This window comes from Actinoallomurus purpureus (genome assembly GCF_024055795.1).
Classification (GTDB): Bacteria; Actinomycetota; Actinomycetes; order Streptosporangiales; family Streptosporangiaceae; genus Actinoallomurus; species Actinoallomurus purpureus.
Window position 1 is genome coordinate 56493 of sequence record NZ_JAMXMY010000030.1, and the last position, 53307, is coordinate 109799.

General features: G+C 70.9%; 59 protein-coding genes and 1 riboswitch (1 of these 60 cut by a window edge). Of the genes, 32 read left to right on the plus strand and 27 right to left on the minus strand.

What is annotated here, in order from left to right; all coding sequences use genetic code 11:
• Positions 1–345 carry the 3' portion of a DinB family protein gene (locus NE236_RS38570; RefSeq protein WP_252847242.1) on the plus strand. It extends 171 nt beyond the left edge of the window, so the window shows 345 of its 516 coding nt (coding positions 172–516); its start codon lies off the left edge, out of view; its stop codon occupies positions 343–345.
• Positions 346–462: 117 nt separating this feature from the next.
• Here the strand turns inward: NE236_RS38570 and NE236_RS38575 are convergent, their stop codons facing one another.
• From NE236_RS38575 to NE236_RS38595, 5 genes are all read right to left on the minus strand, one after another.
• A complete protein-coding gene (locus NE236_RS38575) occupies positions 463–1701 on the minus strand; it encodes an acyl-CoA dehydrogenase family protein (protein ID WP_252847243.1) in 1239 nt (412 codons plus the stop codon).
• A gap of 152 nt (positions 1702–1853) precedes the next feature.
• Complete coding sequence (locus NE236_RS38580) at positions 1854–2324, minus strand: luciferase domain-containing protein (RefSeq protein WP_252847244.1); 471 nt, start codon at positions 2322–2324, stop codon at positions 1854–1856.
• Positions 2325–2442: 118 nt separating this feature from the next.
• The gene (locus NE236_RS38585; RefSeq protein ID WP_252847245.1) at positions 2443–3225 is read right to left on the minus strand and encodes a DUF4097 family beta strand repeat-containing protein; all 783 of its coding nucleotides are present in this window, start codon (positions 3223–3225) and stop codon (positions 2443–2445) included.
• A gap of 107 nt (positions 3226–3332) precedes the next feature.
• Entirely contained in the window at positions 3333–5534 is a 2202-nt protein-coding gene (locus tag NE236_RS38590; protein WP_252847246.1) for a S8 family peptidase, read from the minus strand.
• Between the two features lie 147 nt (positions 5535–5681).
• Positions 5682–5969 carry a hypothetical protein gene (locus NE236_RS38595; RefSeq protein ID WP_252847247.1) on the minus strand — a complete coding sequence of 96 codons (288 nt, stop codon included), beginning with the start codon at positions 5967–5969 and terminating at the stop codon, positions 5682–5684.
• On the opposite strand from NE236_RS38595, the gene NE236_RS38600 reads away from it, so the two are divergent.
• A complete protein-coding gene (locus NE236_RS38600; protein ID WP_252847248.1) occupies positions 5968–6210 on the plus strand; it encodes an SHOCT domain-containing protein in 243 nt (80 codons plus the stop codon). The two genes, NE236_RS38595 and NE236_RS38600, sit on opposite strands and share 2 nt — an antisense overlap.
• Before the next feature lie 42 nt (positions 6211–6252).
• Here NE236_RS38600 and NE236_RS38605 read toward each other — a convergent pair whose 3' ends face one another.
• The 3 genes from NE236_RS38605 to NE236_RS38615 are packed head-to-tail and all read right to left on the minus strand — an operon-like array spanning position 6253 to position 8985.
• The gene (locus NE236_RS38605) at positions 6253–6840 is read right to left on the minus strand and encodes a MarR family winged helix-turn-helix transcriptional regulator (RefSeq protein WP_252847249.1); all 588 of its coding nucleotides are present in this window, start codon (positions 6838–6840) and stop codon (positions 6253–6255) included.
• 47 nt (positions 6841–6887) lie between these two features.
• Entirely contained in the window at positions 6888–8114 is a 1227-nt protein-coding gene (locus NE236_RS38610) for a calcium:cation antiporter (RefSeq protein WP_252847250.1), read from the minus strand.
• A gap of 52 nt (positions 8115–8166) precedes the next feature.
• On the minus strand, positions 8167–8985 hold the full coding sequence (locus NE236_RS38615) for an SAM hydrolase/SAM-dependent halogenase family protein (protein ID WP_252847251.1): 819 nt from the start codon (positions 8983–8985) through the stop codon (positions 8167–8169).
• Between the two features lie 100 nt (positions 8986–9085).
• Here NE236_RS38615 and NE236_RS38620 point away from each other — a divergent pair, with 100 nt between their 5' ends.
• From NE236_RS38620 to NE236_RS38630, 3 genes are all read left to right on the plus strand, one after another.
• The gene (locus tag NE236_RS38620) at positions 9086–9394 is read left to right on the plus strand and encodes a DUF3263 domain-containing protein (protein WP_252847252.1); all 309 of its coding nucleotides are present in this window, start codon (positions 9086–9088) and stop codon (positions 9392–9394) included.
• 495 nt (positions 9395–9889) lie between these two features.
• Positions 9890–10705, plus strand: a complete 816-nt coding sequence (otsB, locus tag NE236_RS38625; protein WP_252847253.1) for a trehalose-phosphatase — start codon at positions 9890–9892, stop codon at positions 10703–10705.
• 82 nt (positions 10706–10787) lie between these two features.
• A complete protein-coding gene (locus NE236_RS38630) occupies positions 10788–11201 on the plus strand; it encodes a hypothetical protein (protein WP_252847254.1) in 414 nt (137 codons plus the stop codon).
• 66 nt (positions 11202–11267) lie between these two features.
• Here the strand turns inward: NE236_RS38630 and NE236_RS38635 are convergent, their stop codons facing one another.
• Entirely contained in the window at positions 11268–11807 is a 540-nt protein-coding gene (locus tag NE236_RS38635; protein ID WP_252847255.1) for a PadR family transcriptional regulator, read from the minus strand.
• 43 nt (positions 11808–11850) lie between these two features.
• The gene (locus NE236_RS38640; protein ID WP_252847297.1) at positions 11851–13680 is read right to left on the minus strand and encodes a serine/threonine-protein kinase; all 1830 of its coding nucleotides are present in this window, start codon (positions 13678–13680) and stop codon (positions 11851–11853) included.
• Between the two features lie 54 nt (positions 13681–13734).
• Between NE236_RS38640 and NE236_RS38645 the strand changes: the two genes are divergently transcribed.
• Positions 13735–14286 (plus strand): RNA polymerase sigma factor, encoded by a 552-nt coding sequence (locus tag NE236_RS38645; protein ID WP_252847256.1) that lies wholly within the window; start codon positions 13735–13737, stop codon positions 14284–14286.
• On the opposite strand, the gene NE236_RS38650 is transcribed toward NE236_RS38645, so the two are convergent.
• Entirely contained in the window at positions 14277–15707 is a 1431-nt protein-coding gene (locus NE236_RS38650) for an alpha,alpha-trehalose-phosphate synthase (UDP-forming) (protein WP_252847257.1), read from the minus strand. The two genes, NE236_RS38645 and NE236_RS38650, sit on opposite strands and share 10 nt — an antisense overlap.
• A gap of 285 nt (positions 15708–15992) precedes the next feature.
• Positions 15993–16159, plus strand: a riboswitch (SAM riboswitch).
• 15 nt (positions 16160–16174) lie between these two features.
• Between NE236_RS38650 and thrC the strand changes: the two genes are divergently transcribed.
• The 4 genes from thrC (at position 16175) to groL (ending at position 20702) form a co-directional block, all read left to right on the plus strand.
• A complete protein-coding gene (thrC, locus tag NE236_RS38655; protein WP_252847258.1) occupies positions 16175–17419 on the plus strand; it encodes a threonine synthase in 1245 nt (414 codons plus the stop codon).
• Positions 17416–17694 (plus strand): MoaD/ThiS family protein, encoded by a 279-nt coding sequence (locus NE236_RS38660; protein ID WP_252778086.1) that lies wholly within the window; start codon positions 17416–17418, stop codon positions 17692–17694. The genes thrC and NE236_RS38660 overlap by 4 nt, the downstream gene beginning before the upstream one ends.
• Positions 17695–18285: 591 nt before the next feature.
• Complete coding sequence (locus tag NE236_RS38665; protein WP_252847259.1) at positions 18286–18495, plus strand: cold-shock protein; 210 nt, start codon at positions 18286–18288, stop codon at positions 18493–18495.
• A gap of 575 nt (positions 18496–19070) precedes the next feature.
• Positions 19071–20702, plus strand: coding sequence for a chaperonin GroEL (gene groL / locus NE236_RS38670; protein ID WP_252847260.1), 1632 nt, complete (start codon positions 19071–19073; stop codon positions 20700–20702).
• A gap of 244 nt (positions 20703–20946) precedes the next feature.
• On the opposite strand, the gene NE236_RS38675 is transcribed toward groL, so the two are convergent.
• Positions 20947–21615 carry a YdcF family protein gene (locus tag NE236_RS38675; RefSeq protein ID WP_252847261.1) on the minus strand — a complete coding sequence of 223 codons (669 nt, stop codon included), beginning with the start codon at positions 21613–21615 and terminating at the stop codon, positions 20947–20949.
• Positions 21616–21631: 16 nt separating this feature from the next.
• Positions 21632–22726 (minus strand): helix-turn-helix domain-containing protein, encoded by a 1095-nt coding sequence (locus NE236_RS38680; protein ID WP_252847262.1) that lies wholly within the window; start codon positions 22724–22726, stop codon positions 21632–21634.
• A 276-nt stretch (positions 22727–23002) separates the two neighbouring features.
• On the opposite strand from NE236_RS38680, the gene NE236_RS38685 reads away from it, so the two are divergent.
• Genes NE236_RS38685 through NE236_RS38700 form a run of 4 tightly spaced genes read left to right on the plus strand, consistent with a single transcriptional unit; the run spans position 23003 to position 25324 of the window.
• The gene (locus NE236_RS38685; protein ID WP_252847263.1) at positions 23003–23287 is read left to right on the plus strand and encodes a hypothetical protein; all 285 of its coding nucleotides are present in this window, start codon (positions 23003–23005) and stop codon (positions 23285–23287) included.
• Complete coding sequence (locus tag NE236_RS38690) at positions 23284–23646, plus strand: hypothetical protein (RefSeq protein WP_252847264.1); 363 nt, start codon at positions 23284–23286, stop codon at positions 23644–23646. The genes NE236_RS38685 and NE236_RS38690 overlap by 4 nt, the downstream gene beginning before the upstream one ends.
• Positions 23643–24779: an adenosylhomocysteinase gene (locus NE236_RS38695; RefSeq protein ID WP_252847265.1), complete on the plus strand. Its 1137-nt coding sequence runs from the start codon at positions 23643–23645 to the stop codon at positions 24777–24779. The genes NE236_RS38690 and NE236_RS38695 overlap by 4 nt, the downstream gene beginning before the upstream one ends.
• Positions 24776–25324, plus strand: coding sequence for an NUDIX hydrolase (locus NE236_RS38700; RefSeq protein WP_252847266.1), 549 nt, complete (start codon positions 24776–24778; stop codon positions 25322–25324). The genes NE236_RS38695 and NE236_RS38700 overlap by 4 nt, the downstream gene beginning before the upstream one ends.
• Before the next feature lie 207 nt (positions 25325–25531).
• On the opposite strand, the gene NE236_RS38705 is transcribed toward NE236_RS38700, so the two are convergent.
• Complete coding sequence (locus tag NE236_RS38705) at positions 25532–25882, minus strand: HXXEE domain-containing protein (protein ID WP_252847267.1); 351 nt, start codon at positions 25880–25882, stop codon at positions 25532–25534.
• Between the two features lie 117 nt (positions 25883–25999).
• On the opposite strand from NE236_RS38705, the gene NE236_RS38710 reads away from it, so the two are divergent.
• The 3 genes from NE236_RS38710 to NE236_RS38720 all read left to right on the plus strand — a co-directional run bounded on the left by NE236_RS38710 (position 26000) and on the right by NE236_RS38720 (position 28010).
• Positions 26000–26323, plus strand: coding sequence for a TetR-like C-terminal domain-containing protein (locus tag NE236_RS38710; RefSeq protein WP_252847298.1), 324 nt, complete (start codon positions 26000–26002; stop codon positions 26321–26323).
• Between the two features lie 35 nt (positions 26324–26358).
• Positions 26359–26949, plus strand: coding sequence for an LURP-one-related/scramblase family protein (locus NE236_RS38715; RefSeq protein WP_252847268.1), 591 nt, complete (start codon positions 26359–26361; stop codon positions 26947–26949).
• Between the two features lie 131 nt (positions 26950–27080).
• The gene (locus NE236_RS38720; protein WP_252847269.1) at positions 27081–28010 is read left to right on the plus strand and encodes an EamA family transporter; all 930 of its coding nucleotides are present in this window, start codon (positions 27081–27083) and stop codon (positions 28008–28010) included.
• 138 nt (positions 28011–28148) lie between these two features.
• Here NE236_RS38720 and NE236_RS38725 read toward each other — a convergent pair whose 3' ends face one another.
• Both NE236_RS38725 and NE236_RS38730 read right to left on the minus strand, forming a co-directional pair.
• Positions 28149–28481: an XRE family transcriptional regulator gene (locus NE236_RS38725; protein WP_252847270.1), complete on the minus strand. Its 333-nt coding sequence runs from the start codon at positions 28479–28481 to the stop codon at positions 28149–28151.
• Positions 28478–28855 carry a type II toxin-antitoxin system RelE/ParE family toxin gene (locus tag NE236_RS38730; RefSeq protein WP_252847271.1) on the minus strand — a complete coding sequence of 126 codons (378 nt, stop codon included), beginning with the start codon at positions 28853–28855 and terminating at the stop codon, positions 28478–28480. The genes NE236_RS38725 and NE236_RS38730 overlap by 4 nt, the downstream gene beginning before the upstream one ends.
• A 175-nt stretch (positions 28856–29030) precedes the next feature.
• Between NE236_RS38730 and NE236_RS38735 the strand changes: the two genes are divergently transcribed.
• Positions 29031–29702, plus strand: a complete 672-nt coding sequence (locus NE236_RS38735) for a ribonuclease FAU-1 family protein (protein WP_252847272.1) — start codon at positions 29031–29033, stop codon at positions 29700–29702.
• Here NE236_RS38735 and NE236_RS38740 read toward each other — a convergent pair.
• On the minus strand, positions 29699–30397 hold the full coding sequence (locus NE236_RS38740; protein WP_252847273.1) for a TetR/AcrR family transcriptional regulator: 699 nt from the start codon (positions 30395–30397) through the stop codon (positions 29699–29701). The two genes, NE236_RS38735 and NE236_RS38740, sit on opposite strands and share 4 nt — an antisense overlap.
• A 120-nt stretch (positions 30398–30517) precedes the next feature.
• Between NE236_RS38740 and NE236_RS38745 the strand changes: the two genes are divergently transcribed.
• On the plus strand, positions 30518–30967 hold the full coding sequence (locus tag NE236_RS38745; RefSeq protein WP_252847274.1) for a nitroreductase/quinone reductase family protein: 450 nt from the start codon (positions 30518–30520) through the stop codon (positions 30965–30967).
• A 1-nt stretch (position 30968) separates the two neighbouring features.
• Here NE236_RS38745 and NE236_RS38750 read toward each other — a convergent pair whose 3' ends face one another.
• The 3 genes from NE236_RS38750 to NE236_RS38760 all read right to left on the minus strand — a co-directional run bounded on the left by NE236_RS38750 (position 30969) and on the right by NE236_RS38760 (position 33870).
• Positions 30969–32621: a DNA repair helicase XPB gene (locus tag NE236_RS38750; RefSeq protein WP_252847275.1), complete on the minus strand. Its 1653-nt coding sequence runs from the start codon at positions 32619–32621 to the stop codon at positions 30969–30971.
• A gap of 74 nt (positions 32622–32695) precedes the next feature.
• Positions 32696–33172, minus strand: coding sequence for a hypothetical protein (locus NE236_RS38755; protein WP_252847276.1), 477 nt, complete (start codon positions 33170–33172; stop codon positions 32696–32698).
• A gap of 107 nt (positions 33173–33279) precedes the next feature.
• Positions 33280–33870: an MFS transporter gene (locus tag NE236_RS38760; protein ID WP_252847277.1), complete on the minus strand. Its 591-nt coding sequence runs from the start codon at positions 33868–33870 to the stop codon at positions 33280–33282.
• Between NE236_RS38760 and NE236_RS38765 the strand changes: the two genes are divergently transcribed.
• Together NE236_RS38765 and NE236_RS38770 are read left to right on the plus strand one after the other, a co-directional pair.
• Entirely contained in the window at positions 33832–34020 is a 189-nt protein-coding gene (locus NE236_RS38765) for a helix-turn-helix transcriptional regulator (RefSeq protein ID WP_252847278.1), read from the plus strand. The two genes, NE236_RS38760 and NE236_RS38765, sit on opposite strands and share 39 nt — an antisense overlap.
• Positions 34021–34073: 53 nt before the next feature.
• Complete coding sequence (locus NE236_RS38770) at positions 34074–34511, plus strand: pyridoxamine 5'-phosphate oxidase family protein (RefSeq protein ID WP_252847279.1); 438 nt, start codon at positions 34074–34076, stop codon at positions 34509–34511.
• A gap of 105 nt (positions 34512–34616) precedes the next feature.
• Here the strand turns inward: NE236_RS38770 and NE236_RS38775 are convergent, their stop codons facing one another.
• A complete protein-coding gene (locus NE236_RS38775) occupies positions 34617–36953 on the minus strand; it encodes a helicase-associated domain-containing protein (RefSeq protein WP_252847280.1) in 2337 nt (778 codons plus the stop codon).
• A gap of 132 nt (positions 36954–37085) precedes the next feature.
• Entirely contained in the window at positions 37086–38339 is a 1254-nt protein-coding gene (locus tag NE236_RS38780; RefSeq protein ID WP_252847281.1) for an MFS transporter, read from the minus strand.
• Positions 38340–38592: 253 nt separating this feature from the next.
• On the opposite strand from NE236_RS38780, the gene NE236_RS38785 reads away from it, so the two are divergent.
• The 3 genes from NE236_RS38785 (at position 38593) to NE236_RS38795 (ending at position 40808) form a co-directional block, all read left to right on the plus strand.
• Positions 38593–39102 (plus strand): MarR family winged helix-turn-helix transcriptional regulator, encoded by a 510-nt coding sequence (locus tag NE236_RS38785; RefSeq protein WP_252847282.1) that lies wholly within the window; start codon positions 38593–38595, stop codon positions 39100–39102.
• A 55-nt stretch (positions 39103–39157) separates the two neighbouring features.
• Positions 39158–39982, plus strand: coding sequence for an ABC transporter ATP-binding protein (locus NE236_RS38790; RefSeq protein WP_252847283.1), 825 nt, complete (start codon positions 39158–39160; stop codon positions 39980–39982).
• 73 nt (positions 39983–40055) lie between these two features.
• The gene (locus NE236_RS38795; RefSeq protein ID WP_252847284.1) at positions 40056–40808 is read left to right on the plus strand and encodes an ABC transporter permease; all 753 of its coding nucleotides are present in this window, start codon (positions 40056–40058) and stop codon (positions 40806–40808) included.
• Between the two features lie 178 nt (positions 40809–40986).
• On the opposite strand, the gene NE236_RS38800 is transcribed toward NE236_RS38795, so the two are convergent.
• The gene (locus tag NE236_RS38800) at positions 40987–41604 is read right to left on the minus strand and encodes a TetR/AcrR family transcriptional regulator (protein WP_252847285.1); all 618 of its coding nucleotides are present in this window, start codon (positions 41602–41604) and stop codon (positions 40987–40989) included.
• A 105-nt stretch (positions 41605–41709) separates the two neighbouring features.
• Positions 41710–42120, minus strand: a complete 411-nt coding sequence (locus tag NE236_RS38805; RefSeq protein WP_252847286.1) for a hypothetical protein — start codon at positions 42118–42120, stop codon at positions 41710–41712.
• A gap of 242 nt (positions 42121–42362) precedes the next feature.
• Between NE236_RS38805 and NE236_RS38810 the strand changes: the two genes are divergently transcribed.
• A complete protein-coding gene (locus NE236_RS38810) occupies positions 42363–42986 on the plus strand; it encodes an HAD family hydrolase (RefSeq protein ID WP_252847287.1) in 624 nt (207 codons plus the stop codon).
• Positions 42987–43030: 44 nt separating this feature from the next.
• A complete protein-coding gene (locus NE236_RS38815) occupies positions 43031–43417 on the plus strand; it encodes a cold-shock protein (RefSeq protein ID WP_252847288.1) in 387 nt (128 codons plus the stop codon).
• 68 nt (positions 43418–43485) lie between these two features.
• On the opposite strand, the gene NE236_RS38820 is transcribed toward NE236_RS38815, so the two are convergent.
• Positions 43486–44886 carry an MFS transporter gene (locus tag NE236_RS38820; protein WP_252847289.1) on the minus strand — a complete coding sequence of 467 codons (1401 nt, stop codon included), beginning with the start codon at positions 44884–44886 and terminating at the stop codon, positions 43486–43488.
• 60 nt (positions 44887–44946) lie between these two features.
• On the opposite strand from NE236_RS38820, the gene NE236_RS38825 reads away from it, so the two are divergent.
• Together NE236_RS38825 and NE236_RS38830 are read left to right on the plus strand one after the other, a co-directional pair.
• Positions 44947–45759 carry a DUF3027 domain-containing protein gene (locus NE236_RS38825; RefSeq protein WP_252847290.1) on the plus strand — a complete coding sequence of 271 codons (813 nt, stop codon included), beginning with the start codon at positions 44947–44949 and terminating at the stop codon, positions 45757–45759.
• A 41-nt stretch (positions 45760–45800) separates the two neighbouring features.
• Positions 45801–48773 carry a sacsin N-terminal ATP-binding-like domain-containing protein gene (locus NE236_RS38830; RefSeq protein ID WP_252847299.1) on the plus strand — a complete coding sequence of 991 codons (2973 nt, stop codon included), beginning with the start codon at positions 45801–45803 and terminating at the stop codon, positions 48771–48773.
• A gap of 134 nt (positions 48774–48907) precedes the next feature.
• Here NE236_RS38830 and NE236_RS38835 read toward each other — a convergent pair whose 3' ends face one another.
• On the minus strand, positions 48908–49273 hold the full coding sequence (locus tag NE236_RS38835) for a winged helix-turn-helix transcriptional regulator (protein ID WP_252847291.1): 366 nt from the start codon (positions 49271–49273) through the stop codon (positions 48908–48910).
• A 56-nt stretch (positions 49274–49329) separates the two neighbouring features.
• Here NE236_RS38835 and NE236_RS38840 point away from each other — a divergent pair, with 56 nt between their 5' ends.
• On the plus strand, positions 49330–50154 hold the full coding sequence (locus NE236_RS38840) for an MBL fold metallo-hydrolase (RefSeq protein WP_252847292.1): 825 nt from the start codon (positions 49330–49332) through the stop codon (positions 50152–50154).
• A 372-nt stretch (positions 50155–50526) separates the two neighbouring features.
• Here NE236_RS38840 and NE236_RS38845 read toward each other — a convergent pair whose 3' ends face one another.
• Positions 50527–50772: a DUF2530 domain-containing protein gene (locus NE236_RS38845; protein WP_252847293.1), complete on the minus strand. Its 246-nt coding sequence runs from the start codon at positions 50770–50772 to the stop codon at positions 50527–50529.
• Between the two features lie 356 nt (positions 50773–51128).
• On the opposite strand from NE236_RS38845, the gene NE236_RS38850 reads away from it, so the two are divergent.
• The 3 genes from NE236_RS38850 to thpR all read left to right on the plus strand — a co-directional run.
• Positions 51129–51569, plus strand: a complete 441-nt coding sequence (locus tag NE236_RS38850; RefSeq protein WP_252847294.1) for a MarR family winged helix-turn-helix transcriptional regulator — start codon at positions 51129–51131, stop codon at positions 51567–51569.
• Between the two features lie 2 nt (positions 51570–51571).
• The gene (locus NE236_RS38855; protein WP_252847300.1) at positions 51572–52810 is read left to right on the plus strand and encodes an MFS transporter; all 1239 of its coding nucleotides are present in this window, start codon (positions 51572–51574) and stop codon (positions 52808–52810) included.
• Between the two features lie 40 nt (positions 52811–52850).
• Positions 52851–53307, plus strand: a 457-nt coding sequence (thpR, locus tag NE236_RS38860; RefSeq protein ID WP_252847295.1) for an RNA 2',3'-cyclic phosphodiesterase, incomplete at its 3' end; no start/stop codon positions are given.

A 53307-nucleotide genomic window follows, 5' to 3' on the forward strand; every position in this document is an offset into this window, starting at 1 on the left:
AGCCATCTGCGATGGGTCGAGTACTACTGGTTCCAGGTGATATTCCTGGGCGAGGAGCTCGTGGGGGTGCTCGCAGAGGCGACCGACGATGACCCCGATCCTGAGATGAGCAGAGCGGTCGACGTCCCGTTGCCTCGGCTTCTCGCCGAGTACGAGGAGCAGAGCGCCCGCTATCGCCGCCTGGTCTCCGACCACGACCTGGACGCAGCGGCCAAGCGCCCGATCAGCGACGGCAGCCACGTCGACCTCCGCTGGATCCTCCTTCACCTCATCGAGGAGATATCCCGCCACAACGGCCACCTCGACATCGTGCGTGAGCTCGTTGACGGACGCACCGGCGTCTAGCCGCGGGCCGGGCGACGCCGGCAGGCGCCACGCGGCCGGGGCCGGTTCCCGGGGCGCCGCGAATGACGTGTTCACTGGCGATCGATGCGCTTCCTACGTCGCCAGTGATCACGCCGCTCAGTGGTCGGCGAGGCGCATCTGGCCGAGCAGGCGGTGCACCGGGTCACGGAAACCGGTGTTCCGGTGGCTGACGATCATCGACAGGTCGCGGTAGAGGCGCTCCATCCGGGCGCCTCTGACCATCACCCGTGCGCCGGCGCTGCGGAAGATGTTGCGCTCCGCCGTCTCCCACACCTGCACCATGACCTCTCGGCCGATGGCCGCGAGGTGCTGGTCCTCCTCGAAGCCGAACGGGTCCCCGCCCGAGCCGGCGCGCTCGCACAGTTCCCGGTGCATCTGCGCGCAGCGCAGCAGTGCCGCCTCCGCCGTCGCCAACTGGACGTTCGCGGTGCCGAGCCAGCGCTGGTAGTCCGGGTCGGTGTGGCGCGGCACGGGCGGCGGCAACGAGGTCTTCCGCGTGCGCGCCAGCCGCTCGTACTCGTCGAGTGCGTTGTACCCCGCGCCGACCGTGACCGCCGCGAGGGTCATGGAGAACAGCCCGAGGTTCCGGCCCGCGTACAGGGGGTTGCCGTGCAGGCGCAGGCCGGGCGTTCCGCCGCTCACGTCGACGTCCATCATGTTGGTGCGTTCGAGGACGTAGTGGTCGGGTACGCGCCCGCCTTCGAAGACGATGCTGTGCGATCCGCTGCCGCGCAGGCCCAGCTGGTCACCCCAGTCATGGAGCATCGTCCACTGGTCGCGTGGGGCGAGGAACAGCAGCAGGTTGCCCTCGATGCCCTCCGGCGGGGTTCTCTCGGGGACGGCCTGGCCGAGGAAGTGTGTCGAGTAGGGGATCCCGGAGCAGTACCCGACCGTCCCGTCGAGCCGCCAGCCGCCCTCCTCGCGCCGGGCGTCGACGTCCGGTGCAGCGACCGAGGCCGCGCGGAACTCCCGCCCGTCGCCGAAGACCTCCGCCTGGGTCCGCTCGTCGAAGTAGGAGGCGACCTGCAGGGCGTGGGCCGCCGCGAGGCCGAAGCACCAGGCGGTGGACGCGCAGCCGCGGGCCAGCTCGATGAGCACCTGGACGAACGTCAGCGCGTCGAACTCGTGGCCGCCGTACCGTCGGGGAACGTAGATCCGGTAGAGGCCGGCCGCTTCGAACGCCTGGTGCGTCTCTGGGGAGTAGTAGGTGCGTTCCTCGGTGTCGGCCTGCAGTTCGACCAGCCGGGGACGCAGCTCCCGGGCGCGCCGCACCAGGTCGTCGGGGGTCAGGTCGGATTCTGGCGGAGCGGCGTTGACGTCGTTCGCGACGGCCAAGAGTGATCCTCCTCGACGGGGATGATGAGGTCTCAGTCTCGCCGCGCCGGGGCCGCCCTGTCTCCGCTATGACACCAAGTCGTTACGAATCAGTCGGACCACCCTGACGCTTCCCGTCAAGTGGCCGTCGCGGGGATCGGGTGTTCGGTGAGTCACCGCGTACGGAGGCGCGGCTCCCGGAGGTCGTCCGGCACGACGGCCGGCCAGCGGCCCAGCATCGCGTCCTTGACCTTGGTCCGGGCCATCGCCATGCAGGTGCCCGCCCGCTCGGCACGTCCGCCGCGCCGTCTTCCGGTGTTGGCCTTGATCGCGACGCTCGCCAGGGAGGTGAACAGGTCGACGTCGCTGTCGCTGTCGAGCCGTACGCGGATCCAGTCACCGCCGGGGGCCATCTGCACGCGACCACACTCCAGGAGGGGCCGGCGGAGACGTCCGATGACCGGCCAGGTCAGCCGCAACTCCGCGAACCCGTCGGCGTGCAGGTGCGCGAGCTGGCGACCATCGACGTTCAGCGCCGTTCCGCGGCCGCAGGCGGCCCGTCCCCTGCGGACGCCGGGCCACGAGGCCACCCGCGCCAGGGCACGGTCGGCGTACGGCGTGGGTGTAGCCCTCTTCGCCCGCATATGAGCATGTTTCACCCTCGGACCCAGTGATCGGAAGCCCTGTGGCAAAAAACACTTCGTGGGACGGATACCCCACGGTCATCAACGGTTCAGGTGGGACCGACACGGGGCTGAGGCGTCAGGAGTGCTCGGCGGTGAGGTCGCCGGAGTCGGTGCGCAGGTAGAGCCTGCGCGGCGCGGACGTGTCGTGCGGAACGCCAGAGATGTTCTTGCCGCCGCTGTCGGTGTCGGCGTCCACGTTGTACGGGCCGCCGGGAACCCTGACGTGAAGTGACCCCGAATCGGTCGTCGCGTGCACGTCGGTGGGGGCGGTGGCGAATTCCAGCCGGACGCCGCCGGACTCGGCGGACGCCCGTACGGTCGCCGAGCCCAGCCTGACGGCGCGGATCGACCCTGAATCGGCTGCGAGGTCGAGGGCACCCCCGACGTCCTCCACCACGACCGAGCCGGAGTCGCTGTGGGCTCGGACCGCGCCCCTGACGGACCGGACCGTGACGGAACCCGAGTCGCTCTGCGCGTCGGCGGCCGCGACCCCGCTGACGGTGAGGTCGCCGCTGTCGGCGCGGGCCCGGACGGTGACGGAGGCGGGCACGGTCAGGTCGTAGTCGATGCTGCAGCGCGAGCAGTCCTTGGTGAACGTCAGGGTTCCGGCGTCGAGCCGCTGCCCCGGGTGCGGGGTGCCGTCCTGGTAGCGGACGGTCCGGTGGATCCTCACACTGGAGCCGCCGGTGGTGATCGTCACGCGCCCGGCGTCCGAACTCAGGTCCACGACCTTCACCGTGCCGCTGACGGTGGCGTCGGCGGTCAGTTTGCGTCGGTAGTCGGCGAAATGCACGCCGAAGCCGCAACCGGGGAGGACGAGGACGGCGAGCAGGGAAAGGCTCAGGCCACGCTTGCTCACGGACGAACTCCTCACCATCGATTCGACAACACGCTACGGGAGCACCCGGCCGTCTCCCAGGGGGGCAGCAGGCACGACGGGGGTGGGGCTAACCCCCCCTGCGGGCGTCAGGTTTCGGATTCGTCGTCGGGCTTCGCGGGCGGTTTCGCGGTCTCACCCGGAGAGCTCCACGGGCTGGAGCCCGTGCCGTCCTCCCCGCCGAGCAGCGGCGGCGATCCCCAGTTGCGGGTGTCCTCCTTCAGCCGGTCGAACCCGCGGCGGATGCTCTCCCAGCTCTCGTCCGCGAGCGGTGTCCCGACGTCGGAGGAGGAGTCGATCGGCCCGTCGCTGAGCGGGTCCGGTTCGCCGACGGTCCGGAAGTCCTGAGTGACGGCGGGGAACCGGCCGCTCGCCGGGGACCCGTCGCCGTGCTCGCTCGACGGAGGCCAGGGGGCGGGTTCGTGCGGCTCCGGCGCGCCGGGCGGGCGTACGGACGCGGCGGGCGGCGGTCCGTCCGACGGGGGGACCGGCGCCGCCGGGGACACCGGGCCGGACGGCGGCGGGGGATCGGAGGGGGCCCCGCTGCCCGCGATGGGCGGTCGCCCGCCGGTCGGCGGCAGGCCGAAGGGCTCGGTACGGGGCGGCCCCGCCGGCGCGGCCCCCGCGGTGGGCGGCTCGGCGGGCGACCGGTCTCCCGGACCGGAGAAGGGCAGCGGAGCGGCCGGGGATCCGGCGGCGGGCGACGGGCCGGCGCCGGAGAGCGGGTCGCTCGGCGACGGCTGCCGCCACGACGGGGGCTCCGGCCGCCGGGGCCACGGAGAGGGTCCGGAGGATCCCCAGGCCGAGGGGTCGAAATCGTCCCGCCCCACCGAGACGTCGCGATGAGGCGAACGTCCCGGCGCCGAGTCGGGCGGCAGCGGCTCCCAGGACGACGACGGCTCGGACGGCCGGGGCTCCCAGGGGGAGGGACCCGACGATCGGCCCTGCCGGGGTGTACGTGCCGGCGGGCGCGGTCGCCAGGGATCGGCCTCGGCCGGAGAGGGGGTCGCGATCGGCGCGACGACGTCCTCGTCGTCCTCCTGGGCCGCGGCGAGACGCCGGCGGCGCTGCCGCCAGCCGAGGATGAGGCTGAGCACGAGCAGCGTGCCACCACCGCTGAGGACGGCGACGAGCACGAGATCAGGGCCGCCCTTCGCCGAAGACCCATTGGCGTCCGGCGCGGCCGACGACCCCGGCTGCTTCACGCTCGCGCCGCCGTGCTCGGCCTTGTTGACGCGCCCCGCCGCGCGCAGCGAACCCAGGGCGTCGGCCACACCCGTGCCGACCGCGGTGTTCCGGCCGTCGGCCGGACGGTGGGTGGTGCCCTGTTCGAGTGCCTGCTTGACCTCGCCCGGTGTGAGGCGGGGATAACGGGCCTTGACGAGGGCGCCCATGCCGGCGACGAGAGCGGCGGACGAACTCGTCCCGGTACCCAGGACGTAGCCGTGGCCCGACGCGTCGGCGCTGACGATCTCGACGCCGGGCGCCGCGACCGACACGTACGCGTGGCGGTTCGTGAACTTGGCCGGCGTGAACGTCCGGTCGACCGCGCCGACGGCGATCACACCGGGGTAGGCGGCCGGATAGTTGCGCCGGTTTCCGGTGGCGCCGTCGTTGCCGGACGACGCCACGAGCACGACGCCCTTGCCCAGCGCGTACTTGATCGCCGCCTCTTCCAGCGGGTTGCCGTTGTAGAAGAGCTTGCCGCCGCCGAGGGACATGCTGATGATCTGTGCGCCGTGGTCGGTGGCGTACCGGATACCCCTGGCGATGGCGTCGCGGGAGTGAGCGACCTGCGCGTGGTCGTCTCGCATCGGGTCGCTCAGCTCCCACGTGACCCGGATGGAGAGGATCTTCGCCTCGGGCGCCACGCCCATGATCCCCGCGTTGCCGCCGGCGCCGTGACCGTGGCCCGCGATGAGGCTCGCCATCTCGGTGCCGTGACGGCCCCAGTAGCGGTTGCCCGGCTTGCGCGCGTGCCCGGTGAAGTCGGGACCGTCGATCACGCGTCCGGTGAGGTCCGGCTGATGTCCGTCGACGCCGGTGTCGAGCACGGCCACCGTCACGCCGTTGCCCTGGGAGTACTTCCAGGCGCGGGAAAGGTGCAGGGCGCCGAGTGTCCACTGCTGGCCGCGGTACAGGTCGACCGCCGCCGTACGGACCGACGGGCGCAGCGGCCGGTGCGGAACGGCGGACTGGGCGGCCGGGACGGACAGCACCGCCACGGCGGCGCTGACCAGCAGCGCGGAGACGAGGCGAGGAAAGGTGCGGCGGGGCTCGGATACGGGCACCGGTTTCCTCCCCGGTATCGGCGGCGGGCGTCATTCTGCCACGGTGGGATCCCGAGCGCTCCCGCGATCGGCCGCTTTCGAAGCGCTTGGGACCCGAGATGTCACGGAGTGTCGCGAGGGTGCCGTCGGAGGCGCGGGCCGCTCCCGTCATGGAGGTACGGGGCCTGGCCCGCGTTCGCCCTGGCCACGCGCCGCGCGGACGTCCACGACCACCACGTCGGGGCGTAGGCGGAACGCCGCGTCGACGGCCTGTCCGCCGTCGGAGGCGTCGCCGACGACGACGACGCACAGGTCCTCGTGGCGGTTGACCGCACCGCCCTTCCCCGGCGGCCGGCCGGGATGCCGTCCCGTTTCCGGCTGCTCCGCCGGAGGTACGCCGGAAGCCTCCCGCCGTATGACGACCTTCCGGGCATCCGAGGCGCACGATCGGGGCATGACAGCGATGATCCTCGCCGGGCACGGCCCCTGGCATCACGGAAACGGCCCCGGTTGGTGGCCCGTCATTCCCCTCGCGTTCGGTCTGTTCTGGCTGCTCGTCCTCGGCGGAGGCGGCTACCTGCTGTGGCGGCGCACGAAGTCGCCGGCGAGCGCGGAGTCCATGCTCGCCGACCGGTACGCGCGAGGCGAGATCGACGAGGAGGAGTACCGGGAGCGGCTGGCCGTCCTGCGCTCCTGACTCCCGGTGCCGCGAGCCGTCGGTCGTATCCCGCGGCTCGACTCAGCGAGGCGTGGCCTGGGGGGACGGCTCGGTGCCGGGGGAGGCGGAGGCCTCCCGGTGCCGGTCGGTCGGCGGAGCGGCCGCCTCGAGCAGCCTGCCGGCCTCCGCCTCGTCGATGGTGACGCCGGCCGCCGCGTCGCTGAAGCGCCGCAGCAGGCGGGCGAACTGCGCGCGTTCGTCCGGGGACCAGTCGGCGACGAGCTGGGCGATGAATCGCCTCCGGAACTCGTCGGCCATCAGCTTGATGCTGCGGCCGGCGTCGGTCAGCTGCAGGTGGGCGCGCCGGGCGTCGACCGGCGACGCGTGGCGGGAGACGAAGCCCGCGTCGATGGCGTGACCGACGAGCCTGCTGGCGGTCGACGGGTCGACGTCGAGGAGCTCGGCGACGGCGCCGACGGTGACGTCACCCTGGTCCTCGCCCTGCCGGACGATGGCGTAGATGACCATCAGGTTGGACAGCTGGATGCCCTGTCCCTGCTCGCATTCCTCGCGCAGCCGCCGGAGCAGCTGTGGCTTGGCCCAGAGCCTGCGGAGCTGAAACGCGGCCTGCTCGATCTCCGCGACGCTCGGGTCGATGTCGGTACCCACACCGTCACAGTAATTGAGCGCGTGGCCTAGGCCCGCATCTCCCGGGATCATCCCCACCAGAACGCGGTGGCGATGATTCCGTACAGGACCATCAGCGTCGCGCCTTCCAGCCAGTTCGACTCGCCGTCGAGCACGACGAGAACAGTGATCACCACGGCCATGATGAGCACGGCGATCAGCAGCGGGGACAGCACCAGGGTGAAGGACGCGCCGACCAGCGGAGAGAGCAGGACGAGCGCGGGCGCGACGACCAGGGCGATCTGCAGCGGGCTCTGGAGGATGACCGACAGCGCGTAGTCGGACTGGTTCTTGAGGGCGAGCTGGATGCCGACGACGTTCTCCACGGCGTTTCCGGCGATCGCCACGATCACGAGGCCGGCGAACGCCTGGGAGATGCCCAGGGAGTCCATGGCGGGCTCGAGGGCGGCCACGAACCAGTCGGAGACGAACGCCGCGCCCACCCCGGTGACCGCGAGCATGGTCAGCGCGACGGCCAACGGCCACGAGGGTTGGTGGGAGGAGCCCTCCGACTTCTCCGCGGCCGTCCCGGCATCCGCCGCGCCCGGCTCCGCCGTGTTCGCGGCGCTCCCGCTCGCGGCGCTCCCGCTCGCGGCGGCCACGCTCGCGGCGGCGGCCACGCCGGTGGTGACGCCTCCGCTCGTGGCGGCGGCCTCGGCCGTGCCGGGCGCCTCGCCGGTCTTCTGGCGCTTGATCGCACTGGGGAGTGACGCCACGAACAGGCACAGCAGCAGGATCGACACCACGACGGACAGGTTCCGTTCGTGCAGGGCCGCCTTTGTCGCGTGGGAACCGAGCGCCGCGGTGAGCGACGGGACCAGCAGCGCCGCCACCGACAGTGTGAGCAGCATGGAGAGCGTGCGGGCGGTGTCACCGCCGAACTTCTGCGGCCCGTTCTTGATGCCGCCGAACAGGAACGCCAGGCCCAGGACGAGCAGGACGTTGGCGAGGATGGAGCCGACGATCGTCGCCGTCGCCACGTCGTACAGCTTCTTCTGCAGCGCGAACAGCACGACGAACAGCTCGGGGAGGTTCCCCAGCGCGCTCTGGACGACGCCGGTCGCCCCCGCGCCGAGGCGGTCGCCGAGGGCCTCCACGCTGCGCCCGACCAGGCTGGCCAGGAGCGCGAGCGCGATCGCCGCGACGACGAAGGGGGCGACGGTGCCACCGATCTTGCCGTAGTAGGTGATACCGGCCGCCGCGGCCGCCACGACAGTGACGATCATCAGGCGCCAGTCGGAGCGCGAGAATCCCATGAAGGAGATCATGCCGCATCCGGACCTGCGGACTTGACGGTTCGTTGACCTTTCAGCGCATCGGCGAGAAGGCCATGGCGACGCGGACGTGCGCTCCCGGCGGCAGGCCGAGGCGTTGGGCCGCGTTTCCGGCGTTGACCGCGAGCGCCAGGCAACCGACCGAGTCGATGTACGCCACCAGCTCCCCGGGGGGAACCATGGCGAACGTCTCGCCGAACGGCACGGTGAGGGTGCGGCGGCCGAGCGTCACGCTCAACGGGGCGCCGGTGACCGCGCCGATCCGGCGGAGGTCCCCGGCGGTCACGGAGAGCTGCACGTTGCCGAACCGGTCGACGGTGAGCACCTCGCCGTCGACGGTGCCCTCCTGGACGCGCCGCGTCGGCCGGGGGAGCACCACCAGATCCGCGGCGTCGAACTCCGTGCCGACCGACGCGATGTCCAGGCCCGCCGCCAGGTGGGCCGCGACCGGGGCGAACATGTCGCGGCCGTGGAAGGTGGCCGACAGGGGCTCCAGCCAGAGCTTGGAGTTGGTCAGCTCGAAGGCGCGGGCGCCGCCGTCCGGGATGGACCAGGACAACACGCCGTTGTCGGGCCCGACGAAGATCCGGTTGCCGGTGGCCACGGCCACCGCACGCCGCGCCGTGCCCACGCCGGGATCGACGACGGCCACGTGCACGCCCTCCGGGAGATACGGCACCGTCTGGGCGAGGAGGGCGGCCCCGCGGCGTACGTCACCGGGAGGGACGAGGTGACTGATGTCGATGATGCGGGCGCTCGGAGAGATGCGCACGATCACTCCGTGACAGGCGGCGACGAAGCCGTCCTCCAGCCCGTAGTCGGTCAACAGCGTTACGCAGTTGGTGGGCGCCACGCTTTGAAGACTACGTCGAGGCCCGTACGGCAGAACACCACGAACGAGTCGCGGATCACGCGTAGCATGACAGCCCCCCGACCCGTACAGAGGGGACCTGATGCAACCGGCGAACGCCCGGGGCAATGGCCCTGACAAGGACAACGACGGCCGCCTGGACCAGCGCGACCGGGACATCCTCGACTTCGAACGGCAGTGGTGGAAGCACGCGGGAGCCAAGGAGCAGGCGATCCGCGAGCTGTTCGACATGTCGTCGACCCGCTACTACCAGATCCTCAACCAGCTGATCGACCGCCCCGAGGCCCTGGAGCACGATCCGATGCTGGTGAAACGGCTACGTCGTCAGCGATCCGCCCGGCAGCGCCAGCGGGCGGCGCGTAGGCTCGGCATCCGAATTAGCGATCGGTAGCGATTCTGTGGCAGACTGTCACGAGCACGCCCGGTGCCCAGGTGACGTCGGGCACCCTCCTCGGTGGGGTCGCGAGACCTCACCGACCAGCGTCCGGAGGGACGTGTCACGAGGGCTGTCGGCTCCCGCCGTTCAGCACCAGGGCACGAAGGCGACTGGCTCACATCCCTGAGCGACACCGGGGATCACTAAGCCGATCAGAGACGCTCGGTATCCGAACCTGACCTGCCCGAAGGCGGAGCGGTCCGTGGTCGGGTCGGCGATCGGCCGGTGGGCGGGCCGGAGGCATGGGTGGCGTTCCGACGCCCGCCCGCGGCCTGTTCGCGCCGGGTGCGACCGGCCACGAGTCGTCGTACGTCCCCCGGCTTCCGGCCGTCCGGTGTCGTGACCGGCCGGCGGCTGACCGCACGGTGTCATGAGCCGGCGGCGATCGGCCGTACGGCGTCGTGACCTGCCCGCGACGGGTACCCGCGAAGCGAACGAGAGGGACGACAGATGAGCGCCGACGCCCTGGAAGCCCAGACGCCCGCCGGAGCCGAGGGGCTGTCCGCGATCAGCGCCCGCCCGCGCCACGCGCTGATCGGCTTCGACTTCGACGGGACGCTGTCGCCCATCGTCGACGACCCCGAGGCCGCGCGGGCCCATCCGGGCGTCGTGCCGGCGCTGCGCCGGCTGGCGCCGCTCGTCGGCACGGTGGCCGTCATCACCGGCCGTCCTGCCGCGACCGCCGTCGAGCACGGGGGCTTCGCCGACATCGAGGGCCTGCTCGTCCTCGGCCAGTACGGCCGGGAGCGCTGGGAGAACGGCGTTCTGCAGACCTCGGAGCCGCCACCGGGCGTCGCGGAGGTCCGCGCCAAGCTCCCTCTGATCCTGGCGAACGCCCCTGAAGGCGTCACCATCGAGGACAAGGGACTCGCGCTGGCGGTGCACACCCGGCGCGCCGCCGAGCCGCAGGTCGTCCTCGAACGCCTGCGGAGCATCGTCGCGGCCCTGGCCGAGCGTACGGGCCTGGTGGTCGAGCCGGGCCGCTTCGTGCTCGAACTGAGGCCCCCCGGCATGGACAAGGGCGGGGCGCTGCGCGGCCTGGTCGCCGAGCGCGGCGCGTCGGCCGTACTCTTCGCCGGGGACGATCTCGGTGACCTCCCGGCGTACGACGCGATCGACGCGCTGCGCAAGGAGGGCACTCCCGGAGTGAAGGTGTGCAGTTCGTCCGACGAAGTGACCGCGCTGGCCGAGCGCGCGGATCTCATCGTCGACGGCCCGCCGGGTGTGGTCGGTCTGATCGAAAGACTCGCGAGCGATTTGTCGTAACGGTAGAGTCATCGCCCCCACCGTCCAACAAGGGACGAAAGTGCCTGTTTTGGGCATATGGGACGACCGAAAGGGTGGGCCGGTGGCCATTCGCAAGGAGACCATCAAGCAGCAGGCGAACCAAATGGTGGCCCAGGCCATGCAGCCCGGCGACCAGATCATCAGTGGCGTGTACGCCATCACCGGCCCGAGCCCGTGGCTGATGAACCAGCTCGGTCTCCTCGGCCAGTTCTTCATCGACTACTACTACGTGGCCGTCACGCACCAGCAGGTCATCTTCGTGAAGATGAACCGCATGAGCAACCGGCCCAAGGAGATCGCCTTCGCCGCTCCGCTGCAGAGCGTGCGGATCTCCGACTACCGGCGCAACTCCCTCTGGAGCTCCTTCCGCTACGCCGTGCCGAACGCTCCCAAGCCGATCCGCCTCAACGTCCACCGGATCTGGCGCCAGGAGCTCGACGCCCTGGTCGGCGCGTTCGGCGTGCAGGCGGCCTGACGCCCGGACCGAGCGCCTCCCGGCACATCCGGGAGGCGCTCGTGATCATCTCGCGCGGCGGCGCGGTCAGTCCGCGTCGTCGGCGAGGATGCCGTAGAGGCGGCGCCGGGCGTCGTTGATGACCTCGAGCGCCCGCTCGCGCTGCTCCTCGTTGCCGGCCTGCATGACCTGCCGGAGCGCCATCATCAGCTGGCCCATCGCGGTGTGGACGTGCGTCGCGGCCGCACCGGCGTCCTCTGTGATCTCCGCCCACGGCGGGGTCCGCCCGGCGGCCTCCGCCTCGGCGCCGGCCTCGTCCGTCAGCGCGAACAATCGTTTGCCGGACGATTCCCGCCCGGAGACGAGCCCCTCGTCCTCCAGGAGCTGGAGCGTCGGGTACACCGAGCCCGGGCTGGGCCGCCAGATCCCGCCGGTGCGGCTCTCCAGCTCCTGGATCATCTCGTAGCCGTGCATGGGCCGTTCGGCCAGCAGCGCGAGGATCGCGGCCCGCACGTTGCCGCGCTTCATGCGGCGCCCGCCGCGCCCCCCTCGGCCGCGCGGGCCGAACCCCGGCCCCCAGTCGCCGAACGCCGCGCGCTCTTCACGGTGCGTTGATCCTCTGCGCATGACCTCTCCCCGACGATGCGTAAACGATATATCGTACGGCGGATCAGCCCTTGGTCCGGATGCTGTCGAGGATCTTCCTGGTGAGGTCGGGCGGCCCGGCCAGCTTCACGCGGACCCACAGCGCGAACCTCCCGCCGGTGTCCCGCAGCCCGACCTCGTTGATCGTGATCGTGCCGCAGCGCCATGGGGTGATCTGGCCGCTCAGCGTGCCGTGACGGTACGCCTGGTCCGTACCCTGCGTGCACTTGAGGCGATGCCGGCCCAGGGTCGGCGGCGGCAGGGTGACGTTCATGTCGTGGGTGAGCCCGGCGAAGACGCCCGGCGTCGCGACGTCGTCCTTGACGAACTGAACGTAGTCGGGGGTGGCGCGCAGGGCGGGTGCCTTCGCGCGGTCCGACACGGCGATCGGCCAGGTGGTGTGCTGGGTCTGCAGCTTCCACGTCGGCGGAACCCGGATGCTGAGGCGCCCCGTCGTGTCGGTCACGGTGACGAGGCCGTCCCCGGGCTTGGAGTGCGACGAAGGGGAGGATCCCGTGAGCTTCCCGATGGCGTAGGCGCCGCCGCCCCCGACGACCAGCACCGCGGCCAGGCCGGCGATGACGATCAGCCGCTTGCGGGCCGGCCCGCCGGCCGGCGATCCGTCACCCGTGCCACCGGACCGGTGCGATGCCGGGCGGGCCGTGCCTGCGGCCCCACGGCCCCCGGCGTCGCGCGGGCCGTGGGGCCGCTCGATCCGCAGGTCGCGGACGGTGTCGTTACCGACCCCCACCGGAGGCGGCGTCTGCATCGTCTGATCGCGGGGGTTGTCGTACGGCGGCGGCGAGCCGGGATCGTCCACCGGAGGGACCCGGACCGTACGCGCCGACGGTGAGCCGTCGTCCGGGCGGCCCGGCCCCACCGGACCCGGATCGTCCGGGATCGCCGGGACCCGGAGCGTGCCGCCCGGCGCCTGCCCGTCACCGGGCCGGTCCGTCGGCGCCGCGGCGTACGATGCGCCCGAGGGCCACCCGCCGCCCGACTCGGAGTCGACCGTCGTCGCCATGTCGCCGGTCTCGGGGACGTCCCGCACGGTCGCGTCGTCGCCCACGGACATCAGCGGGACGCTGAGCGCGGCCGCGAACGCCTCGGCGGACGGCCAGCGACGCTCCCGATCGCCTTCCAGGGCCCGCATGACGATCTCGTCGACGGCCGGGGGCAGGCCGGGCCGCGCCGAGCCGGGCGGGGCCTCCACCGGGGCCGGACCGGGCGGGTCCCCGGTGAGCAGGTGATACGTCAGCGCACCCAGGCCGTACACGTCGGCGCGGACGTCGAGGCCGCCCCCGAACCGCGCCTGCTCCGGCGACATGTAGCCCGGGGTGCCGACCGGCATGGTGAACGCCCCGGACGCGTGGGCGAGGGCCTTGGCGAGCCCGAGGTCGGCGATGAGCAGGCGTTCGCCGCCGTCGGTCGTCGACTGGAAGAGGACGTTCGACGGCTTGAGGTCGCGGTGGATCACCCCCAGCCGGTTGATGACCTCCACGCCGCGGGAGATCTCGATGGCGAGCCGGAGGGCCTCGGAGACCGGAATATCCCGCTCCCGCATGCGGTCGGCGAGCGTCCCGCGGTCGGCGTAGGACATGACGAAGTACGGCCGGCCGTCCTCGAGTTCGCCGATATCGTGCACCCGCACCAGGCGCTCGGAGTCGGCGCGGCGCAGGATCCTGGCCTCTTCCAGGAAACGACTGCGCACATCGAGGTCGTCTATGAGCCCCCCGGCCAGCACCTTGACGGCCACGGGGGCATCGAGCAACTCGTCTTGGGCGAGCCAAACGGAAGCGAAGGCTCCGGACCCAAGAACACGATCGATTCGGTAACGACCGACGGTCGAAGGCATGGACACCCCCGTATCATGCCCAATACGGGGCGATAGCGAGGGCGAGGCGGAGTCATGGCGTACGACGAGCGGACCGAGGGACTGGCAGAACGGGCCGCCAAAGGTGACACTGCGGCATTGAACGAACTACTCCGGGTAATCGAACCGGATGTTCTGCGCCATTGTTCGCGGTTTCTGCCCTGCCGGCAGGACGCCGAGGAGGCGTGCCAGGACGCGTTGATGCAGGTCGCCCGCAACATCGGCCGGTTCGAGGGCCGTTCGCGGTTCAGCACGTGGCTGCACGTCGTCGTCGCCAACTCCGCGCGCTCGACCTACCGGTCGCTCAAGCGCCGTTCGGTGGAGCAGGTGGGCGAGTTGCCGCAGCAGCGCCCGGACCCGCACCGTACGAGCGTCATCGCCGGCTCGCGCGTGGACATCCTCGACGCGATGGAGGACCTCGAGCGTCGCAAGCCCGACCTGATCGAGGCCCTCGTGCTGCGCGACGTGTCGCAACTGGAGTACAGCGAGATCGCCCAGCAGCTCAACCTGCCCCTGGGCACGGTGAAGTCCCGGATCCACGAGGCCCGCAAGCAGTTCCGCCAGTCACTCGGCGACGACTACAGCTGATCGTCCAGGGCGTCGAGCTGCGCCCCGAGCCAGCGCTGCGGAGGCAGGGCCGTCGCGGCGGCGGCCAGGCGGGCGCAGCGCTCGGCCCGCTCGTCGCGCGGCATGAGGAGCGCCCGGTTCAGCGCCTCGGCGGTCTGTGACACGTCGAACGGATTGATCATCAGGGCGTCGTCGTCCATCTCGGCCGCGGCCCCCGCCTCGCGGGACAGCACGAGGGCACAGCCCTGCTCGGACAGCACCGGCCCCTCCTTGGCGACGAGGTTCATGCCGTCCCGGATCGGGTTGACCAGCAGGACGTCCGCCAGGCCGTACGCCGCCAGTGAGCGCGGGTAGTCGTCATTGACCTGCAGGATCAGCGGATCCCAGCCGCCGTACCCGAACTCGTCGGAGATCTCGGCAGCGATCCGCTGTACGGCGGCGGTGTACTCGCGGTACTCCGGCAGGTCGTGACGCGAGGGGTAGGCGAACGCCAGGTGCACCACCCGGCCGTGCCACTCCGGATGCTTGGCGAGCAGCTCACGGTAGGCGGCGAGCCCCCGCACGATGTTCTTGGACAGCTCGGTGCGGTCGATCCGCACGATCAGCCTGCGGTCGCCCACCTGCTCGCGCAGGGCTCGCTTGCGGGCCTGCACGTCGGGTTCGGCGGCGCGCGCCCGGAGGGAGACGCCGTCGATGCCGAGGCCGTGCACACCGACCCGGGTGATGCGCCCGCCGTGCGTGACCGTCCGCGCGACGGGGTCGACCTTCGCCTGCAGGATGTCGGCGCAGCAGTCGATGAACGCGTCGGCCCAGCGCTCGGCGTGGAAACCCGCGTGATCGGCGCCGAGAACGCCCTCCAGGACCTCCCGCCCGATGTCGTCCGGCAGCAGCCGGTAGTACTCCGGCGGCGCCCACGGCGTGTGCGAGAAGTGAGCGATCTTCAGATCGGGGCGGCGTTCGCGCAGCATCCCGGGGGCGAGCGTCAGGTGGTAGTCCTGGATCGCCACCTTCGCGCCCGGCCGCGCGTCCCGGGCGAGCGCGTCGGCGAAGGCCGCGTTGTACGCCTCGTACGACTGCCAGTCCCGCCGGGACCGCGCGTCGAAGTGCGGGCTGTTCGGGCTGTCGTAGAGCATGTGGTGGACGAACCACAGCGTGGAGTTGGCCACGGCGTTGTAGGCGCGGTGGAAGGTGCCGGCCGGAATGTCCAGCATGCGGACGGCGCCGGCGCCATGGGCGTCCAGCCGGCCGTCCTCCGCGCGGCGCGTCGCGGCGCGGTCGGCGTCCGACAGCGCGGCGCAGATCCACAGGATCTCACCGCCCAGCCCGGCCAGGGCCGAGACGAGACCTCCGCCGCCGCGCCGCATCGACAGCGTCCCGTCGTCGGCGAGTGCGAACGAGACGGGACCTCGGTTGGACGCGACGAGGACCTGCGAGTCACCCATGGGGGGAGGGTAACCGGCGGACGGTAATGGCGGTCGAGTAAAGTCGAATGGCGGGGCGCTTCGGTACGGTGTCCCGCAGCGACGTCATCACGGATGGTCAGGGCATCGCAACCCGCCGGGAAGCCGGTAGCGGCAGTGCCTTACAAGCCTTTCGAACCGGCCGGAACCGGCCGTCGGCAGCGCGTCCGGCGGCGCTCCCCGGACCGCGATGGTGTCTCGCGACCTGAGACGCGCTTGGCGGGGAACCGGTCAGTCACGTATACAAGTCGTCATACAACTTAATAACGCTCATCCAGAGGGGTGGAGGGACCGGCCCGTTGAAGCCCCGGCAACCCTCCCGGACATGCGGTTCCCAGCGTGCCTCGGCACGCCACAACTCGCAAGACAGCGAGGCCGCCCGGGACAGGTGCCAACTCCGGCTCGTGACCAAGGTGGCACGGGAAAGATGAGGAGAGAGGCCTCGCTTCATGTCGCAGACCGCCGCCCGAAACCTCGGCCCCGCGACCGCACTTACCTGTCGTGAGTGCGGTGAATCCTACGATCTGGGTCCTCACTACGCGTGTGAGCTGTGTTTCGGCCCCCTGGAAGTCTCCTACGACCACACCGGCGTGACCCGGGAACAGATCGAGTCCGGCCCGCGCAACATCTGGCGCTACCGCGGCCTGCTGCCCGTTCCGACGAATGTCACGGACACGCCCAACACCGAGCCCGGCTTCACCCGCCTCGTGCGCGCCGACAACCTCGCCGAGTCCCTGGGGCTTCGGTCGCTGTGGGTCAAGGACGACAGTGGCAACCCGACCCACTCGTTCAAGGACCGCGTCGTGGCGGTCGCGCTCGCCGCCGCCCGCGAGCTCGGTTTCAAGGTGCTGGCCTGCCCGTCCACCGGCAACCTCGCCAACGCGGTCGCGGCCGCGGCGGCGCGCGCCGGCATCCGCAGCGCCGTCTTCGTGCCCTCGGACCTCGAACGCCAGAAGATCGTCACCACGGCGGTGTACGGCGGGACGTTCGTCACCGTCGACGGCAACTACGACGACGTCAACCGGCTGGCGTCCGAGATCGCCGGCGAGCAGGACGACTGGGCGTTCGTCAACGTCAACGTGCGGCCCTACTACGCCGAGGGTTCCAAGACGATCGGGTACGAGATCGCCGAGCAACTGGGCTGGCGGCTGCCCGAGCAGATCGTCATCCCGATCGCCTCGGGCTCACAGCTCACGAAGATCGACAAGGCGTTCCAGGAGTTCATCAAGCTGGGCCTCGTCGAAGACCGGCCGTACAAGATCTTCGGTGCGCAGGCGACCGGTTGCTCGCCCGTCTCGGCCGCGTTCAAGGCCGGTCACGACGTCGTCCAGCCCGTCAAGCCCGACACCATCGCCAAGTCCCTCGCGATCGGCAACCCCGCCGACGGCCCGTACGTCCTCGACGCCGTGCGCCGCACCGGAGGGGCCATCGAGGACGTCTCCGACGAGGAGATCGTCGACAGCATCGGCCTGCTCGCCCGCACGGAGGGCATCTTCGGCGAGACGGCGGGCGGCGTGACGCTGGGGGCGCTCCGCAAGCTGCTGGCGAGCGGCGTGCTGGACCCCGAGGCCGAGACCGTGTTCATCAACTCCGGCGACGGCCTCAAGACCCTGGACGCGGTGGCCCCGGTCGCCGTGCCGTCCGCGAACATCGCTCCGACCCTCGAGGCATTCCGAAAGGCAGGTCTGGCGTGAGCTCGATCAGTGTCCGCATCCCGACGATCCTCCGCAGCTACACTGGAGGGGAGGCCGAGGTGAAGGCGACGGGATCGACCGTACGCGAGGTCGTCGCCGACCTGGACGCCAACTACTCCGGCATCGCCGCCCGCATCCTCGACGACAACGGCAAGATCCGCCGGTTCGTCAACGTGTACGTGGGCGAGGAGGACGTGCGCTTCGCCGACGGGCTCGACACCCCGACGCCGGACGGCGCCCAGATCTCCATCATCCCGGCCGTCGCCGGCGGCTGAACCCCGGCCCACCTGGGGTCCACCAATCGGAGCCGGCTGACGGACCGAGCCGCACGGGCCGCCGGACCGGCCCGGGTCGTCCAACGGGCCGGGCCGCGTCACCCACTGCGGCCGGTCGCCATCGCCGTGCTGCGCGGGGCGGGGCGGCCTCGAAGAGGCTGCCGCCCCGTCAGGGGGCGGCCCCTCGTGCCGCTCGCGGATGACGCCCAGTGATCGGAAACCTTCCCGGGATCCCCGGAGATCGACGAGTCAAGGGACTCGTCGATCACCGGGGATCCTGCGTTGGACCGCCGATATGTCCGAGGCGGGCGCTCCGGATCCACTCTCCTGCATGGCCATTCCATCCCCCATGTACGGATTTATCGGCATAGGCGGTTAGTTCCGCCTGCGGGATCCCTCTTTTTGACCAGGATCGGCCGTCCGCACTTCTCGGGTAAAGGCTGTTCCACGGATGGTAGCCGTGTGTAGGGTCGGCGATGGCCGCCGCAGCCGAGTCGGCGGGCGATCGACGGGTTCCGCAGTGGTCCGCGGGCTCGGTTCAGTGACCGTGGCCAATGGTCGCGGGAATTGCCCTGGTGGGAGTTGTTGGGAATGGCGCAAGGCACCGTCAAATGGTTCAACGCGGACAAAGGCTACGGCTTCATCGCGGTCGACGGTGGCAGGGATGTGTTCGTGCACTACTCGGCCATCGTCGCGGATGGCTACCGCAGTCTCGAGCAGGGGCAGCGGGTCGAGTTCGAGATCACGCAGAGCGATCGCGGTCCGCAGGCGGATGCGGTTCGGGCGCTCTCAGTCCCATAGCCCGACCGGAGGCCCGGCGCTTCGGCGCCGGGCCTCCGGCCGTCCAGTGCCTCCTCCCGCGTCGCCCCGCCGTCCGGTGCCTCGCGGGTCGCCCCGCCGTCCGGCCCCTGGCCGTCCCGCTGTCCGGTGGGTAACCCGGCCGGCCGTCCGGTGCCTCTCTGGCTGCCGGCGTGCCTGTCCGGTGAGCGAGCGAAGCTGTTCAGTCCCCCGAGCGCGCCTGCCCGGTTTGCGAGGGCGCCTCTTCGGCCGGTCGATGCGTCGGTCCGCTCGCGCCCGCGAACCGCACGTCGAAGGGGTCGGGGCCCTGGCGGGGACCTGCTGTTATGGCGGCCGGAGAGTGGTGCGAGGGTGAGATGGGGAGATGTTCACCCTGGTGAGGGTGGACCCCGCTTGCACTCTCCGGGGCAGAGTGCTAAACAAGCGGTTGGCACTCTAGTATTGAGAGTGCCAACGAAGTGATCGAGGCGATGAGGCCTCGTGTCCGGCGACGGAATGGAAGTCGTCGGTGAGGTCGTCCGTCGCGGGCGTCGACTCGATCCGTGATAGCCACCCCGTTCCGGGAGGATCTGGAGCCTATGGCTGCAAAGATGATCGCGTTCGACGAGGACGCGCGGCGCGGCCTCGAGCGCGGCATGAATCAGCTTGCCGACGCCGTGAAGGTGACGCTTGGTCCCAAGGGCCGCAACGTCGTTCTTGAGAAGAAGTGGGGCGCTCCCACGATCACGAACGACGGTGTCTCCATCGCCAAGGAGATCGAGCTCGAGGACCCGTGGGAGAAGATCGGGGCCGAGCTCGTCAAAGAGGTCGCGAAGAAGACCGATGACGTAGCCGGTGACGGCACGACCACGGCCACCGTGCTGGCTCAGGCGCTGGTCCGTGAGGGTCTGCGCAACGTGGCCGCCGGCGCCAACCCGATGTCCCTGAAGCGGGGCATCGAGTCCGCCGTCGAGCGCGTCAGCGAAGAGCTCTCGAAGATCGCGAAGGACGTGGAGACCAAGGAGCAGATCGCCTCCACGGCCTCCATCTCCGCGGGCGACACCTCGATCGGCGAGATGATCGCCGAGGCGATGGACAAGGTCGGCAAGGAAGGCGTCATCACGGTCGAGGAGAGCCAGACCTTCGGTCTGGAGCTCGAGCTGACCGAGGGCATGCGCTTCGACAAGGGCTACGTGTCGCACTACTTCGTGACCGACCCCGAGCGCATGGAGGCCGTCTTCGACGACCCCTACATCCTCATCGTCAGCTCGAAGATCTCGGCCAACAAGGACCTCGTGCCGGTTCTCGAGCAGGTCATGCAGGGCGGCAAGCCGCTCGTCCTCATCGCTGAGGACGTTGAGGGCGAGGCCCTGGCCACCCTGGTCGTCAACAAGATCCGCGGTGTGTTCAAGTCCGTCGCCATCAAGGCTCCGGGCTTCGGTGACCGTCGTAAGGCCATGCTGCAGGACATCGCGATCCTGACCGGTGGCCAGGTCATCAGCGAGGACATCGGCCTCAAGTTGGAGAACACCACCCTCGACATGCTCGGCCAGGCCAAGCGCGTCGTGGTGACCAAGGACGAGACCACCATCGTCGATGGCGCCGGCAACCCCGATGACATCGCGGGCCGCGTCAACGAGATCCGCGCGGAGATCGAGAACTCCGACTCGGACTACGACCGCGAGAAGCTCCAGGAGCGTCTGGCGAAGCTGGCCGGTGGCGTTGCCGTCATCAAGGCCGGCGCGGCGACCGAGGTCGAGCTCAAGGAGCGCAAGCACCGCATCGAGGACGCCGTTCGCAACGCGAAGGCGGCCGTCGAGGAGGGCATCGTGCCCGGCGGTGGCGTCGCGCTGCTGCAGGCGAGCGCCAAGGCGTTCGACAAGATCGAGCTTGAGGGTGACGAGGCGACCGGTGCCTCGATCGTCAAGCGCGCTCTTGAGGAGCCGCTGAAGCAGATCGCGATCAACGCCGGCCTCGAGGGCGGCGTGGTGGCCGAGAAGGTCCGCAACCTCGAGCTGGGTTACGGCCTCAACGCCGCGACCGGTGAGTACGTCAACATGTTCGACGCCGGGATCATCGACCCGGCGAAGGTGACGCGTTCGGCGCTGCAGAACGCCGCGTCCATCGCGGCGCTGTTCCTGACCACCGAGGCGGTCATCGCCGAGAAGCCGGAGAAGGAGAAGGCTCCGGCCGGCGACCCCTCCGGTGGCATGGGCGGCATGGACTTCTAAGTCCACTCGCTTGAGGGGCGGTCCTGCTGGGACCGCCCCTTTCGCATGCCCGCCCAACCCTGTTCAGACCCCATCGGCGGAGAACCGCCACCTCGCACGCATCGCTCCTTTACCGAACGCGGCGGCGTCGACGGCTTCCTGCTCGCCTCCGGCGACGACCGCGCCGAGACCCTCTTCACAGACCTGAACCAGAACCTGACCGGTGACGGGCCGGACGCTGCTCGGCCGTTCCGGTGAACGGCGGTCAGCGTTTCAGGAGTCTGCTCTCGAATCCGGCGTTCACGAGCCGGTGGTAGGCAGCGGTCACCTGGTCGGGGAGGTGCTGGGTGATGGCGAAGCCGAGTTTGGGATATTCGATGACGCGCTGGAGGTCGCCGAGGAGCATGTCGATAACCAGGCGCTCGTCACTGATGGACTTGACGTAGTCGTCGAAGCTCAACGGCTCGGACGCGCAGACGGGTTCGATCTCGGGCCAGAACTTGCGGCAGGTCGCGTACGCCCGCCGTTCCATGTACGGCTTGCTGATCAACAGCACCGAGGAGGTCTCGACACCCGCCTGCTGGAGTGCTTGGCGGGACAAGGTGATGTTGTCGCCGGTGTTCTTCGCGCACGGTTCGATCATGATCGCGGACCGAGGTACGCCCAGGGTCATGGCGTGTTCGGCGTAGTGGACGGCTTCGCCGCGCGGGAAGCGCTTGGCAGTGGTGGGGCTGTTGGCGCCGCTGAACACCAGCACCGGGAACAGGCCGACGCGGTAGAGCTCCGCGGCGAAGGTCGCCACGCCCAAGTCATGGCTGCCCAGGCCTATCGCCGCCGAACACGGCCGGAGCCGGTGATGCATCTGATGGTATTCCCAGATGAGCTCGGCGTCGGCGCGCTGGGTATCGGTGACGGCGATTCGCGCGTCGGTCACGAAATCTCCCTTTCGGTCATCGTCGTATGTTGAGTCCATTGGAGTGCTCCGCGTCATGGCGGATGCCATCGATGCTGCGAAGCTGATGGTTCAGCCCGCAGCCACGGGCGAGTCGGCTCGTCTCCTCCAGCAGGGCAAGGCCCTCGTCGCGGGTGGCGCGATCGGACACCAGGATGTGCGCGTACGCGGTGTTGAGCCGTACGCGCTGCATGGGCGTGTCCTGGGTGCCGTCGACGCGGGCGGTCTCGATCAAACGCAGCGCCTGATCGAGGTCACCGACGCCGCGGTAGGCCAGTGCGAGCTTTTGGTGGGCCACCGACCAGTCCTCGGCTTCATCGAGGTCTTCAAAGAAGTTCGTCGCCTCGGCCATCACGCGGGCGGCGTACTCATGCTGGCCGGCTTTGCTGAGTGCCGTCCCTACCCACAGCAGAGAACGGGCGCGGTCGCGGCCGCTGAGCCGCTCGTCGTCGGCGAACAGTTGGTAACAGCGCGCGGCTCCATGGAGATTACCGGCCATCTCGTCGATCACCGTCAGCGACAGTGAGACCTGAGCGATCCGGCGCGGGATGTCCAGATCGGCGAAAATGCTCAGTGCCCTCCGGTAGGAACGTTGCGCCGACCCGGGGCCGAGCAGCGTGCCCTGATCGCGCTGCACGTCACCGGCCAACACGAGCGAACGGGCATGGAGATACAGCCCTCGGGCGTCGAGTCGGTCGGCGGGGAATCTGAGTAACCAAGGGTTGATGAGAGCGGTGGCCGCCGGGAAGTTTTGCCGGCTTAGGTAGACGACGGCTCGTTCGATGTCATCGGCCCAGGCTTCGTGATCCCACGAATACACGCCTGCATCACCGGCCGGTGTGCCGACCACTGTGCCGGTTTCGGCCAACAGCAGCTGAAAGCGTTGTTGGGCGGCGATGTCCGCGCGGTTCAGCGCAGTGTCCAAGATCGCTTGGGTGTCGGGCCGTGGCACGGTGCCGGCCTGCAGTTTCTCCCACTTGGCAACCGTACGAACGTTGACCCCCAGCTCCTCAGCGAAGGCCCGAATACTCATCCGGACGGCCCTGCGCAGCGCTCGGGCCTCGCGGCCAGTCCATTGACGCACAGTGGGCACGCGTGTACCACCTCCTCTCCACCCCGATCGAAGCATGACGCCACCGCTTGATGCATCGAAAGTGCAACGCGAGTACAACACCTGGCCGTTTCGGCCGCGTCCTGCGGCGTCGATGCTCGATGTCAGCGCAGGACGGGGGCCGGTGCCGGTCGCAACGGAGCCAATGAGCCGCCAGGACCAGTGTCGGTCGCGCCAGCAGCGATCTCGTTGAGTTCCCTGTCGGGAATCAGCGGAACTCCGTTGCCGGCTCTGCCCATACGGAACAGGGGACAACCGATGACGAACGGAAGTGGCCACAGCCGGGATCTGTGCCGGTTGGTCGAACTGTGCCGGGAGCTGGCGAAGCTCGGCGTGCACGTGGGGGTCAGCGACGCGCGGCCGGCGTTGTCGGTTCGCGGCGATCTCACCGACCGGAAGGTGTGGGTCGAGATCGACGCCGGGTCGTTCGTGTGGCGGCGGGACGACCTGGCGCGGCACCCGGCGCACGATCCGGCCGGCGCGGCGGCGAGCCTGGCCGACTACCTCAAAAACCGCGACGCCGGACCCGGTCGTCGGCCATGAGAACCGACGAGGCCTGGCACCACGCTCCCGCCACGACCCACCTGCCCAGTGGCCCGGTCGGGATGATGAAGGCCGATCCGGTCATCATGCTTCGGCGGCGGTTCCCCGGCCTGGTGTTCTGGTACGGCATCCGTACGCGCTCCTGGTGGGCGATGGTGCAGGTCTCGCAGGGATGGCGTCTGGTCGAGGCCATGGACGCCGACGAACTGACCCAGGCGGTCCTGACGGCGGCCACCTGGCCGTACCCACCGGTGTGGCGACCGGCCCTCACTCCGAAGCGTGCAGGCTATCTCGTCTTGGCGTCCGACGAGAAAGAGAGCTCCATGGGGATATCGGACAAGCGGCGGGGGCACGCATGACCGCGCTGGAGGACTTCGAACAGTCGCGGGTGGACGCGTTCTTCCGCAAGATCACCAGTCGATACGAAATCCCCGATCCGGTGTCCGCACTGGTGATCACGCACCTGCTGGGGGAACGGCCGGCATTCCTGCGGGCAGTCGGGCGGCTGGCCGAGATCGCCGCCGTCCTGCCCAAGCCGAAGTCGATCGACGCGCGGGCACTGGAGGAGATCACGGCTCTGTTGTCGGTGGACGGTCTGGAGCGTGCGGCGTTCGCCGACCCGATCCGTGCGCTGGAGTATGTGGAGTCGCGGGCGGCCGGTCGGCGAATCGTGTTGCTGGACGTCGGCGGATACTTCGCGCCCGGCTTGGAGCACGTGTGCGCCAACTTCTCCGGCCAGATCGTCGGAGTGGTGGAGGACACCGAAAACGGACACCAGCGCTACGAGGCGCTGGGCAAGCTGCCGTGTCCGGTATTCAGCGTCGCCCGCTCACCGCTCAAGGACCCCGAGGACTACCTCGTGGGACAGTCGGTCACCTTCTCCGCCGAGGCACTGATCCGAGCGCGGGGCGACATCCTGCAGGGCCGCCCAGCGGCGGTCATCGGGTACGGGAAGCTGGGCCGGTCGGTGGCGGCGATGCTGCACGCCAAGCACGTCGGCGTGACCGTCTACGACTCCGACCCCATCCGGCGGACACAAGCCCTCTCCCAAGGGTTCCGCACCACCTCCACCCTGGCCCAGGCCATCGCAGGGGCAGGAGTGATCGTGTGCGCCACCGGGAACATGGCGTTGCGCGAAGACGACTTCGCCAGAATCGCCAACGGCGCATACATCGCCAGCGTGACCAGCAGCGATGACGAGCTGGAGCTGGGAGCGCTCGAGGGGCTGTACGAGCGGACCTCGACCGAGGAGCACATCACCCGGTACGCCCGAACCGGGCACTACTTCTACATGCTGGCCGGTGGTAATGCCGTCAACTTCCTTCACGGCGCGAGCGTGGGTGCTTTCATCTTCCTAGTGCAGGCCGAGATCCTGGCCGCGCTCGGGTCCTTGGCCGCTGCCAACCACGAACCCGGACTGCACGAACTGGACGCGACCGAACGCAGCCTGATCGCGGCGACCTGGCTGCGCTACTTCGATGGGACGTCATGAGCATCGGCACCGAGGAGATCCGTTCCACCCTGGCCCGTTACCTGGACCGCCACCCCGATGAGGCAGATCATCTTCGGCCCCTGTCCGAGGCGTTGGAGGCCGAAGCCGAGCTGACCTCGCGCAAGGAGTTCAACGGCGGGCACGTCACATGCGGGGCCGTCGTGATCGACCAGGACCGTCGCCTGCTGCTGATCCAACACAAGGCACTCGGGCGGTGGCTGCTGCCTGGCGGGCACTTGGAGCCGGGTGATGTGAACCTGCCGGGTGCGGCCCTACGGGAGCTGGAAGAGGAGACCGGAATCTCCTGGCATGACGCGGTCGCCCAGTCCGGCCAGGACGTGACCCCGGTGGACATCGACCTGCACACCATCCCGGCCAACCCGGCAAAGGGCGAGCCCGAGCACTGGCATGCGGATTTCCGCTGGGTGCTCCGGGTGGAGGAGCCGAAGGTCGTACTTCAGGCCGAGGAGGTGGACGGCTATGCCTGGCGGCCCCGCACCGACGCCCCGACCCCGAAGCTGGCCGCCAAGCTTGCGCTCCTGTGATCCCGCGGCCCGTCCCGCATGCCGTCGGCGGCACGGTAGAGGGCGCGGATGTCCGCAGGGAGCGGGACGCCCACGGTCCATGCGGCGTCGTCGATCACCGCGTCGGCCGCCGGCGGGTTCACGGAGGCGGCGGTCGTGGGTGCGTGCGCGTGAAGCCAGGTGATGGTCCGGTCCCAGCAGGATGCAACGTCCGTCACGACCGAAACACTAGCGAGGCCCCCCGACAGAGACCGCCCGTGCGGCGGCGACGGTCAGGGGAGCGCAGGCGAGCACGCCGAGCGCGACGGGCATGGTCCGGAGCAGGCCGCGCCGGGAGATCGCGCTCTCACGTACGGCGCTGCGCAGCACCGCCAGACCGATCGGCAGGTTCAGGCCGACCGCCGTGACGAGGCCGGGCGCGTACCCGCGCGCGACGAGGGCGGCGGGCACGTGCGGGAGCGCCACGTTGAGGAGCATGACCCCCGCCATCCCGGCCGGCAGGTACGGCTTCCACGCGGCGGGGCGGCCGGTCGTCCCGACGGTGACGGCCGCCACACCGAGCCCGGAGATCACCACCATCAGCCCGTTGAGGGAGGCCTGGTTGAGCCGGCCCGCGGCCCCCGGAAAGCGCCGCCCGCCCAGCTGGGGGCCCGGTCGATCGAGGAGACCGGCGACCCGCTCCAGGACCTGCGGCGACTGCTCGAAGTCACGTACAAGGGTCTCGCCGAGACCGTCGCGGGCCGGGCCCTGCCGGCCGTCTCCGCCGAGATCATGGGTGACCCTGGTCTCGCGGAGGAGTACCGGCGACGGTTCGTCCATCCGCTCCGGGACCGCGCCCGTGTGCTCATCGAAGAGGCGATCGATCAGGGCCTGCTACGGAGCGACGTCGACCCGGACCTTCTGATGGACGTCGTGGTGGGCCCATCTCTCTACCGGCCGATCGTCCTCGGCGTTCCGGCCCCGGCCGCGTCGGCGTCCGCCGTCTTCGACCTGGTGATCAACGGGGCGGGCGACCAATAGGACACCGGATCGGTCGAGGTCGTAAGCTTCCGGCCGTGGATCTCTTTAACTCCCCCGTTCTGCTCGTCGAGCAGCCCAAGAAGATCTTCGCCGTCGAGTCGCGGTACACCGTCTTCAACGGCCAGGGCCAGCCGGTCGCGACGGTGGGGGAGCCCAACCTCTCCGGTGGCAAGAAGGCCATGCGCGTCCTGTTCTCGGAGTACTCGGGCAACACCCGGCACACGCTGCACGTCGTGCGGCCCGACGGCATGCCGATGCTGATCATCGACAAGCCGTTCGCCCTGGCGACGCCGAAGGTCAAGATCAGCTGGCCGAACGGTCAGCCGATCGGGGCGATCCAGTGCCACTTCGGCCTCCGGCCGCGCTTCACGTTGCTGGACCCGCAGGACCGCCAGATCGGCGAGATTCGCGGCGACTTCTTCGCCTGGGACTTCACGATCACCGACTGGCAGGGTGTCGAGGTCGCCCGGGTCAACAAGCAGTGGGAGGGCCTGGCCGCCGCCTGGTTCACGACGGCCGACCGCTACGCCGTCCAGATCCCGTACCAGCTCCCCGACCCGCTCCGCAGCCTCGTCATCTCGACGGCCATCACCATCGACGTGGTCCTGCGCGAGAACAAGAAGTGATCCCCGGCACCCGCCGCCCGTGTCCGGGCGACGGGTGATCGCGATTCGGTCCAGCCAGATTCCTGTCGCGTACGGGCCGAATTTACGCATTCACCGCGCACGCCGACGACCTGATCGTCGAGAATCCTCCCGTGACCACGCGGAAGGTTGTCTCCTGGTCCTATTTCATGGGCTCGGCGCTGTCCAGCTACCTTGGCCCGGCGCTCACGATGGTGATCTTCACGCGGCTCGCTCCCGCCGGCACCGCGGCGCTCCGTATCTGGACCGGCGCTCTCGTGCTCGCCGTGTGGCGGCGGCCGTGGCGGACACTGCGGGACGCCGGCCCGGCGGGGCGTCGCATGATCCTGGCGTGGGGGGCCGTTCTGGCCCTGCTGAATCTCACCTTTTACCAGGCGATCGCCATCCTGCCGTTGGGCACCGTGGCCGCGATCGAGTTCCTTCCGGTGATCGGCTTGGCCACATTCGGTGCCCGCACCTTCCGGAACCTCTTCGCGGTGGTGGCCGTCGCCGGAGGGGTCGCGGTGCTGACCGATGCCCGGATGACCGGATCGCCGCTCGGATTCCTCTTCGCCTTCGCCGACGCCCTGATGTTCGCGCTCTACATCGTGGTCGCCCACCGCGCCGCGCGGCGCCTGCCCGGGCGGCTCGGAGGGATCGACGGATTGGCGGCGGCCATGCTGGTCGCCTGCGTGGTCACCGTGCCTTTCGCGGTAGGGGAGGTCGCACCGGTGCTCTCCGGTCCTCGGCCCATCGGCGCGGCGGTCGGCGTCGGCGTCGCCTCGGTGCTGCCGTATGTCTGCGACCAGTTGGCGATGACCCGGATGTCCCGGTCGACCTACGCCCTGCTGCTCGCGCTGCTGCCCGCGACGGCCACGGTGGTCGGCATCGTGGTGCTCCGGCAGTGGCCTTCGTTGGTCGAGGCCGCGGGCCTGACGGGCGTCGTGCTCGGCGTCGCCGTACACCAGCACGGCTCGGATGCCGAGATCCGCGGTGATGAGCCCCTGACGATCAGGGAGGCCGGCTCCGCCGAACCCGTTCCGGCGGACCTGATCGGCTCATAGCCCGCTGGTCGCTTCTGACGAGGCACCGGCCGGTACCTTCGGCGAAGGTGAGCGTCGGGCGCTGCTCAAGGGAGCGTCGGTCCGACAAAAGAACGGCGACGTCTTCAAAGCCCCGGCAGCGGACCGCTGCGCCGTGGATCACGTGACGATGCAGGATTCCTCGCCGAAGTCGGCGATGATCCGGAGCCTCCCGCCGAGCGCCTCGACGTACGAGCGCAGCGTGGCGACCTCGACCTTGTTCATGTCGCCGTGCTCGATGGCGGAGACCCGTGGCGCCGACACGCCCATGGCCGCGGCCACCTCTCGCTGGGTCCGCGACTGGCGCCGACGGATCTCCGCGAGTTGGTAGGCGTGGATCTCGTCCAGCATCTGCTGCCGGATCGCCGTCCGCATCTCGTCCGTGAACTCCCGGCCCTGCTCCTTGCGGATCCGCGCGGCTTCCCGCTTGACGTCTTCCCACTGTCGGTTCACTCGTCCCCCTCGTCGGCCAGCGCTTTCAGGTGCGTGTCATAGCGGTCGTCGGCGATCGGTATGTGGGTTCGGTACCACCCCTGCCAGTCGCCCGCCTTGTCTCCCGCGAGGAGTAACAGGGCACATCTTCTCGGGTCGAAGGCGAACAAGATCCGTATCTCGCTGCCACCTTCCGAGGCTGGGCGAAGCTCCTTCATGTTGTGGTGGCGAGACCCTTTGATTCGATCGACCATTGGCCGCCCAAGCGTCGGACCGACCGTCTCCAGCAGATCAATCGCCTCCTCGACGAGGTCGGCCGTAGCCGGATCACCCTTCACCAGTCCGAGAAACCAGGAGGTCACTTCCGCGTGCAGTTCGACTGCCCATCTACCCATGGCAGACCACGTTAATGCTTACGTTAAGCTCTCGCAGTCAGTTCGAGCAACTGATATGTACCGCGCTAGCAAGCGGTGTGCGCGCTGATCGTCGAGGTTCTTCGGCTCGGGAGCAACGGAAAGCCTCGGCGATCACGCGAGTGATCGTCAGCGTGCCACGTGTCATGATCGCGAGGTGGCGGTACGGGATCAGGGCGAGGTCTTCGCGGAAGGTTCGACGGCCGTGCGCCGCGACACGGTCGGCGGGAAGGTCTGGACGGCCGCGCCGCACCGGGTGATCCGGGACACCGGTGGCGAGCTCGTGATGTGCTGCTGGCCCGGCGTGGAGCTGGTCGCGCCGACCACGTGGATCGAGTGGCTGGTGACCGGCGATGACGCGGTCCGGAAACGGGCGGTTCCCGACCTCGCCTCGGGACGGTGGCGGTTGGGTCGATGGACCTGGCGGGACACCACTCTGCTCAGCCGGTTCCGGGCGGGGGAGCTGTTCAGCGTTCACCACTACTTCGGCGCCGGCCGCCGCGACGGCTGGTACGTCAACTTCGAACGCCCCTTCCGGCGTACCGGCATCGGAATCGACACCTTCGACCTGCTCCTCGATCTGGTCGTCGAGCCCGACCTGTCCGGGTGGACGTGGAAGGACGAGGACGAATACGCCCACGGTCGGCGGCTCGGTCTCATCGACGACGCGCTGCACTCCCGTGTGGACGAGGCTCGTCAGCGGGTGCTCGCCCTGATCGAGGCGGGCGAGGGGCCGTTCGCGGACGACTGGTCGGCCTGGCGGCGCGATCCGGCCTGGCCGGTGCCCGCGCTGCCCCCTGACGCGCTCGACGCGCCGGTGCGGGACTAGGGAAGGCCCAGCAGGTCGGCCATGCGCTGGACGGTGTGGTCGAAGAACGCGTCGGCGGGGTCGAGGGTGTTGGCGTACTGGCCGAACAGCTCGAACGTGACCATGCCGAACAGCTCGGTCCAGGCGACCGCGCCCCGAACGAGCGGGGGGCCGGGCACGTCCGGAGCGGCGAGCGCGGCGATGACCGTCGCCTGCTCGGCCAGGATCGGCGGCAGGGGATGCTCGTCCGCCGGGGTGGTCAGTGCGCCGGCCTCGTACGCGTCGCGGATGATGCCCATGATCGTGATCGGGACGCGGGAGGCGGGGGCGATCGTCGTCTCGGGGGCGTGGTACCCCGGCACCGGCGAGCCGTAGACCAGCGCGTACTCGTGGGGGTGCGCGGTCGCCCAGGCGCGTACGGTCCGGCAGACCGCCTGCCAACGGGCACGGAAGCCGGCCGGGTCGGCGGCCCGGTCGGCTGCCTCCACCTCGTCGGCGAGCGCCGAGTAGGCGTCAATGATCAGTGCGGTGAGCAGCTCGTCGCGGCTGGCGAAGTAGCGGTACAACGCCGAGGAGACCATGCCCAGCTCGCGGGCCACGGCGCGCAGCGACAGCCCCTGGGCACCGGACACCGCCAGCCGTCGGCGCGCCTCGTCCTTGATCTCTCTCGTCAGTTCGGCTCTTGCCCGCTCGCGTGCGGTACGGCTCGCGCTCATGGACGCAGTGTCGCAGCAACGAGATCGCTGAACAAAATCGAGAGCACTGCTCTTGCTTCGATGGCATCTTCTGGTGCACACTGCTCTCAAGAGAGAGCAGTGCTCACGAAAGGAGTCGAGATGACCACCGCGACCGAGTCCCGGCACGTCCAGGCCGCCGGGATCGAGATCTACTTCAACAAGATCGTGCACTTCCTGACCCGGAAGGGGATCAGTCTCTTCGGCACGCGCATCCTCGCCGTCCGGGGCCGCGCCAGCGGCGAGTGGCGCACCAACCCCGTCAACCTGCTCACCTACGACGGCGTGCGCTATCTGGTCGCCCCGCGCGGCCACACCCAGTGGGTGCGCAACATCCGGGTCGCCGGCGGGGGCGAGCTGCGCCTGGGCCGCCGCACCGAGCCGTTCACCGTTTCCGAGCTACCGGACGAGCTGAAGGTCCCGCTGCTGCGCCACTATTTCAAACGGTGGGGCTGGGAGGTCGCCCGGTTCTTCGACGAGGACATCAAGGACGCCGACGACGAACGGCTCGCGGCCATCGCGCCGACCGTCCCGGTCTTCCGCATCGGCTGAGTCAGATCTCCTCGTCGCTGTAGACGGCGTCGGCGTCGACGATGCGGTAGGCGTACCCCTGCTCGGCGAGGAAGCGCTGCCGGTGGGCGGCATAGTCCTGGTCCAGGGTGTCGCGGGCGACGACCGAGTAGAACCGTGCGCCCTTGCCCGACGCCTTCGGGCGCAGGACGCGGCCGAGCCGCTGCGCCTCCTCCTGCCGCGAGCCGAACGTCCCCGACACCTGGATGGCGACGGCGGCCTCGGGCAGGTCGATCGAGAAGTTGGCGACCTTCGAGACGATCAGGACCTGCAGCTCCCCGCTGCGGAACGCGTCGAACAGCCGCTCCCGTTCCTTGATCTTGGTCTCGCCCTTGATGACGGGCGCGTCGAGGCGTTCGCCGAGTTCGTCGAGCTGGTCGATGTACTGGCCGATGACGAGCAGCTGCTCGCCGCGGTGGCGTTCGACCAGGGCCTCGACGACCGAGGTCTTGCTGGCGGTCGTCGCGCAGAAGCGGTAGCGGTCCTCCTGCTCGGCGGTGGCGTAGGCGAGGCGCTCGGAGTCGGTCAGCGTCACGCGGACCTCGACGCAGTCGGCCGGGGCGATCCAGCCCTGCGCCTCCATCTCCTTCCACGGCGCGTCGTACCGCTTCGGGCCGATGAGGGAGAACACGTCGCCCTCGCGGCCGTCTTCGCGGACGAGCGTCGCGGTCAGGCCGAGGCGGCGCCGGGTCTGCAGGTCGGCGGTCATCCGGAAGATCGGCGCGGGCAGCAGGTGTACCTCGTCGTACAGGACGAGGCCCCAGTCGCGGGCGTCGAACAGCTCCAGGTGGGAGTAGACGCCCTTCCGGCGGGTGGTCATGACCTGGTAGGTCGCGATCGTCACCGGCCGGATCTCCTTCTTGGTGCCGCTGTACTCGCCGATCTCCTCCTCGGTGAGCGACGTGCGCCGCAGCAGCTCCTGTTTCCACTGGTGCGCCGAGACGGTGTTGGTGACGAGGATCAGCGTGGTCGCGGAGGCGTGGGCCATCGCGGCGGCGCCGACGATCGTCTTGCCCGCGCCGCAGGGGAGGACGACGACGCCCGAGCCGCCGTGCCAGAACGACTCGGCGGCGTCGCGCTGGTACGAGCGCAGCTCCCAGCCGTTCTCCTTGAGGGCGATCGGGTGGGCCTCGCCGTCGACGTACCCGGCGAGGTCCTCGGCCGGCCAGCCGATCTTCAGCAGGGCCTGCTTGAGGGTGCCCCGCTCGCTGGGGTGGACGGCCACGCTGTCGTCGTCGACGCGCTGGCCGAACATCGACGCGAGCTTCTTGGACCGCAGCACCTCTTCGAGCACCGCGCGGTCCGACGACGCGAGCACGAGGCCGTACATCGGGTGCTTCTCCAGCCGCAGCCGGCCGTACCGGCCCATCGTGTCGGTGACGTCGACGAGCAGCGCGTGCGGCACCGGGTAGCGCGCGTAGGTGATGAGCGCGTCGATCACCTGCTCGGCGTCGTGGCCTGCGGCACGGGCGTTCCACAGGGCCAGCGGGGTGATCCGGTAGGTGTGGACGTGCTCGGGCGCACGCTCCAGCTCGGCGAACGGCGCGATCGCCTTCCGGCACGCGTTCGCCGCGTCGTGGTCGACCTCGAGCAGCAGGGTCTTGTCGGACTGGACGATGAGCGGGCCGTCGGTCACGTGGTGCCTTTCTGGCGGTGGGGTCTCAGTGTCCAACAGTCGGAGACCCCGTGAGGCTTCCCGCGCCCGATCGGTCAGTACGTGCCGGAGGTGGAGCTGGAGTGGTTGCTGAACGTGCCGATGCTGTACAGCACCACGAACAGGACGACCATCAACACGATGTTGAGGGCGAAGCACACCCATGACCACAGGGTCAGCTGCTTGGCCGACTCGGGGTCGGTGTTGTTACGGTTCATGGAGATCGCGGCGAGGATGATCCCGGGCAGCCAGGCGACGCCGCCGCAGCACAGCAGGGCGGCGACGATGTTGGCGACCAGCGCGCCGACCGCGCCCGCGTTGGAGCCGCCGGGCGGCGCGCCCGGCGGCCCGTAGTATCCGTAGCCCTGCTGCCCGTACGGGTTCTGCTGCCCGTACGGACCCTGCTGGGCGTACGGGTCCTGCCAGCCGGGCTGGGTGCTCTGCCAGCCCGGCTGGCCGTAGGCGTCCTGCCCGTGAGGGGTCTGGCCCTGGGGGTTCTGGCCGTACTGCCCATACGGGTCCTGCCATGTCACGGTGAGCCCCCAGGTCGAAAGTCCGAGGATGTAACGACGCGCCTAAGCATGGCGGATGAGTACGACTCATTCGATCATTGTTTGGTTCCATCTTGCCGCCTAAGACCTCAATTGTCGCTGGGACTTTCCGGGTCGGCGAGGAACAGACCCAGGACGAGGGCGCCGACCGGGACCGCGCACAGACTCAGGAAGACGCCCTGCGGGCCGTACGCCTGGGCGACGAGGCCGAACACCGGCGCGATCAGGCCGCCGACGCTGACCCCCAGGCCCAGGGTGACCCCGGCGGCCGTGCCAGGCCGCGTCGGCAGGTAGTCCTGGCCGAGCTTGACGAGCACCGCGAACGGGATGTTCAGCGCGATGCCGCTGAGCACGGCGAACAGCAGCGGCACGGCCGGGCCGGGGGCGAGGCGGAGCCCGACCAGTGCCGGGATCGCCAGGACGCCGCCGAGCTGCACGGTACGGACCAGGCCGATCCGGTCGGCGACGCGGCCGCCGAGCAGGGTCCCGGCGACGCCGCCGACGAGGAAGCACGCCAGCGCGCCGCCGGCGACCTCGCGCGACGCGTGCAGGTGCCGGATCCAGTACAGCTCGATGAAGGTGTTGACGCCGAAGAAGGCACCGAACGCACGCTCAGCCGCCTGTTCCGGGAGCAGACCGGGATGACCTTCCCCCAGTGGCGCGCCCAGCTGCGGCTGCACCACTCCCTGACCCTGCTCGCCACCGGTGCCCCGGTCACCGCGGTCGCCACCGCCTGCGGCTTCCGCAGCCCCAGCGCGTTCATCGAGTCGTTCCGTCACGCCTTCGGCGTCACGCCGGGCCGGTACGCGGGCGGGGACGGTCCGAACTGAGTCTTTGCGGCTCCGGGGGTTGGCGATGGGCGCGGCTCGGCAACGATCACCACGTGACGCAGGTGATGAGCGTGGGGGAGCGCGAGGCGTTCCTTGCGGGTGTGCGCCTCGGCGTGCTGAGCGTGTCCGAGAGCGATGGCGACCGGGCTCCGGTGGCGGTTCCGATGTGGTACTCCTACGAGCCCGGCGGCGAGCTGTACTTCATCACCGGGGCGAAGAGCCGCAAGGCCGAGCTGATCAGGGAGGCCGGCCGCGTCACGCTGTGCGTGCACAACGACGACCCGCCCTACCGGTATGTCAGCGTGGAGGGACCGGTCACCGCCGTCGACGAGCCGGTGGGGGAGACGGAGCGCGCCGACCTGGCACACCGCTACCTCGGGCCGGATCTGGGCGATCGCTACCTGGGCAGCACGACCGGAGAAGGTCTCGCGCTGTTCCGGGTCCGCCCCGAGCACTGGTCCAGCGCCGACTTCGGCAAGCGCGGGGAATGACCGCTGTCGGGTTCGAACCGCGCCGCCGCGAGATACGGCCGTGAAAATGCGATGGGTCGAGGGGCCGCATTCGGTGCGGCCCCTCGACCCATTTCAATATTCAGGTCAGGATGAGCCGTCGACGTCGGCGACGCCGGTGATGCGGTGCAGGGCGAACCGCTGGACGGCGGCCCGCGTCGCGTCGTACGCGGTGAGGAACCCGCCCTCCACGCGCGCCGGCTCGATGATGCGGCTGGACGCCTGCCCCTGCTGGTCGAGGTAGCCGATCCACACGCGGGAGCCCCGGTCGGCCGCCTGCCGCAGCTGCTTGACCATCGCCATGGCGGGGGAGCGCGGCGGCGCTCCCTCCGGGGCGGTGGCCCGCGCGGCCCGCTCGCCGGCCCGCAGCGCGCGCACGGCCGCCGTCACGACCGACGCGTCCGGGCCGGCCACGGCGACCTGGGAGTGGTGCGCCGGCTCGTACGTGCCGTGGGTGGTCTCGGAACGTCGCGCGTCGAGGCGGGTGATCACGACGGAGCCCTCCGGCGACTCGGCCACCGGCGCGTACCCCAGGGCGCGCAGGGACTCCAGGAGCTCGCCGCGGGAGGCACGGGAGGCCAGGACGGTCGGCGCGAGCCGGTGCAGCCGGAGCTGTTCCGACCGCCGGTCGGCGAGGATCTCGTCGAGAACGGCAGGATCATCGGATCGGATGTACGCCGAGGCGACGCCGACCCGCAGGCGGCCGTGCCGGCGGGCGACGTCCTCGATGAGGTAGGTCAGCGGCTGCGGCAGGTCGGTGGCCGAATGCCGTTTGAGCAGATCGATCAGCTCGGACGCCCCACGGCCCGCGTCGAGGGCGCGGCGCACCGATCCGGGCGTGAAGCGGTAGACGGTGGCGCCACCGGTCGACTCGACGTCGGCGGCGAGCGCGAGCTCACGGGCCAGGTCACTGACGAGCGGGCCGGGAGCGACCGCCGTCAGGTCGGCCTGGATGAGCACGTGATCGACCGGCTCGGGCAGCACCGAGGCCAGCGCCTTGGCGGTGTCGCCGCCCGACAGCAGACCACGGGCGTGGCCGGACAGCGCGCCGAGGCCGGTGACCCCGAGTGTCTCGGCCTCGCGGAGGGTCCAGCGCACGAGGCGCTCGCGCAGTGTGCCGCCCCGGCGCGGCTGCTGCCAGGTGAGGTAGGCGAACACCTCGTCGGCGCCCGGTGCCGTGCCCGGCTTGGCGTCGGCGAGGGCGCCGAGCACCGACCGGCGCACCTGCGGGGAACTGACCCGTACGGCCTCGTCGGACAGCGCGTTGATGAGACGCTCGCGGTCGTCCCGCTCGCCCGCGAGGCCGGGCGCCCGGTCGGTCACCAGCCACGCGGTGGCCAGGTCGGCCCAGCGACGCTCGACGTCGCGCAGCCGCCACAGGTCGAACGCCGGGGTCGGCAGCCACCGCGCGCCCGCCGGGCCGTCGTGGTCGCCGTCGCGGGCCAGCAGCCCGGCGGCGTACGCAACCTCGATCAGCAGCGCGGCCGTCCACTCCGGCACGTCGAGTTCGGTCGCGGTGGAGCGCAGGTCACGGATGCCGAGGCCGCCGCCGCGCAGCACGCCGGGCGGGTCGATGCCCCAGCGGTCGAGCAGTTCCTCGGCGGAGCGCACGAAGGTGAACGCCTGGCCGCCGGCGGTGCGGTCGACCAGCCGGGCCGAGCGGGCGGTGCCGCCAAGGGGCGGCGGCGTCGTCCGCAGCTCGGCGAACACCCGGCCGCCCCGCAGGTGCAGCCCGACCTCCCGAGGCAACGTCACGGTGCGGTCGTCGGTCGCGGCCAGCAGGCCGCGCGCGAGGAGGTGTTCGATGGGGGACGAGGCCGTGGCGAGGGTGACGGGCCGGCGGGCGCCGTCGACCCGGCCGACGGGCGGCCCCCACGCGAGCCGGTCGAGGGCGGCCCTCGCCTCCGGGCCCGCGTCCTCGACCAGTGCGCCGATCCGGGCGGGAATGTCGTCGACCGACTCCAGGCCGAGGTCGTCGAGCAGCTCCGCCAGCCGGTCCGAGGAGTAGGACGCGAACGCCTCCCGGAGGGGCGGGCCCAGGCCGGCCGGGTGGGGGATGACCTGCCGTCCGCCGGGCACGACCCGCAGGGCGTCGTCCTCGCCCCAGACCAGGGCCAGGGAACGGAGCCGGTCCACCGCGTCACGGATGCGGGCGCGGGCGGACGGCTCGGCCGCGACGGCCGCCAGGAGATCGTCGTAGGCGGTGGGCGACGGCAGCACCAGCAGCGCCTCGAAGATGTTCAGCGCGAGCCGGTCGAGGCGGTCGAGCGCCCGCGACACGGCGGATGCCGCGGATGCCCGGGCGGCCAGTGCTCCCATGTCCGCTGGCACGGGGGTGATCAGCTCGGGGCGGGCGGCGAAGAGGGCGCGCAACCCGTCGTCGTCGCGTGCCCGCAGCCAGTCGGCGTAGGTATCCGTGCTCACGACCACAACGGTATTCGTGGATGACGACCTGATGGTCCCGCTCGGGGACGGAATCGATGCTGCGCGCCCGGCCCCACGACCGCGTCCGGGCCGCGCTCGGCGATCGCACGAAACCCGGACGCGGTCGGGGTGTCAGGAGGTCGTGCCTGCGTGCGCCCCGGCGAGACGGCCCGCGGCCAGCCGGTCACTCCTGTTCACGAAGGTCAGCGCGGTCGCCGACATGAGCGCGAGGAGCAGCAGGACGAGCCAGGGCAGGCCTGACACGTTCAGCGCTCGGGACAGACCCATCGCGGCGGCGCTGAGCAGATTGCCGAGGACGGAACCGACTCCGGACAGCAGGTTGTTGACGCTGTAGTACGTCCCGATCCCGCGGTCGCCGGCGAGGTCGGCGATGGTCGCCATCTCGAACGGGAAGACCATCATCGTGCCGACGGTCAGGATCGCCGCGCACAGGAGGATGGGGAGCAGGCGGATGAGCGGCCCGCCGTGCGCGGGCGGGCGCATCAACGGGACGAACGCGACACCCATGACGATCAGGCCGCGCACCATGACCTGGCCGGGTGTCCAGCGCCGCTCGCACCACAGCGTGAGGCGGATTTGTCCCGCGAGGCCGAGGAGGGCCGACAGGACGAAGAGGGCCGTGATGCCGGCGCGTCCTCCGGACACCTGACGTACCTCGATCGGCAGGCCGAACGAGAGCTGGTAGACGAGTGAGTAGGACGCGCACATCGTCACGGCGAAGGCGAGGAAGACGCGGTCGCCGAGCGCCTCGCGCCACTCGGCCCAGAGCGGCCGTCGCGAGCCCGCGTGGACGCCGGCGCAGGTGGGCAGCGCCCACCACTGCACCAGCGTGAGGACGACGAAGACCCCGGCCGCCGCCGTGCACAGCGATTCGAACCCCGCGTGGACCAGCAGGATTCCGACGAGCGGGCCGATGAGCAGTCCGACCCGGCGGCAGACGCCCGCCAGGGCGAACGCCTCGACCTTCCGGTCGCTCTCCACCTGGGCGAGGTACGCGCGCCTGGCCGGGACGAACAGTGCGCGGGCGAGCCCGCTGAACACCGCTGCCCCGATCAGCCACGGAACGGCGCTGGACAGGCCGAACAGCACGGAGCCCACGGCCTCGAGTCCGCATCCGGCCACGAGCACCGGCTTGTAGCCGACACGGTCGCCCAACGTGCCGCCGATGGCGAACAGGCCCTCGCTGAAGTGGCGCAACCCCAGGAGGAGGCCGACGAGCCAGACCGCCAGCCCGATCCGGTGCGTCAGGTGGTCGGCGAGGTAGGGCGCGAGCATGAGGAGCCCGGCCGTCTCACCCATCTCGTTGACCAGCAGCACTTTGGCGGGGCGGCCCATGGACCTGAACCCCCGCACCGTGGCGATCACTGCGCTTTCCCTCGTACGGACATGGCTCTCCGATCGGACTGCGTGGGCGGCCGGAGGCGGGGGGAACCGCGGCCTGGGGTCCCCGGCACATGTGGTGGCCGACAACTCTATGGAGCGACTTCTTTACCATCCGTGACGAGTGGCGAAGTGGAGGGAGGACCCTTCCCTCGTCGCTACATCCTCAGAAGTCGCGGCAGCCTCGTCAGTCCCAGCAGAGCTGATTACCTCTGCTTGAGAGGTAATATGCGGATTTATGGGCAGTGATGGCGTCCGGCTGGGCGGCGACCTCATGGACGTGACCATGGCGATGCGCCGCCTTGTGCGGCGCACGCTGCGTGGTGCGACGCCGCTGCCGGACCTGCGCCCGGCCCAGGTCGAGCTGATGCTCGTCGTCGACCGCAACCCCGGCGTGAGTGTCGCGGCGGCCGCGCGCGAGCTCCGGCTGGCCGACAACTCCGTGAGCACCCTGGTCAACCAGCTGGTCCGGGCCGGCATGTTGCGCCGGGAGACCGACCCGGACGACCGGCGGGCCGCCCGGCTGGAGCTCACAGAGGCCGCGCGCCGGCGTATCGCGGACTGGCGGGACCGCCGGGCCCGCCTCGTCGGCGCCCGGCTCGAGGAGCTCTCCGACGAGGACCGGGCGTCGATCGCCGCCGCGCTGCCCGCCCTGCGCCGGCTGCTCGCCCGGCTCGCGGAGCCGGCCGACGACGGCCGCCCCGCCGCGACATCCGCGCACCCGTCTTCCGACAGGGGTGAGGCATGAGCGAGCGAATCGAAAGCACAGTGCGCCCGGTCACTTCTCCGACGAAGGAGGCCACGTGAGTGACGAGAGTGGATCGGTCGACCGGCATGCGGTGGTGTGCCGGGGGCTGCGGCACGCGTTCGGCGGCAACGTCGCGGTCGACGGCGTCGATCTGGACGTTGCCGAGGGCGAGGTCTTCGGCCTGCTCGGCCCGAATGGAGCGGGCAAGACCACGACGATCCGGCTGATCACGACGCTGCTCCCCGCCAAGCCCGGCATGGTGGAGGTCTTCGGGCTCGACGTGGCGCGCCATCGGATGGCCGTACGCCGGGCGATCGGCTATCTGCCCCAGCAGCTGTCCGCCGACGCCGCCCTGACCGGGCGCGAGAACGTGGAGCTGTTCGCGCGGCTGTTCGACGTGCCGCGCCGCCAACGCCGGGAGCGGGTCGAGGAGGTCCTGTCCGCGGTCGGGCTCGCCGACGCGGCCGACCGGCGCGCGCAGACGTACTCAGGGGGGATGATCCGGCGGCTCGAGCTCGCCCAGGCGCTTGTCAGCGCCCCGCGCCTGCTCATCCTCGACGAGCCGACGATCGGCCTGGACCCGGTCGCGCGCGACGGGGTCTGGGAGCGCATCCAGGAGGTCCGGCGTGCCACGGGGATGACCGTCCTGGTGACCACCCACCACATGGACGAGGCCGACCAGCACTGCGGCCGGATCGCGCTCATGCACCGGGGCCGCGTCCAGGCGCTGGGCACCCCGGCCGACCTCAAGTCCGGGCTCGAGCCCGGCGCCACTCTGGAGGAGGTGTTCCGTGCCTACACCGGAGACCGGCTCGACGAGCCGGGAGACGGCTTCCGCGACACGCGCAGTACCCGGCGCACCGCCGGCCGGCTCGGCTGAGCCGTCTGCCACGCTCGGCGCATCGCCGGCCGGCTCGGCTGAGCCGCCAGCCCACCGGCCCGCCTGGCGTCTGATGCTCGCGCGGGTGGCCGCGATGTGCGTGGTGGAGCTGCAGAAGATGCGGCACGACCGGACGGAGATCTACACCCGCGCGATCCAGCCCGCGCTGTGGTTGCTGATCTTCGGTGAGACCTTCTCCCGGATCCGGGCCATCCCGACCGGGCGGGTGCCCTACCTGGACTACCTGGCGCCGGGAATCCTGGCCCAGTCCACCCTGTTCATCGCGATCTTCTACGGGATCCAGATCATCTGGGAGCGGGACGCCGGCGTCCTGGCCAAGCTGCTCGTCACGCCGACGCCGCGGGCCGCGCTGGTCACCGGCAAGGCGTTCGCCGCGGGGGTGCGCTCCCTCGCCCAGGCCGTCGCCATCATGGTGCTGAGCGCGGTGCTCGGCGTGGCCCTGACGGTGAACCCGCTGCGCTGGCTCGGGGTCGTCGTGGTCGTGATGCTCGGTACCGCGTTCTTCTCGTGCCTGTCGATGACCATCGCCGGCCTCGCCATGTCACGGGACCGGTTGATGGGCATCGGCCAGGCGATCACGATGCCGTTGTTCTTCGGGTCGAACGCGTTGTACCCGGTCGGCATCATGCCGGAGTGGCTGCGCGTCATCAGCCACGTCAACCCGCTGAGCTACGAGGTCGACGCCCTGCGGGACCTGCTCATCGGCACGCCGGGGCATCTCCTTCTCGATGTCGCGGTGCTCATCGTGGCCGCGGCGGCCGGGATCACGGCCGCGTCGGCGCTGCTGGGCCGGCTCGTTCGCTGAACCGGCCCCCGGCCGCTAGGGCCTGTCTCAAAGCCCCACTGTCCTACTGCGCGGTGTCCAGGCGGCGCCTCGCCGCGTTGTCGTCGGTCGCCAGCCAAAACCAGGCTGACTCCCTCCTCCGCCTTACGAGGCACCACCTGGACACCGCTCGCTACGGACGGGGACTTTGAGACAGGCCCTACTGGACCGCCTCGGCGGGCTTTCCGACCAGTCCCATCGCGAGGCGGGACCAGCCGTTGATGAAGCGCTCCTCGTCGATGCGGTTGGGGGCGGCGTACAGGGCGTCCTGGGCGAGCCAGTAGTTGACGATCGCCCCGCCGAGGGACAGGGCGACGGCGTCCCAGTCCTCGTCGATGCCGGCCATTTCGGGCTGGCCGGCCAGCCACTTGCCGAACAGGTCGTAGAGCGGGTTGGCGATGCCCTCGCGCATCTCGGCGACGAGGTTGGGGAACTTGTCCAGGTCGCGGAAGAGGACCCGGATGAGGTCGGCCTCCTCCCGCATCTTCGCCAGGCCCGTCGACGCGGCCACACGCAGCCGGTCGACGAGCGGCTGGCCGTGAATCCCGGCCGACTGCTCGAAGGCCGTCGCGATCTGCTCGGCCGTGCGGGCGATGTGCTCGCGCACGGCGGCGGCCAGGACCTCCTCCTTGGAGCGGAAGTGGCGGTACAGCCCACCGGCCCCGGGGGACAGGCCTGCCGCGGCCTCGATCTCCGCGACGGACGTCGCGGAATAGCCTCGCTCGGCGAACAGCCGGAGCGCCTCGGCGACGATCCGTTCTCGGGTCGATCTCTGCATTTTCTGTGCTCCTCCGAGAAAGAGCGTAGGCCATCGAACGGTCGGCCGATGTCGTACGGAATCGTCGTCTCACGCACTGTGACAGGGCGCGTACGAGCGTGGGGCTCAGCGAATCCGCCGGATCAGGCCCGCGCCGACCCGCCCGGCGATGAGGTACACGACCGCGGCGATCCCGTAGTCGACGATCACCGCCACGCGCTGGTCCTTGGGCGTGAACATGTCCCGGAACTCCCAGGCGAGCGACTGTGCCCAGTCGTTGACCGTGCGGACGATCGGGTTGGCCTGATTGGCGGAGAAGACGACGAAGGCGATGTGCAGGGCCAGCACGATCGCGATGACCGTCGCGGCGACCGCCACCAGCGTGGCCACGGCGCCGGCGGCTCTGGCCAGGCTCTTTCGGACCGGCTCGCCATCGGGCCGGTGCCGTCCGGGCTGAGGAGCGGTCCGCTCGGCGGGGGAGCCGTTCTGACCGGAATCCTCGGCGACATTTCCCGACTTACTACGCCATCTCGCCATTTTATTTTCTTACTTTCGAGACCGGTTCGACATCTGCGTGGTTCGAAGAGCGACCACTGGGTATATCCGCATCACGAAACCGCAGTTACGGGCTTGTAATTAATGCGAGCTCGGCCGGTGACCACATCAATAGATCCAGATTTCGCGCAGACTCCGCGCCCTCCCACTCGGATCCCGTCGCATCGCCACTACCGGGAGGGCGCGGGCACGCGTGACTCGCCATGGTACGTACCCTATGGCGCGTGCTCGCTGTGGGATTCGACCTGGACCTGACCCTCGCCGACACCCGCAAGGGGATCGCCGCGGCCTTCGACCGGCTCTCGGCGGAGACGGGGGTGCCCATCGACACGGCCGCCGTGGTCTCGCGCCTCGGCCCGCCGCTGGAGACCGAACTGGCGTACTGGTTCCCGCCGGAGGACGTGCCGGAGCTGGCCGCCCGGTACCGCGCCTTCTACGGTGAGGTCGCGGTTCCCCGTACGTCGCCCATGCCCGGCGCGGACGCGGCCGTCGACGCCGTACGTGCCCGGGGCGGGCGCGTCATCGTCGTCACCGCCAAGAACCAGCGCGACGCCGAGTCCACCGTCCGGTTCCTCGGCCTGAACGTCGACGCGGTGGCCGGCGGCCTGTTCGGCGCCGGGAAGGGCGCGGCGCTGGTGGAGTTCGGCGCCACCGCGTACGCCGGGGACCACGTCGCGGACATCGACGCGGCGCGGGCGGCGGGCGCCCGCAGCATCGCGATCGCCACCGGCCCGTACGATTCGGAGGCGCTTCGAGCCTACGGAGCCGATATCGTGTTGCCCGATTTGCGGGGCTTCCCGGACACTTTGAGCGAACTGATCCACCCCGGTTCCCCGTCGAGGCAATAGCCTTGATGTCACCCGCCCTGACAAGAGCTAGCAACGAGGTCCCCGTGCCCACTGGCAAGGTCAAGTGGTATGACGCCGACAAGGGATTCGGCTTCCTCACCCGCGATGACGGTGGTGAGGTGTTCGTTCATTCCTCTGCGCTGCCCGGCGGCGTGGCCTTGCTCAAACCCGGGCAGCGCGTCGAGTTCGGGGTCGTCGAGGGCCGGAAGGGGCAGCAGGCGCTGAGCGTCCGCACGCTCGACAACCCGCCGTCGGTCGTCAAGGCCAAGCGCAAGAAGCCCGACGAGATGGTCGAGATCGTCGAGGACCTCATCAAGCTCCTCGACGGCGTCTCCACCACCTACCGTCGCGGCAAGCACCCCGAGGGCAAGATCGCCCAGAAGATCGGCGAAGTTCTGCGCGCCGTCGCGGACGACCTGGATCCGCAGTAGAACTCGCGCGGAATGGGCGTCGGATCAGCCCGGCGGTCCATTCCGCGTGAGCTCTCGGTCCCGCGCCGTCAGGCGGTGGTGTCGGCGACGCTCGGCTCGCCCTCCGCGGCCCGGTTGCGGCGTCTTACGGCGCGGCGGCTCCTGCGGGGGGAGGCCAGCGCGGCCAGGGACAGCGCGAGCGCGCCGGCCACCGCGGCGAGCGCGAGGTGGCCGTTGGAGGCCACGATCGACATGCCGAGCCCGGTCAGCCCGCCGGTCACCCAGACGAGCTGGTGGACCGTCTCGGACACCGCGAACGTCGACGACCGGATCTCCTCGCCGATCTCACGCTGCACGATCGCGTCCAGCCCCAGCTTGCCCAGGGACTGGCCGAGCGCGCCGACGAACGCCACCACCAGCGCGGCGACCAGCCCGAAGAACGCCGCGCACACCGCCGCCGTGACGGTCGCCATCGCCAGCGTGCCGAACACGATCGCCCGCGGCGCCCGCGCCTTGACGAGGGCGCCCAGGCCGGTACCGGCCAGCCCGCCCGCGCCGGCCGCGGCGGCAAGCAGGCCCAGCGCGACGTTGGGCGAGACCGGCTGGACGAACCCCTTGGTCCGCAGCAGGAACGCCAGGTAGAGGATCAAGAAGCCGGCGAACGCCCGCAGGGTCGCGTTGACCAGCATGGCCTCCCCGACCACCGGCCCGACCCGCAGCAGGGTCCGCCAGCGGCCCCGGTCACCCGTGTGGTCCTGTGCCTGGTCGGCGTGGGTCTGCGCCGGGTCGGACGGCCGGGCGCCGGCGTCTGGCGTGTCCACGTGCGACGGCAGCCGCATGGCGGAGATCGCGCCGATCATGAAGACGAGCGTCGCGAGGCGCAGCGCCCAGCCCGCGTTGGCGAGGGCCACCAGGCCCGCCCCGAGCGGCGCCATGATCGACGCGGCGACCAGGCCGGTGAAGGACGCACGGGCGTTCGCGGTGACCAGGGCGAGGCCGGCGGGCAGCACCCGGGGCGTGACGGCGCTGCGCGACACCCCGAACGCCTTCGACAGCACCAGCGCCCCGAACGCCGCGGGCATCAGCGTCACCGGATCCTTGTGCAGAACCGCTCCGGCCATCCCCCAGCACAGCAGGCCACGGGCCAGCATCGTGCCCGCGATCGCGATCCGCCGGGCGTGGCGCATGTGATCGAGCACCGGGCCGATGAGCGGCGCGACCAGCGCGAACGGCGCCATGGTCACGAGCAGGTACAGCGCGACCTGGCTGCGGGCCTGCTGGACGTCCAGATTGAAGAACATCGTGCCCGCCAGCGCCACCGCGATCAGGGCGTCACCGGCGCTGTTGAGCGCGTTCAGCTCGATCAGGCCGCCCAGCCCGGTGCCGCCCGCGCCGCCGGCGTGGGTGGCCCTGCGCGTCACGCGCCCCATCTTCTGGGCCACCGCGCGCACCGCCCGCCCGGCGGCACCCGTACGTGCCCACAAACTCATGCCGTCAAGTCTGCCTCTTCGAGGCAAACCCATGCCCTGGGATGAGCGACAATCGTGTATGTGAGTCCTGTGCGTTCCACCAGCCCGGCCGTCACCCGGCGGAGCCGTACCCCCGCGATCGACCCCATCGCCGCTGAGGCGGTCGATCTGGCACGCGCGGCGGCCGAGGACACGTCCCGGCCGGAATTCGTCGGCGATCACCTCGGCATGGTTCCCGAAGGGGACCGTGTCGTCACCCACTACTTCACCTGCCTCGACCCGGCCTACCACGGCTGGCGCTGGGCCATCTCGGTCGTCCGCGCCTCCCGGGCCAAGCACGCCACGGTCAACGAGAGCGTCCTGCTGCCCGGCGAGGACGCCATGCTCGCGCCCGAGTGGGTGCCGTGGAGCGACCGGCTGCGTCCCGGCGATCTCGGGCCCGGCGACCTACTGCCGACCACCCCGGACGACCCGCGCCTGGCGCCCGGCTTCACGCAGACCGACGAGGTCGACGCGGAGCTCGGCTGGGAGTTGGGCCTCGGCAAGCCCCGCGTGCTGTCCGCCGAGGGCCGCGACGAGGCCGCCATCCGGTGGTACGGCGGGGACGCCGGCCCCGAGACCCCCGTCGCCCGCTCCGCCCCGGCGCAGTGCGGCACCTGCGGCTTCTTCGCGGCGCTCGCGGGATCGCTGCGGCAGGCGTTCGGCGTGTGCGCCAACGAGTACGCCCCCGATGACGGAAAGGTCGTCTCGGTCGATCACGGATGCGGCGCCCACTCCGAGGCCGTGGTGCTGTCGCCCACGACCGAGGCCGCGCCGCCGATCGTCGACGAGATGGGGTACGACGTGATGCCGTCGGCCACACTCACCGACGAGGAGGCCCTCGGCCACAGCTGACCGGCGGGGCCCGTACCGGAACAGCCGTGGAGAGGCAGGAGATGGACGACCCGTTCGACACCGCGGCGATCCGTGCCCGGGTGCTCGCCGCTTGGACGGCGTCGCCGGCCCGGTTCCGCGAGGACGCCAACGCCGAAGAGGACCTCTCGCGGGGCGGTTACCGCGACCGGGTGATCGTCGAGTTGGCGCAGAACGCCGCCGACGCGGCCGCCCGCGCCGGCGTGCCCGGCCGGATCCGTCTCACATTGCGAGACGGCGTCCTGAGCGCCGCGAACGCCGGCGCGCCGCTGGACGCCGCCGGGGTCGAGGCGCTGAGCACGCTTCGGGCCTCCGCCAAACGCGACGACGCCCGCGCGGCCGGCCGGTTCGGCGTCGGTTTCGCCGCCGTGGTCGCGGTCAGCGACGAGCCGTCCATCGTCTCCCGTCCAGGGGCGTCGGCGGTCGCCTGGTCGGCCGATCGCACCCGCGAGGCCGTGGCGCACGTTCCCGGGCTCGCGGCCGAGCTGGACCGCCGTAGCGGCCACGTGCCCGTCCTGCGCCTGCCGTTCGCGTCGCCGGCCGCCGCGCCCGTGCCGGAGGGGTTCGACACGCTCGTACGGCTGCCGCTGCGCGACGCGGACGCCGAGACGCTGGTCCGGCGACTGCTGACGGAGACCGGTCCGGCGCTGCTGCTGTCCCTGCCGGCCCTCGCCGAGATCACGATGGACGTCGAGGGCGACGTCCGTTCGCTGCGTGCGACGTGGGACGCGCCGGAGGAGGAGGCCGCGACCAGCTCGGTGACCGTGAACGGCACCACCTGGCGCACCGCCGAGGCCCACGGAGAGGTGGCGGCCGAGCTGCTGGCGGACCGGCCGGTTGAGGAGCGGCCCTACTGGCAGGTGCGCTGGGCGATCGCCGACGAGCCGCTGCCGGACGACGTGCCCGCCGTCATCCACGCGCCGACGCCCAGCGACGAGCCGCTCGGCCTGCCCGCGCTGCTGATCGCGTCGTTCCCGCTCGCCCCCGACCGGCGGCACGTCGCCCCCGGCCCCCTGACCGACTTCCTGGTCGAGCGGGCGGCCGAGGCGTACACCCGGCTGCTGCCGCCGACCCCGCGCCTCCTCGACCTGGTGCCCGGCCCGGTCGCCAAGGGGGAGCTGGACGCCCGGATCCGCCGCGCGATCCTCGCCCGCCTTCCCGACCTGCCGCTCCTGCCGACGATTCCCGACACCCGTGAGCCGGACGCCGCCGAGGACCGGGCCGTGCCGGGCCCCGCCCACTTCGACGAAGGTGATGCACTCGCGCCGTCGACAGGGGCACCGATCCGGGTCCGGGGCCGCGACGCGGTGGTCGTGGACGGCCCCGCGGCCCTCCCGAACGTACTGTCGGAGGTCGTACCCGGCCTGCTGCCCCCCGGCTGGCCCGCCCGCCACCCGGCCCTGACCGCGCTCGGCGTACGCCGCCTGAGCCTCGCCGACGTCGCCGACGCGCTCGCGGGCCTGGACCGGGAGCCCACGTGGTGGCGACGTCTGTACGCCGCGCTGGACGGCGCCGATCGCGACGCCCTCGCCGGGCTGCCCGTGCCCCTCGCCGACGGCCGTACCGTCCGGGGCCCGCGCGGGCTGCTCGTCACCGAGCCGGAGGGGCTGGACGCGCTGGGCCTGCGCGTCGTCCACCCGGAGGCGGCGCATCCGCTGCTGCTGCGGCTCGGGGCCGTCGAGGCGGGGCCGCGCGCCGTGCTCACCGACGCGGCCACGCGCGCCGCGGTGGCCGCGTCGTACGACGAGGAGGACCCCGAGCCCATCGGGCACGCCATCCTCACGCTCGTCGCCCGCGCCCATCTGCGGCCGGGTGAGGAGCCGTGGCTGGCCGAGCTGGCGCTGCCGGGCGACGACGGGGAGCCGTATCCGGCCGGCGAGCTGCTGCTGCCGGGGGCGCCGCTGGCCGACGTGATGGCCGACGACGCGCCGTTCGGCGTCGCGGACCCCGAGCTCGTCGAGCGGTACGGCGCGGAGGTCCTGGAGGCCGCCGGAGTGCTGCGGACGTTCGCGGTGGTCCGGGGCGAGGACGTCATCGAGCCGGAGTTCCACCTCGACGACGAGGAGGCGTGGGCGGAGGGGTTCGGCGCCGGATACGTCATCCCGGAGTTCACCGCGGTGCGCGACCTGGAGTTCGTCGCCGACTGGCGGGCGGGATTCCGCCTGCTCGCCGAGCCGGACCCGCGCGCGGCCGTCGTCGAGCCGACCCGCGTCGTCCTCGCGGACGGCCGCCAGATGACCGCCCGCTCCTACACCGCCTGGTGGCTGCGCCGGCACCCCGTCCTGGACGGCCGCCGGCCCGACGAGCTGTGCCTGGGCGAGGACCTGGCCGACCTGTACGACCCGGCCCCGGCGGACCTGGACCCGGTGCTCGCCGAGGCGCTCGGGGTCCGCACCACCGCCCCGGCGCTCCTCGCCGAGGCCGGCGGCCCCGCCGAACTGCTCGACCGCCTCGCAGACCCGGCCCGTACGGTGTCCAGGGAGCGGTTGCGCGAGCTGTGGGCGGCACTGGCCCGTACCGACCTGGACGTCGAGCCGCCGGAGCACGTACGGGCCCTGGTGGACGGCGAGCCGGAGGTCGTCCCGGCCGAGGACGCCATCGTCGTCGACCGCCCCGACCTGCTGCCGCTTCTGCGCGGCCAGCCCCTGCTGTTCGTCCCGCCACACGTGGCGGACGCGCTCGAGCTCTCTCCGGGGAGCGAGGAGGTTCCCGGCGCGATCGAGTCGGCGGGAGAGGAGCGCCCGGTGCCCGAGACGGCGCGCGTGGTGCTCCCCGAGGCACCCCCGACGTACGTCCACCACGAGCGACTGATCGTGGACGGCCAGGAGATCCCGTGGTGGTTCGCCGACGGCACCGTCCACGCGAGCGGCGCCGCCGGCCTGGCCCGGGGCCTGGCCTGGGCGTGCGACCACTGGTCCGCCCGCCTGCTCACCGAGGCGGTCCTCCGTCACCCGGAGGACCTTCCAACCCTCCTCGCCGAGGACGATCTGGCCTGACACCGGCCCCGACCCGGGTGCGGCAGCGGCCGTACGAACAGATTGCTCGGTATCCGCTGTCGCAAAAGGGAATCAGACCCGCAGATCGCCCCCGGACACTGTCCTTATCCGAGCGTTCGGTCCGGGCGCCACTCTCATCGGCCTTCGGCACCCCAGGACCACAGGGCCTCCAGGACCGGTGCCAGGGCTCGGCCCCGCTCCGTCAGCGTGTAGGTCACGCGCGGCGGCCAGGCGGGGGTGCGGTGGCGTTCGAGGATCCCGGCCGCTGTCAGCTGCACCAGCCGCTCCGACAGCACCTTGTCCGACAGACCGGCCAGCGCCGTCGCGAGATCGGAGTAGCCGAGCTCTTCGGCGCGCAGGAACTGACGAAGCACCAGTGGAGTCCAGCGTCCCCGCAGCGCGGCGAGGGTGACCTCGACGGGGCAGTCCGGGTTCGGCTCTTCCGGCTCCGGGCAGGCGTCCAGCAGCTCTTGCAGGTGACCAACCGTTTGGTGCGCCACGATCGCGCCTCCTAGCGTCACGGCCGGACGGTGCCCGGCGAACAATGAGGAGTGTCATGCGCGTACATCATCTCGACTGCGGGTCCTTGCGCACCATCGCGGCGGTCGGCGAGGCGCTGCCGCCCGCGCGGGCGGTGTGCCACTGCCTGCTGATCGAGACGGACGCGGACGGCCTGGTCCTGGTCGACAGCGGGTTCGGCGGCGGAGACGTGGCCCGTCCCGGCGAGAGTCTCGGGGAAGAGTTCCTCGCGTTCGCCGCCCCGGTCCTCGACGCCGAGCAGACCGCCGCGCGGCAGGTCGCGCGGCTCGGCTTGGACCCCGCGGACGTGCGCCACATCGTGCTCACCCATCTGCACCGCGACCACACCGGTGGTCTCCCCGACTTCCCGCACGCCGAGATCCACGTCCACGAGGAGGAGTACCGCGCGGTCACCGACCCGGCGGCCGAGCATCACACGGAGAGCGTCTCCCGCTTCATGGCGGCGCATCGGGCGCACGGCCCTCACCTGGTCCCGGCCCGGACCGAGCGGGGGGACACCTGGTTCGGAATCGAGAACGTCTCCCGGCCGGACGGGCTGACCGCCGACATCCTGCTGATCCCGCTCCCCGGGCACACTCCCGGGCACAGCGGAGTGGCTGTACGGACCGGCGACCGCTGGCTGCTCCACGCCGGGGACGCGTACTTCTACCACGGCGAAGTCGAGGCAGAGCCTCCCGTCTCCCACTCCGAACTCGACCTGATTCAGGCGAGTGTGCAGGTCGACCCCGAGCTACGGCTGAGCTCCCGGGATCGGCTCCGCGCCCTGCACCACGAGCACGGCGACGAGGTCGAGATCTTCTGCGCCCACGACCCGTGGGAGTTCCGCAGGTCGGCCGGGTGAGAACACGACGTCGCGGAAGCTGCTTCTCGGGCGGCCGGTCCCTTTCAGCATGATCTAGCGAGGAACCCCGCCGTTGCCGTGCTGAGGGCCGGACAAATACGGCCCGAGGGTGCGGTGCCTCGTTCTGCGCCTTCTACTGGTGCAAGAAATTTCCCGCACCAGTAGAAGGCGCAGAACATGACGGCCCTCCCCCCGAGCAGCCGGGGCGCTCGTCCCGTACGGGCGGACGCCCCAGCCGGAACCGGGGCCGGCGGACGCCTCGCGGAAGACCCGGCCCTGCTCCTCAGCCATGGTGTGATGGTCGCATCTCTAACAGACCGTTCACGTCCTGATCGGCGCGCCCGAAGGCAACAGCGACGGCTGGCCGGAGGGTCAGGCGGTGTCGTGGTGGTGGGCGGCGGCTTCGCGGGCCCTCTGGAGGCGCGGGATGTACCAGCAGCCGAAGACGCCCATGCCGAAACCGATCACGCAGACCCACCGCCACCAGTGGTCGCGGGCGGGCAGCGGGACGAGCAGGAGCACGATGAACGCCACGGCGAACGCCGCCGCGCCGACGGCCGCGGTCAGGACGTCGTTGGTCTTGACGGGTTCGGGGACGTGACGTCGCTCGCGCCTCATGAGAATCAGCGTAACCGCCCGGGGTGGCGTGCCGTCCGGGGCGGGGAAGCTTCTTCGCCGTGAGGACGCGGGCCGCACTACCGAAGAGCCGTTATCGAACGGCCTGGACGGCCTCGTCCTGGGGCCGCGCTCCCGGACGATGCCGGTCCTCGGCGTGCCCGGACTGTCGCGCGGTGCTGCGGTGCGTTACCTTCCGGGCAGATGCTCGCCGGAGGGGTTCGTCGACGGCCGGGCTCGGTGGTCGGTGGCACGCGGTGCCGTTCTCCGGGAGGGGGGTCAGAGTCGTACGCCTTGCTAACGACCTTGCGGAATAGGAGTCGTCCGCGTATCGTTAGCAAAAGTAATGACTCATGCTAATGAACATGCCAACTTCGCAGACCAGAAGCCGTGCGGGCCTGGCAGCGGCCCTGCGCGTCTCCGTAAGCAGGCTGTCACGACGAATGCGCGCTCAGGCGGGACAGTCGCTGAGCGTCACCCAACTCGCCGCGCTCGGCGCGCTCTCCCGGCACGCCGTGATGACGCCGGGGGAACTGGCCGAGCACGAGAAGGTGCAACCCCCCTCGATGACCCGCGTGATCGCCGCGTTGGAGGAGCGGGGCCTGCTGACGCGCAGCCCGCATCCGACGGACCGGCGCCAGGTCATCCTGAGCGTGACGGAGGAGGGCGAGAAGCTCCTCAAGGAGGAGCGGCGCCGCAAGGAGGCGTGGCTGGCCCAGCGGCTGGCGGAGCTGACCCCCGAGGAGCGGGAGATCCTGCGCCAGGCGGCACCGATCCTGGAGCGCCTCAGCAAGGTCTGAGCCTGTTCCGGTCGCTGCGCAACCGCAACTACCGGCTGTTCGCCGCCGGGCAGGTCGTCTCCAACACTGGCACCTGGATGCAGCGGGTCGCGCAGGACTGGCTGGTCCTCGACCTCACGCACGGCAGCGGCGCGGCGCTCGGCATCACGACCGGCCTGCAGTTCCTGCCGCTGCTGCTGTTCGGGCTGTACGGCGGCGTGCTGGCCGACCGGTTCCGCAAGCGGCGCGTGCTCATGGTCACCCAGGCGGTGATGGGCGCGCTGGCGCTGGTGCTCGGCCTGCTCGCGGTCACCGGCACCGCCCAGGTGTGGCAGGTGTACGCTCTGGCGTTCGGCCTCGGCATGGCCACAGTGGTGGACAACCCGACCCGCCAGACGTTCGCGGTGGAGATGGTCGGGCGGGCCGATCTGTCCAACGCCATCGCGCTGAACAGCGCGATCTTCAACATGGCGCGGATCCTCGGCCCCGCGGTCGCCGGCGTGCTGATCGCCGTCATCGGCACCGGTCCGGTCTTCCTCGTCAACGCCGGGTCCTTCGGCGCCGTGATGCTCGGTCTGTACCTGATGCGCGAGGACGAACTCCACCTCAAGGAGCCCGTCCCGCGAGCGAAGGGCCAACTGCGCGAAGGGCTGCGGTATGTCCGGCAGCGCCGCGACCTGGTCATGGTGCTCACCCTCGTGCTGTTCGTCGCGGCGTTCGGCATGAACTTCCAGATGACGACCGCGCTGATGAGCCGCCAGGTCTTCCACAGCGGAGCCTCGTCGTTCGGCCTGGCCTCGACGATGCTGGCCGTCGGCGCGCTGTCGGGTTCGCTGCTGGCCGCGCGCCGCAGGAACCTGCGGATGCGGCTGCTGTTCGTCTCCGCGACGCTCTTCGGTGTCCTGGAGATCGCGACCGGCCTGATGCCGGACTACGTGTCCTTCCTGGTCCTGCTGGTGCCCACGGGCCTCGCGCTGCTGACCTTCAACACGGCCGCCAACGCGGTGATGCAGCTGAGCGTGCCGACGGAGATGCGCGGCCGGGTGATGGGCCTGTACATGCTCGTGTTCGCGGGCAGCTCGCCGATCGGCTCGCCGTTGATCGGCTGGCTGGCCGAGGTCTTCGGGCCGCGGTCGAGCATGGTCATCGGCGGGATCGTGTCGCTCGCCGCAGTCGTCGGAGTCGTCGCCGTCATGGCGCCGCGTCCCGTGCTCGACGCCGTACGGGCGGGCGGGCTCCGGGAGCTGCTCGCCACGAGGTGAGAGGCCGGCCTTCGTGAGGTGAGATGAGAGGCTGACCCTCGTGAGGCTTTTCGTCGCGCTGGTGCCGCCGGAGACCGTACTCGACGAGGTGGACGCCGTCTTCGCCCCGCACCGCGCCGCCCATCCGGACCTGCGCTGGACGCGCCGCGCGTCATGGCACGTGACGCTGGCGTTCTACGGCGAGGTCGACGATCAGGTCGTCCCCCGCCTGCTGCCCCGGCTCGAACGCGCGGCCGGGCGGCATCCGCGCCGGGAGCTGGCGTTCACGAAGGCGGGCGCCTTTCCCCGCCCCGCCTCCGCGCGGGTGCTGTGGACCGGCATCGAGGCCGACCTGCGCCGCCTCGCCGACTCGTGCGTGGCCGCCGCGCGCCGCGAGGGCGTCGACGCCGACGACAAGAAACGCTTCCACCCGCACCTCACCCTCGCCCGAGCCCGCGAACCGCTCGATCTGCGGCCGCTGATCGAGGCCCTGCGACCGTACGAGGGCACGCCCTGGA

Bases quoted from the DNA above. Each gene is read 5' to 3' on its own strand.
- NE236_RS38690 (WP_252847264.1), top strand. From the start codon at position 23,284: ATGAGAACCGACGAGGCCTGGCACCACGCTCCCGCCACGACCCACCTG.
- NE236_RS38620 (WP_252847252.1), top strand. From the start codon at position 9,086: ATGCAACCGGCGAACGCCCGGGGCAATGGCCCTGACAAGGACAACGAC.
- NE236_RS38795 (WP_252847284.1), top strand. From the start codon at position 40,056: ATGCTCGCGCGGGTGGCCGCGATGTGCGTGGTGGAGCTGCAGAAGATG.
- NE236_RS38695 (WP_252847265.1), top strand. From the start codon at position 23,643: ATGACCGCGCTGGAGGACTTCGAACAGTCGCGGGTGGACGCGTTCTTC.
- NE236_RS38820 (WP_252847289.1), bottom strand. From the start codon at position 44,886: ATGAGTTTGTGGGCACGTACGGGTGCCGCCGGGCGGGCGGTGCGCGCG.
- NE236_RS38600 (WP_252847248.1), top strand. From the start codon at position 5,968: ATGACAGCGATGATCCTCGCCGGGCACGGCCCCTGGCATCACGGAAAC.
- NE236_RS38640 (WP_252847297.1), bottom strand. From the start codon at position 13,680: ATGCCTTCGACCGTCGGTCGTTACCGAATCGATCGTGTTCTTGGGTCC.
- NE236_RS38705 (WP_252847267.1), bottom strand. From the start codon at position 25,882: ATGGTGGTGATCTCCGGGCTCGGTGTGGCGGCCGTCACCGTCGGGACG.
- NE236_RS38850 (WP_252847294.1), top strand. From the start codon at position 51,129: ATGAACATGCCAACTTCGCAGACCAGAAGCCGTGCGGGCCTGGCAGCG.
- NE236_RS38645 (WP_252847256.1), top strand. From the start codon at position 13,735: ATGGCGTACGACGAGCGGACCGAGGGACTGGCAGAACGGGCCGCCAAA.
- NE236_RS38805 (WP_252847286.1), bottom strand. From the start codon at position 42,120: ATGGCGAGATGGCGTAGTAAGTCGGGAAATGTCGCCGAGGATTCCGGT.
- NE236_RS38765 (WP_252847278.1), top strand. From the start codon at position 33,832: ATGACCTTCCCCCAGTGGCGCGCCCAGCTGCGGCTGCACCACTCCCTG.
- NE236_RS38745 (WP_252847274.1), top strand. From the start codon at position 30,518: ATGACCACCGCGACCGAGTCCCGGCACGTCCAGGCCGCCGGGATCGAG.
- NE236_RS38610 (WP_252847250.1), bottom strand. From the start codon at position 8,114: ATGGGATTCTCGCGCTCCGACTGGCGCCTGATGATCGTCACTGTCGTG.
- NE236_RS38730 (WP_252847271.1), bottom strand. From the start codon at position 28,855: ATGGGTAGATGGGCAGTCGAACTGCACGCGGAAGTGACCTCCTGGTTT.
- NE236_RS38845 (WP_252847293.1), bottom strand. From the start codon at position 50,772: ATGAGGCGCGAGCGACGTCACGTCCCCGAACCCGTCAAGACCAACGAC.
- NE236_RS38830 (WP_252847299.1), top strand. From the start codon at position 45,801: ATGGACGACCCGTTCGACACCGCGGCGATCCGTGCCCGGGTGCTCGCC.
- NE236_RS38800 (WP_252847285.1), bottom strand. From the start codon at position 41,604: ATGCAGAGATCGACCCGAGAACGGATCGTCGCCGAGGCGCTCCGGCTG.
- NE236_RS38580 (WP_252847244.1), bottom strand. From the start codon at position 2,324: ATGCGGGCGAAGAGGGCTACACCCACGCCGTACGCCGACCGTGCCCTG.
- NE236_RS38650 (WP_252847257.1), bottom strand. From the start codon at position 15,707: ATGGGTGACTCGCAGGTCCTCGTCGCGTCCAACCGAGGTCCCGTCTCG.
- NE236_RS38685 (WP_252847263.1), top strand. From the start codon at position 23,003: ATGACGAACGGAAGTGGCCACAGCCGGGATCTGTGCCGGTTGGTCGAA.
- NE236_RS38665 (WP_252847259.1), top strand. From the start codon at position 18,286: ATGGCGCAAGGCACCGTCAAATGGTTCAACGCGGACAAAGGCTACGGC.
- thrC (WP_252847258.1), top strand. From the start codon at position 16,175: ATGTCGCAGACCGCCGCCCGAAACCTCGGCCCCGCGACCGCACTTACC.
- otsB (WP_252847253.1), top strand. From the start codon at position 9,890: ATGAGCGCCGACGCCCTGGAAGCCCAGACGCCCGCCGGAGCCGAGGGG.
- NE236_RS38785 (WP_252847282.1), top strand. From the start codon at position 38,593: ATGGGCAGTGATGGCGTCCGGCTGGGCGGCGACCTCATGGACGTGACC.
- groL (WP_252847260.1), top strand. From the start codon at position 19,071: ATGGCTGCAAAGATGATCGCGTTCGACGAGGACGCGCGGCGCGGCCTC.
- NE236_RS38840 (WP_252847292.1), top strand. From the start codon at position 49,330: ATGCGCGTACATCATCTCGACTGCGGGTCCTTGCGCACCATCGCGGCG.
- NE236_RS38635 (WP_252847255.1), bottom strand. From the start codon at position 11,807: ATGCGCAGAGGATCAACGCACCGTGAAGAGCGCGCGGCGTTCGGCGAC.
- NE236_RS38740 (WP_252847273.1), bottom strand. From the start codon at position 30,397: ATGAGCGCGAGCCGTACCGCACGCGAGCGGGCAAGAGCCGAACTGACG.
- NE236_RS38595 (WP_252847247.1), bottom strand. From the start codon at position 5,969: ATGCCCCGATCGTGCGCCTCGGATGCCCGGAAGGTCGTCATACGGCGG.
- NE236_RS38700 (WP_252847266.1), top strand. From the start codon at position 24,776: ATGAGCATCGGCACCGAGGAGATCCGTTCCACCCTGGCCCGTTACCTG.